General features: G+C 65.7%; 54 protein-coding genes and 2 pseudogenes (1 of these 56 running past the window's edge). 24 read left to right on the top strand and 32 right to left on the bottom strand.

Going from position 1 to position 55,940, the window contains the following annotated elements:
- Positions 1-2,602 carry the 3' portion of an FAD-binding and (Fe-S)-binding domain-containing protein gene (locus tag ABY44_RS34380; RefSeq protein WP_060172411.1) on the top strand. Its footprint begins 437 nt before the window's first position, so 2,602 of the gene's 3,039 nt are visible here — the last part of the coding sequence; its start codon lies beyond the left edge, outside the window; its stop codon occupies positions 2,600-2,602.
- Positions 2,603-2,619: 17 nt separating this feature from the next.
- Here ABY44_RS34380 and ABY44_RS34375 read toward each other — a convergent pair whose 3' ends face one another.
- The 6 genes from ABY44_RS34375 to ABY44_RS34350 all read right to left on the bottom strand — a co-directional run bounded on the left by ABY44_RS34375 (position 2,620) and on the right by ABY44_RS34350 (position 8,179).
- Positions 2,620-3,525, bottom strand: coding sequence for a LysR family transcriptional regulator (locus tag ABY44_RS34375; RefSeq protein ID WP_027790054.1), 906 nt, complete (start codon positions 3,523-3,525; stop codon positions 2,620-2,622).
- Positions 3,526-3,601: 76 nt separating this feature from the next.
- The gene (locus ABY44_RS34370; protein ID WP_059695132.1) at positions 3,602-4,846 is read right to left on the bottom strand and encodes an acyl-CoA dehydrogenase family protein; all 1,245 of its coding nucleotides are present in this window, start codon (positions 4,844-4,846) and stop codon (positions 3,602-3,604) included.
- A 33-nt stretch (positions 4,847-4,879) separates the two neighbouring features.
- The gene (locus ABY44_RS34365; protein ID WP_060172413.1) at positions 4,880-5,638 is read right to left on the bottom strand and encodes an SDR family NAD(P)-dependent oxidoreductase; all 759 of its coding nucleotides are present in this window, start codon (positions 5,636-5,638) and stop codon (positions 4,880-4,882) included.
- Positions 5,639-5,645: 7 nt separating this feature from the next.
- A complete protein-coding gene (locus ABY44_RS34360; RefSeq protein WP_027790057.1) occupies positions 5,646-6,410 on the bottom strand; it encodes an SDR family oxidoreductase in 765 nt (254 codons plus the stop codon).
- 43 nt (positions 6,411-6,453) lie between these two features.
- Positions 6,454-7,485 (bottom strand): phosphotransferase, encoded by a 1,032-nt coding sequence (locus tag ABY44_RS34355; RefSeq protein WP_027790058.1) that lies wholly within the window; start codon positions 7,483-7,485, stop codon positions 6,454-6,456.
- A gap of 19 nt (positions 7,486-7,504) precedes the next feature.
- Positions 7,505-8,179, bottom strand: coding sequence for a histidine phosphatase family protein (locus tag ABY44_RS34350; protein ID WP_060172414.1), 675 nt, complete (start codon positions 8,177-8,179; stop codon positions 7,505-7,507).
- A 200-nt stretch (positions 8,180-8,379) separates the two neighbouring features.
- Between ABY44_RS34350 and ABY44_RS34345 the strand changes: the two genes are divergently transcribed.
- The 3 genes from ABY44_RS34345 to ABY44_RS34335 all read left to right on the top strand — a co-directional run bounded on the left by ABY44_RS34345 (position 8,380) and on the right by ABY44_RS34335 (position 10,558).
- A complete protein-coding gene (locus tag ABY44_RS34345) occupies positions 8,380-8,535 on the top strand; it encodes a DUF3309 family protein (protein WP_021158044.1) in 156 nt (51 codons plus the stop codon).
- A gap of 203 nt (positions 8,536-8,738) precedes the next feature.
- The gene (locus ABY44_RS34340; RefSeq protein ID WP_027790060.1) at positions 8,739-9,470 is read left to right on the top strand and encodes a response regulator; all 732 of its coding nucleotides are present in this window, start codon (positions 8,739-8,741) and stop codon (positions 9,468-9,470) included.
- Between the two features lie 2 nt (positions 9,471-9,472).
- Entirely contained in the window at positions 9,473-10,558 is a 1,086-nt protein-coding gene (locus tag ABY44_RS34335; protein ID WP_060172416.1) for an ATP-binding protein, read from the top strand.
- Positions 10,559-10,592: 34 nt separating this feature from the next.
- On the opposite strand, the gene ABY44_RS34330 is transcribed toward ABY44_RS34335, so the two are convergent.
- The gene (locus tag ABY44_RS34330) at positions 10,593-11,285 is read right to left on the bottom strand and encodes a hypothetical protein (protein ID WP_060172418.1); all 693 of its coding nucleotides are present in this window, start codon (positions 11,283-11,285) and stop codon (positions 10,593-10,595) included.
- Positions 11,286-11,502: 217 nt separating this feature from the next.
- Between ABY44_RS34330 and ABY44_RS34325 the strand changes: the two genes are divergently transcribed.
- Entirely contained in the window at positions 11,503-12,525 is a 1,023-nt protein-coding gene (locus ABY44_RS34325; RefSeq protein ID WP_060172420.1) for a MerR family transcriptional regulator, read from the top strand.
- A gap of 7 nt (positions 12,526-12,532) precedes the next feature.
- Here ABY44_RS34325 and ABY44_RS34320 read toward each other — a convergent pair whose 3' ends face one another.
- From ABY44_RS34320 to ABY44_RS34310, 3 genes are all read right to left on the bottom strand, one after another.
- The gene (locus ABY44_RS34320) at positions 12,533-13,348 is read right to left on the bottom strand and encodes an alpha/beta hydrolase (RefSeq protein WP_060172422.1); all 816 of its coding nucleotides are present in this window, start codon (positions 13,346-13,348) and stop codon (positions 12,533-12,535) included.
- A 13-nt stretch (positions 13,349-13,361) separates the two neighbouring features.
- Positions 13,362-14,654 (bottom strand): MASE1 domain-containing protein, encoded by a 1,293-nt coding sequence (locus tag ABY44_RS34315; protein WP_027790065.1) that lies wholly within the window; start codon positions 14,652-14,654, stop codon positions 13,362-13,364.
- A 272-nt stretch (positions 14,655-14,926) separates the two neighbouring features.
- Positions 14,927-15,427 (bottom strand): lipocalin-like domain-containing protein, encoded by a 501-nt coding sequence (locus ABY44_RS34310; RefSeq protein ID WP_060172424.1) that lies wholly within the window; start codon positions 15,425-15,427, stop codon positions 14,927-14,929.
- Between the two features lie 169 nt (positions 15,428-15,596).
- Between ABY44_RS34310 and ABY44_RS34305 the strand changes: the two genes are divergently transcribed.
- Positions 15,597-16,502, top strand: coding sequence for a LysR substrate-binding domain-containing protein (locus tag ABY44_RS34305; RefSeq protein WP_060172426.1), 906 nt, complete (start codon positions 15,597-15,599; stop codon positions 16,500-16,502).
- 130 nt (positions 16,503-16,632) lie between these two features.
- Positions 16,633-17,070, top strand: coding sequence for a GNAT family N-acetyltransferase (locus ABY44_RS34300; protein WP_027790067.1), 438 nt, complete (start codon positions 16,633-16,635; stop codon positions 17,068-17,070).
- 25 nt (positions 17,071-17,095) lie between these two features.
- Here ABY44_RS34300 and ABY44_RS34295 read toward each other — a convergent pair whose 3' ends face one another.
- The 3 genes from ABY44_RS34295 to ABY44_RS34285 form a co-directional block, all read right to left on the bottom strand.
- Entirely contained in the window at positions 17,096-17,935 is an 840-nt protein-coding gene (locus tag ABY44_RS34295) for a peptidylprolyl isomerase (protein WP_060057830.1), read from the bottom strand.
- Between the two features lie 341 nt (positions 17,936-18,276).
- Positions 18,277-20,211, bottom strand: a complete 1,935-nt coding sequence (locus ABY44_RS34290; RefSeq protein ID WP_060172428.1) for an SMP-30/gluconolactonase/LRE family protein — start codon at positions 20,209-20,211, stop codon at positions 18,277-18,279.
- A gap of 542 nt (positions 20,212-20,753) precedes the next feature.
- Positions 20,754-22,058 carry a dicarboxylate/amino acid:cation symporter gene (locus ABY44_RS34285; RefSeq protein ID WP_060172430.1) on the bottom strand — a complete coding sequence of 435 codons (1,305 nt, stop codon included), beginning with the start codon at positions 22,056-22,058 and terminating at the stop codon, positions 20,754-20,756.
- 603 nt (positions 22,059-22,661) lie between these two features.
- Between ABY44_RS34285 and ABY44_RS34280 the strand changes: the two genes are divergently transcribed.
- Genes ABY44_RS34280 through ABY44_RS34270 form a run of 3 tightly spaced genes read left to right on the top strand, consistent with a single transcriptional unit; the run spans position 22,662 to position 25,131 of the window.
- A complete protein-coding gene (locus tag ABY44_RS34280) occupies positions 22,662-23,807 on the top strand; it encodes a glycosyltransferase (RefSeq protein WP_060172432.1) in 1,146 nt (381 codons plus the stop codon).
- On the top strand, positions 23,807-24,373 hold the full coding sequence (locus ABY44_RS34275; RefSeq protein ID WP_226113248.1) for a hypothetical protein: 567 nt from the start codon (positions 23,807-23,809) through the stop codon (positions 24,371-24,373). The genes ABY44_RS34280 and ABY44_RS34275 overlap by 1 nt, the downstream gene beginning before the upstream one ends.
- A 23-nt stretch (positions 24,374-24,396) precedes the next feature.
- Complete coding sequence (locus ABY44_RS34270) at positions 24,397-25,131, top strand: polysaccharide deacetylase family protein (protein ID WP_060172434.1); 735 nt, start codon at positions 24,397-24,399, stop codon at positions 25,129-25,131.
- Positions 25,132-25,203: 72 nt separating this feature from the next.
- On the opposite strand, the pseudogene ABY44_RS34265 reads toward ABY44_RS34270, so the two are convergent.
- The 3 genes and pseudogenes from ABY44_RS34265 to ABY44_RS34255 all read right to left on the bottom strand — a co-directional run bounded on the left by ABY44_RS34265 (position 25,204) and on the right by ABY44_RS34255 (position 28,117).
- Positions 25,204-26,141, bottom strand: a pseudogene (locus tag ABY44_RS34265) (alpha/beta hydrolase).
- Positions 26,142-26,143: 2 nt separating this feature from the next.
- Entirely contained in the window at positions 26,144-27,028 is an 885-nt protein-coding gene (locus ABY44_RS34260) for an alpha/beta fold hydrolase (protein WP_060083013.1), read from the bottom strand.
- A gap of 33 nt (positions 27,029-27,061) precedes the next feature.
- Complete coding sequence (locus ABY44_RS34255) at positions 27,062-28,117, bottom strand: sugar phosphate isomerase/epimerase family protein (protein WP_060172475.1); 1,056 nt, start codon at positions 28,115-28,117, stop codon at positions 27,062-27,064.
- A gap of 110 nt (positions 28,118-28,227) precedes the next feature.
- On the opposite strand from ABY44_RS34255, the gene ABY44_RS34250 reads away from it, so the two are divergent.
- The 5 genes and pseudogenes from ABY44_RS34250 to ABY44_RS34230 all read left to right on the top strand — a co-directional run bounded on the left by ABY44_RS34250 (position 28,228) and on the right by ABY44_RS34230 (position 31,988).
- Entirely contained in the window at positions 28,228-28,833 is a 606-nt protein-coding gene (locus ABY44_RS34250) for a TetR/AcrR family transcriptional regulator (RefSeq protein ID WP_027790077.1), read from the top strand.
- Positions 28,834-28,948: 115 nt separating this feature from the next.
- Positions 28,949-29,176, top strand: a pseudogene (locus tag ABY44_RS34245) (hypothetical protein); the annotation flags it as partial.
- Positions 29,177-29,412: 236 nt separating this feature from the next.
- Complete coding sequence (locus tag ABY44_RS34240; RefSeq protein ID WP_060172436.1) at positions 29,413-30,390, top strand: chromate resistance protein ChrB domain-containing protein; 978 nt, start codon at positions 29,413-29,415, stop codon at positions 30,388-30,390.
- The gene (locus ABY44_RS34235; RefSeq protein ID WP_060172438.1) at positions 30,387-31,565 is read left to right on the top strand and encodes a chromate transporter; all 1,179 of its coding nucleotides are present in this window, start codon (positions 30,387-30,389) and stop codon (positions 31,563-31,565) included. The genes ABY44_RS34240 and ABY44_RS34235 overlap by 4 nt, the downstream gene beginning before the upstream one ends.
- A gap of 108 nt (positions 31,566-31,673) precedes the next feature.
- Complete coding sequence (locus ABY44_RS34230; protein ID WP_060172440.1) at positions 31,674-31,988, top strand: hypothetical protein; 315 nt, start codon at positions 31,674-31,676, stop codon at positions 31,986-31,988.
- A 156-nt stretch (positions 31,989-32,144) separates the two neighbouring features.
- Here ABY44_RS34230 and ABY44_RS34225 read toward each other — a convergent pair whose 3' ends face one another.
- The 13 genes from ABY44_RS34225 to ABY44_RS34165 form a co-directional block, all read right to left on the bottom strand.
- A complete protein-coding gene (locus ABY44_RS34225) occupies positions 32,145-33,044 on the bottom strand; it encodes an MBL fold metallo-hydrolase (RefSeq protein ID WP_060172442.1) in 900 nt (299 codons plus the stop codon).
- 15 nt (positions 33,045-33,059) lie between these two features.
- A complete protein-coding gene (locus ABY44_RS34220) occupies positions 33,060-33,158 on the bottom strand; it encodes a hypothetical protein (RefSeq protein ID WP_226113275.1) in 99 nt (32 codons plus the stop codon).
- Between the two features lie 164 nt (positions 33,159-33,322).
- A complete protein-coding gene (locus ABY44_RS34215; RefSeq protein WP_431643438.1) occupies positions 33,323-33,616 on the bottom strand; it encodes a transposase domain-containing protein in 294 nt (97 codons plus the stop codon).
- 14 nt (positions 33,617-33,630) lie between these two features.
- Complete coding sequence (locus ABY44_RS34210; protein WP_060083007.1) at positions 33,631-34,542, bottom strand: LysR family transcriptional regulator; 912 nt, start codon at positions 34,540-34,542, stop codon at positions 33,631-33,633.
- A 129-nt stretch (positions 34,543-34,671) separates the two neighbouring features.
- A complete protein-coding gene (locus ABY44_RS34205; RefSeq protein WP_060172444.1) occupies positions 34,672-35,367 on the bottom strand; it encodes a PqiC family protein in 696 nt (231 codons plus the stop codon).
- Positions 35,364-37,004 (bottom strand): intermembrane transport protein PqiB, encoded by a 1,641-nt coding sequence (locus ABY44_RS34200; RefSeq protein WP_060172446.1) that lies wholly within the window; start codon positions 37,002-37,004, stop codon positions 35,364-35,366. Before ABY44_RS34200 ends, ABY44_RS34205 begins: the two co-directional genes overlap by 4 nt.
- Complete coding sequence (locus tag ABY44_RS34195; RefSeq protein WP_060172448.1) at positions 36,997-37,638, bottom strand: paraquat-inducible protein A; 642 nt, start codon at positions 37,636-37,638, stop codon at positions 36,997-36,999. Before ABY44_RS34195 ends, ABY44_RS34200 begins: the two co-directional genes overlap by 8 nt.
- Complete coding sequence (locus tag ABY44_RS34190; protein ID WP_060172450.1) at positions 37,635-38,276, bottom strand: paraquat-inducible protein A; 642 nt, start codon at positions 38,274-38,276, stop codon at positions 37,635-37,637. Before ABY44_RS34190 ends, ABY44_RS34195 begins: the two co-directional genes overlap by 4 nt.
- 97 nt (positions 38,277-38,373) lie before the next feature.
- Entirely contained in the window at positions 38,374-38,799 is a 426-nt protein-coding gene (locus ABY44_RS34185) for a MarR family winged helix-turn-helix transcriptional regulator (RefSeq protein WP_230942805.1), read from the bottom strand.
- Positions 38,800-38,843: 44 nt separating this feature from the next.
- Positions 38,844-40,328, bottom strand: a complete 1,485-nt coding sequence (locus ABY44_RS34180; RefSeq protein WP_060172452.1) for an MdtP family multidrug efflux transporter outer membrane subunit — start codon at positions 40,326-40,328, stop codon at positions 38,844-38,846.
- Positions 40,325-42,421 (bottom strand): multidrug efflux transporter permease subunit MdtO, encoded by a 2,097-nt coding sequence (gene mdtO, locus ABY44_RS34175; protein ID WP_060172454.1) that lies wholly within the window; start codon positions 42,419-42,421, stop codon positions 40,325-40,327. Before mdtO ends, ABY44_RS34180 begins: the two co-directional genes overlap by 4 nt.
- A 7-nt stretch (positions 42,422-42,428) precedes the next feature.
- Positions 42,429-43,484: a multidrug transporter subunit MdtN gene (mdtN, locus tag ABY44_RS34170; protein ID WP_059698777.1), complete on the bottom strand. Its 1,056-nt coding sequence runs from the start codon at positions 43,482-43,484 to the stop codon at positions 42,429-42,431.
- 14 nt (positions 43,485-43,498) lie between these two features.
- Positions 43,499-43,768: a YtcA family lipoprotein gene (locus tag ABY44_RS34165; protein WP_431643410.1), complete on the bottom strand. Its 270-nt coding sequence runs from the start codon at positions 43,766-43,768 to the stop codon at positions 43,499-43,501.
- A gap of 475 nt (positions 43,769-44,243) precedes the next feature.
- On the opposite strand from ABY44_RS34165, the gene ABY44_RS34160 reads away from it, so the two are divergent.
- From ABY44_RS34160 to ABY44_RS34120, 9 genes are all read left to right on the top strand, one after another.
- On the top strand, positions 44,244-44,561 hold the full coding sequence (locus ABY44_RS34160; RefSeq protein WP_081072661.1) for a hypothetical protein: 318 nt from the start codon (positions 44,244-44,246) through the stop codon (positions 44,559-44,561).
- Positions 44,494-45,735 (top strand): PucR family transcriptional regulator, encoded by a 1,242-nt coding sequence (locus tag ABY44_RS34155; RefSeq protein ID WP_060082998.1) that lies wholly within the window; start codon positions 44,494-44,496, stop codon positions 45,733-45,735. Before ABY44_RS34160 ends, ABY44_RS34155 begins: the two co-directional genes overlap by 68 nt.
- 64 nt (positions 45,736-45,799) lie before the next feature.
- Positions 45,800-46,264, top strand: coding sequence for a hypothetical protein (locus ABY44_RS34150; RefSeq protein ID WP_060082997.1), 465 nt, complete (start codon positions 45,800-45,802; stop codon positions 46,262-46,264).
- Between the two features lie 299 nt (positions 46,265-46,563).
- Positions 46,564-46,968, top strand: a complete 405-nt coding sequence (locus ABY44_RS34145) for a DUF3331 domain-containing protein (RefSeq protein ID WP_060172456.1) — start codon at positions 46,564-46,566, stop codon at positions 46,966-46,968.
- A gap of 120 nt (positions 46,969-47,088) precedes the next feature.
- Positions 47,089-47,892 (top strand): enoyl-CoA hydratase/isomerase family protein, encoded by an 804-nt coding sequence (locus ABY44_RS34140; protein ID WP_060172458.1) that lies wholly within the window; start codon positions 47,089-47,091, stop codon positions 47,890-47,892.
- A complete protein-coding gene (locus ABY44_RS34135; RefSeq protein ID WP_230948762.1) occupies positions 47,786-49,213 on the top strand; it encodes a CaiB/BaiF CoA transferase family protein in 1,428 nt (475 codons plus the stop codon). The genes ABY44_RS34140 and ABY44_RS34135 overlap by 107 nt, the downstream gene beginning before the upstream one ends.
- Before the next feature lie 85 nt (positions 49,214-49,298).
- Positions 49,299-50,054, top strand: a complete 756-nt coding sequence (locus ABY44_RS34130) for an acetoacetate decarboxylase (RefSeq protein ID WP_060172462.1) — start codon at positions 49,299-49,301, stop codon at positions 50,052-50,054.
- Between the two features lie 21 nt (positions 50,055-50,075).
- Positions 50,076-51,281 carry an acyl-CoA dehydrogenase family protein gene (locus ABY44_RS34125; protein WP_431643407.1) on the top strand — a complete coding sequence of 402 codons (1,206 nt, stop codon included), beginning with the start codon at positions 50,076-50,078 and terminating at the stop codon, positions 51,279-51,281.
- 28 nt (positions 51,282-51,309) lie between these two features.
- Complete coding sequence (locus tag ABY44_RS34120; RefSeq protein WP_060172467.1) at positions 51,310-52,245, top strand: 3-hydroxyacyl-CoA dehydrogenase NAD-binding domain-containing protein; 936 nt, start codon at positions 51,310-51,312, stop codon at positions 52,243-52,245.
- 300 nt (positions 52,246-52,545) lie between these two features.
- On the opposite strand, the gene ABY44_RS34115 is transcribed toward ABY44_RS34120, so the two are convergent.
- The 3 genes from ABY44_RS34115 to ABY44_RS34105 form a co-directional block, all read right to left on the bottom strand.
- On the bottom strand, positions 52,546-54,057 hold the full coding sequence (locus tag ABY44_RS34115; protein WP_431643404.1) for a complex I subunit 4 family protein: 1,512 nt from the start codon (positions 54,055-54,057) through the stop codon (positions 52,546-52,548).
- A 233-nt stretch (positions 54,058-54,290) separates the two neighbouring features.
- On the bottom strand, positions 54,291-55,226 hold the full coding sequence (locus ABY44_RS34110) for an electron transfer flavoprotein subunit alpha/FixB family protein (RefSeq protein ID WP_431643403.1): 936 nt from the start codon (positions 55,224-55,226) through the stop codon (positions 54,291-54,293).
- A 16-nt stretch (positions 55,227-55,242) separates the two neighbouring features.
- Positions 55,243-55,938 (bottom strand): electron transfer flavoprotein subunit beta/FixA family protein, encoded by a 696-nt coding sequence (locus ABY44_RS34105; RefSeq protein ID WP_063807628.1) that lies wholly within the window; start codon positions 55,936-55,938, stop codon positions 55,243-55,245.
- Positions 55,939-55,940 lie beyond the last annotated feature (2 nt).

Below are 55,940 nucleotides of genomic sequence, written 5' to 3'. Positions count from 1 at the left end.
TCCGGTCGACGTGTCGACGGCCGCGCAATGCACGATCGGCGGGATGGCCGGCAACAACTCGTGCGGGTCGCGCTCGATCGAGTACGGCAACATGGTGCACAACGTGCTCGCGATCGACGCGATCCTCGCCGACGGCAGCGAATGCCGGTTCGGTTCGCTCGCACAGCCCGTCACCGATCGCCGCACACTCGAGCTGCTGCACGGCGTCGAACGCATCGCGAAGCGCGAGCGCGACGAGATCGTCGAGCGCGTGCCGAAGGTGCTGCGCCGCGTGGCCGGCTACAACCTCGACCTGTTCGACTGCCAGAACCCGCGCGCCTATACCGACGACGGTCACGCGAATCTCGCGCACCTGCTCGTCGGCTCGGAAGGCACGCTCGCCCATAGCCGGCAGATCACGCTGAAGCTCGCGCCGCTGCCCGCGCACAAGACGCTCGGTGTCGTGAACTTCCCGACCTTCTACCAGGCGATGGACACCGCGCAGCACATCGTGAAGCTGAAGCCGGTGGCCGTCGAGCTGGTCGATCGCACGATGATCGACCTGTCGATGGAAAACCCGGCGTTCCGGCCCGTGATCGAACGGGCGCTGGTCGGCCAGCCGCAGGCGATCCTGCTCGTCGAGTTCGCGGGCGAATCGCGCGACGCGCAACACGCGCAGCTCGACCGGCTCGCCGAACTGATGGCCGATCTCGGCCTGCCCGGCAGCGTCGTGAAGATGACCGACGCCGGCGCGCAGAAGGCGCTGTGGGAGGTGCGCAAGGCGGGGCTGAACATCATGATGAGCATGAAGGGCGACGGCAAGCCGGTGTCGTTCATCGAGGATTGCGCGGTGCCGCTCGAACACCTCGCCGAATACACGCGCCGCCTGACCGACGTTTTCCACAGGCACGAGACCGAAGGCACGTGGTACGCGCATGCGAGCGTCGGCACGCTGCACGTGCGGCCGATCCTCGACATGCGGCGCGACGGCGCGACGCGCATGCGCGAGATCGCCGAAGAGGCGGCGGCACTCGTGCGCGAGTACAAGGGCGCGTATTCGGGCGAACACGGCGACGGGCTGTGCCGCGGCGAATGGGTCGCGTGGCAGTATGGCCCGCGCCTGAATGCGGCGTTCGCGGAGATCAAGAAGCTGTTCGATCCCGGCAACCGCTTCAATCCCGACAAGATCGTCAATCCGCCGAAGATGGATGCACGCGAGCATTTCCGTTTCGCGCCCGGCTATGCGGCGCTGCCGCTGCGGCCCGCGCTCGACTGGTCGGCATGGAACGTCACGCGCAATCCGCTGACCGGCGAAGAAACCGCCCCCGGCTCGGGCGCCGATATCACGCACGGGCTCGCGTCGGCCGTCGAGATGTGCAACAACAACGGCCACTGCCGCAAGTTCGACGCGGGCACGATGTGCCCGAGCTACCGCGTGACGCGCGACGAACAGCACGTGACGCGCGGCCGTGCGAACACGCTGCGGCTCGCGGTGACGGGCCAGCTCGGCGCCGACGGCCTCGCCGGCGACGACGTGAAGGCCGCGCTCGACCTGTGCGTGTCGTGCAAGGGCTGCAAACGCGATTGTCCGACGGGCGTCGACATGGCGCGCTTCAAGATCGAGGCGCGGCACGCGTGGAACCGCAAGCACGGCACGACGCTGCGTGAACGGCTCGTCGCGTATCTGCCGCGTTATGCGCCGTGGGCCGCGCGCATGCGCGGCGCGATCGCGCTCGTCAATGGCGTGCCGGTCGTCGCGTCGTCGATCAAGCGATGGATCGGCCTCGCGCCGCAGCGCGCGCTGCCCGGGTTCGCGCGGCCGTTTCTTGCGGATGTGGGTGCGGTTACGGGGACATCAACGCCCTCGCAAACCGGCTCGGCCACCCGCGAAGTGCTGCTGTTCGTCGATTCCTTCAGCAACTACCAGGAACCGGACAACGCGCGCGCCGCGCAGGCCGTGCTCGAAGCGGCCGGCTACACCGTGCATTTCAACGTGCGCGCAGGCGCGCGGCCACTGTGCTGCGGCCGCACGTTCCTCGCGGCCGGGCTCGTCGACGAAGCGAAGTCCGAGGCCAGGCGCACGCTCGATGCGCTGCGGCCGTACCTCGAACGCGGTGTCGCGATCGTCGGGCTGGAGCCTTCGTGCCTGCTGTCGATGCGCGACGAGTTTCTTGCCTACGGTTACGGCGACGAAGCCACACGGCTCGCGAGCCACGCGTTCCTGTTCGAGGAGTTTCTCGTGCGCGAACACGAGGCCGGCCGGTTGTCGCTGCCGCTGCACGCGATCGATGCGAACGAAGCGCTCGTGCACGGCCACTGCCATCAGAAGGCATTCGGCGCGTTCACGCCGGTGCAGACGGTGCTGCGCTGGATTCCGGGGCTCAAGGTAACGCCGGTCGAATCGTCGTGCTGCGGGATGGCCGGCAGCTTCGGCTATGAAGCCGAGCATTACGCCGCATCGCAGGCCATGGCCGAACTGTCGCTGCTGCCGGCCGTGCGTGCGCGGGCGGAAGGCGCGATCGTCGTCGCGGACGGTACGAGTTGCCGGCATCAGATTCAGGACGGCGCGCAAGCGCAGGCCGTGCATGTGGCGAAGGTGCTGGCGCGGGCATTGCGAAGCTGACCGTCGCCGCGTGCGCATCACCGCGGTTCGCCGATCCCGCCCATCAGCGTCACCAGTTGCTCGCGCAGCCACCGGCTGCCCTGATCCTGATCCGCGCTGCGATGCCAGTAGCAGAAGTATTCGAGCGCCGGCATCTCGAACGGCAGTTCGAGAATCCGCGCCGGATACCGCTGCAGCAGCCGCAGCGGCGCCGTCAGCGCCAGGTCGCCGCGCATCGCGATCAGCGGCGCGACCATGTAGTGCTGCACGCGCATCTGGATGGTGCGGCGCAACCCGAGGCGCGTCAGCTCCGCGTCGACGTGCCCGCTGCCCTTGCGGCGGCTCGACACGTGGATGTGCCCCATCGACAGGTAGTCGTCCATGGTGAGCGTGTCGCCCTTGAACGGGTGATCGTCGCGGATCATGCACGCATAGCGGTCGCGCACGAGCAGCGCCTGATGAAGGTGCGGATCGCCGATCAGCGGCGCGTCGATCGCGATGTCGACGGAGCCGTTCGCGAGCGCGGTCGCGACTTCACGGCGATCCATCGTGTAGCTGCGCACGTGCATGCCGGGCGCATGCTTCTGCAGCAGTTCGCCGAGCGCGGGCAGCAGCAGCGCTTCGGTCAGGTCGCTCATGCTCATCCGGAACACGCGCGTCGACGACGCCGGATCGAACACGTCGCCTTCGTGCGCGCTCGAATCGAGCAGCTGCATCGCCTCGCGCACACGGCCGACGATGTTCTCGGCCAGCGGCGTCGGCATCATCCCGGCCGGCGTGCTGACGAACAGCGGATCGTTCAGGGTCTTGCGCAGCCGCGCCAGCGCGTTGCTGACGGCCGGCTGCGTGAGATTCAGCACCTCGGCCGCGCGCGTCAGGTTGCGCTTGGTGTAGATCGCGTCGAATACGACGAACAGGTTCAGGTCAATCTTCGAAAGGCGCATCGCCGGATCTCCTTGCCGGCATCTTACGGCGTGCGCCACCCGCTCGTCCACGGCCCTGCGCATCCCGGCGCGACGCTCAGGCGCGCAGCGGCGGTGTCAGGTACGGCGCCGTCGAACCCGGCACGCCGTCCTTGATTTCCATCCGCGCGATCGCCTGCAGGTGCACCTCGTCCGGGCCGTCGGCGAAGCGCAGCGCGCGGCCCCAGGTCCAGAGGTCGGCGAGCGGCGTATCGGGGCTCAACCCCGCCGCGCCGAACACCTGCATCGCGCGATCGCAGACGTTCGCGTACACGGTCGGCACCAGCGCCTTGATCATCGCGATTTCCTTGCGCGCGGCCTTCGCGCCGACCTTGTCGATCATCCACGCGGCCTTCAGCACGAGCAGGCGCGCCTGCTCGATCTCGATGCGCGAGCGCGCGATCCATTCGCCGACCGTGCCGTGCCGGTTCAGCGGCTTGCCGAACGCGACGCGCGACTGCGCGCGGTCGACCATCAGCTCCAGCGCGAGCTCGGCCGCGCCGATCGACCGCATGCAGTGGTGGATGCGGCCCGGCCCGAGGCGGGCCTGCGCGAGCGCGAAGCCGCTGCCTTCCTCGCCGAGCAGGTTGCTCGCCGGCACGCGCACGTTGTCGAACGTGATCTCGCAATGCCCTTCCGGCGCGTAGTGATTGACCACCGTGATGTTGCGCACGACCGTCACGCCCGGCGTGTCGCGCGGCACGAGAATCATGCTCTGCTGCCGGTGCGACTCGGCCTCGGGGTCGGTCTTGCCCATCACGATGAAGATCTTGCAGTTCGGATGCGCGGCGTTGGTGATGAACCACTTGCGGCCGTTGATCACGTACTCGTCGCCCACGCGCTCGATGCGTGTCGTGATGTTCGTCGCATCCGACGATGCGACATCGGGCTCCGTCATCGCGAACGCCGAACGGATCTCGCCGCGCAGCAGCGGCTTCAGCCACTGCTCGCGCTGCCCGGGCGTCGCGAACATGTGCAGCAGCTCCATGTTGCCGGTGTCCGGCGCGTTGCAGTTGAACACTTCCGACGCCCAGCCCACGCGCCCCATGATCTCGGCGAGCGGTGCGTATTCGAGGTTCGTCAGGCCCGTGCCGGGCTCGTCGTCCTTCAGGTGCGGCAGGAACAGGTTCCACAACCCTTCCGCCTTCGCGCGCTCCTTCAATTCCTCCATGAACGACACGGGATACTGGCCCGCGTGCACTTCCTCGTTCCATTGGCGGATGCGCGGCACGATGTGTGCATCCATGAATGCGCGCACGCGGCTGCGCAGTTCTTCCACTTTCGGGGTGTAGCCAAAGTCCATGATCGACTCCTCGATTCCGTTCGTTCGGTTCCGTCAGAAGGCCGAGACACCGCCGTCGACGGCGACGGCCTGCCCGGTCAGATAAGTGTTTTCCTTCGCGCACAGCGTCAGCATCGTCGCGACGATTTCCTCGGGCCGGCCGAGCCGCTTCATCGGCGAGCCCTGCGCGAGAAAATCCTGGCGGTCGCCGATATCGCTGTCGGTGACCATCGGCGTCGTGCTGTAGAACGGGCACACCGCATTCACGCGAATGCCGTGGCGCGCGTATTCGATGGCCGCCGTCTTCGTGAGCCCGACCACCGCATGCTTCGACGCCGCGTAGGCGGCCAGCTTCGGCGCGCCGCCGAGCCCGGCCATCGACGCGACGTTCAGGATCACGCCTTCGCGCTGCGCGAGCATCTGGCGGATCTGGTGCTTCATCCCGAAGAACACGCCCTTCGCGTTCACCGCGAAGCTCAGGTCGAGATCGGCTTCGTCGGTGTCGATCAGCGCCTTCATCGGCGGTGCGATGCCCGCGTTGTTGATGCCCACGTCGAGCCGGCCGAAACGCTCGGCCGCCGCATGCACCAGCGCGATGACGTCCGCTTCGGCACGCACGTCGCAGCGCCGCGCGATCACGTCGGCGCCGGCCGCGCGCAGCGGCGCGGCCACGCGTTCGAGCGCCTCGCCGTTCAGGTCGCCGAGCGCCAGCCGCGCGCCCATCGCGGCGAGCTCGCTCGCGAGCAACGCGCCGAAGCCGCTCGCGGCGCCGGTGATCATCACGGCCTGCCCGGCGTAGCTGTCGATCTTCATCGCGCGCTCAGATCGTCAGGCCGCCGTCGACGACGATGCATTCGCCGTTCGTGTAGCTCGCCGCGTCCGACACGAGGTACAGCACGGTACCGGCCATTTCGCGCGGTTCCGCGTGGCGGCGCAGCGGGATCTTCGCCTTCCACGTCTCGTAGATGTCCTTGTCGGCGAACAGCGCGCCCGCGAACTTCGTCTTCGTGAGCCCCGGCAGCAGCGCGTTCACGCGGATGCCGAACGGCCCGCATTCCTTCGCGAACGCCTTCGTCATGTTGACGACGGCCGCCTTCGTGATCGAGTAGATGCCCTGCCGGTCGCCCGGCTGCAGCGCATTCACCGACGCCGTGTTGACGATCGCGCCGCCGCCGTGTTCCTTCATCAGCTTGCCGGCCTCGACCGACATGAAGAAGTAGCCGCGGATGTTCACGTCGACCGTCTTGTCGTAAGCGGCGAGATCGGTATCGAGGATGTGCCCGAAATACGGGTTCGCGGCCGCGTTGTTCACGAGGATGTCGAGCCGCCCGTGCTTGCCGCGGATATGCTCGAACGTCGCGGCGATGTCTTCCAGGCGCCCGACGTGGCAGGCCAGCGCTTCGGCGCGGCCGCCCGCCGCGACGATCGCGTCGGCCACGGCCTGGCAGTCGTCGAGCTTGCGGCTCGACACGATCACGTGCGCGCCCTGCTCCGCGAGCAGTTTCGCGATTTCCTCGCCGATGCCGCGGCTTGCGCCCGTCACCAGTGCGATCTTGCCCGTCAGGTCGAACAGATTCGTTGCCATGTTGCTGTGCTCCTCCATTGATGTGGTGTCGTGCCCGGCGCGGTCAGCGATGCGCGTCGATCACGCCGACGGCCATCTCGGCGAGACGCCCGGCCATCGCGCCGACGCGCAGCGCCTGCTCGCTCGATGCGTTGCCCTGCAGCGCGCGCGCCTTCACGCCCTGCGCGATCGCCGCGAGCCGGAAGAAACTGAATGCGAGGTAGAAATGCCAGTCGCGGATCGGCTCGATGCCGCGCAGCTCGCAATAACGCGCAACGATCGCCGCTTCGTCGGGAATGCCGAGTTCCGCGCGATCCTGGCCCGCGAGCCCGCGTACCTGCCCGCCCGACGGCAGCCGCAGGCACATGCAGAAGTACGCGAGATCGGCGAGCGGGTTGCCGAGCGTCGACAGTTCCCAGTCGAGCACCGCCTGCACGCGATAGCTGTCGCGCGCGAACATCAGGTTGTCGATCCGGAAATCGCCATGCACCAGCGTCGGCCGGCCCGTGTCGGCCGGGCACGCCTTCGGCAGCCAGTCGATCAGCGTTTCCATCGCGTCGAGGCGCTCCGTTTCCGCCGCGCGGTACTGCTTCGTCCAGACGCCGATCTGGCGCTCGAAGTAGTTGCCGGGGCGGCCGTAGTCGGCGAGGCCCACCGCGTCGACATCGACGTCGTGCAACGCGGCCATCGTCTGCAGCAAGGCGTCGTAGCACACCGCGCGATCGGCCTTCGGCAGCTCCGGTAGCGCGGGATCCCAGAAGATCCGGCCGTCCTCGAAGCTCATCACGTAGAACAGGCTGCCGATCACGTCGCGGTCTTCGCAGAGGTGATACGGATGCGCGACCGGCACCGCGGTGCCCGACAGCGCGCTCAGCACGCGGAATTCGCGGTCGACCGCGTGCGCGGATTTCAGCAGTTCGCCCGGCGGCTGGCGGCGCAGCACGTAGCGGCCGCTCTTCGCATGCAGCAGGAAAGTCGGATTCGACTGGCCGCCGGCAAACTTCTCCGTGTCGACCGGGCCTTCGAAACCCGGCACGTGCGCTTCCAGATAGCGCGTGAGGCGGGCTACGTCGAGTTGCTGGGTAGGGTTCGTCATCGTCGCGATCGTTCGTGGGTCAGCCGTAGGTTCGCAGCGCGTGTCGTTCGGGATCCTCCAGATGCGGGATGCCGTTGAACGACGCGAGGCGGAATGCATCGGCGTTGAAGAAAAACTGCGAAAGGCTGCTGTTGCGGATCTGCAGGTTCAGCGCGATCGCGCTCGACGGCGGGGCGGCCAGCACCTGCTGCACGGTGACCGCGATCGGGCCGCCGGAGCTCACCGTCAGCACGCGCTGGCCGCCGCCGTGGCGGATGGCCGCGCGGGCATCGGCCACGCGCTGCTGGAAGTGCGCCCAGGTCTCGGGGGCCGAATCGCCGAGCTTGTCTTCCGACCAGAGCTGCAGCACCTGCCGCAGCGCGCGGAAATGCTCCTTCATCGAGCCGGCCGCGAGGCGGGCGATGTCCGGGTAGTCGTGCGCGGCGGCGGCGAACAGGCCGTGGAAGTCGTATTCGTTCAGGCCGGGATGGCGGTCGATCTCCGCGCCCTCGCGGCCCATCCCGCGCAGGATCGCGTCGACCGTCTGCGCGTGGCGGTTCATCGTGCCGCAGATCACGCGGTCGAACGCCAGGCCTTGCTGCGCAAAGTATTCGCCGAGCCAGACGCCCTGCTGCTCGCCCGCCGGGGAAAGCCGGTCGTAGTCGTCCGTGCCGAAGGACGCCTGCCCGTGCCGTACCAGAAAAAGTTCAGCCATCGCATGCCCGCCAGATCAGAAGGATTCAGCATAGGGGGCGGGGATGCATTTTCAAACTTTATTTTCTGAATCGGCGGGTATTCATCGGGTGAATTTCAGGCATTCCAACCGTGCGCTTGCGCCGGCTTTCGCCCGCCCCCGCCGCGGCACACGAATTGCGGCGGGAGGCACCGTCCATTCACGACGTCAGGAGGGGTGCGATGCTCGGTACGATCCTCATCATCATTCTGATTCTGCTGCTCATCGGGGCGTTTCCGGCGTGGCCGCACAGCCGAAGCTGGGGCTACTGGCCGTCGGGCTCGGTCGGGTTGATCGTCGTCATCGTCGTGATACTCGTGCTGCTGGGTCACATCTGAGTCCAGTGACGCGTGCCGGACCGGCACGCGTCGCCGGACGCCGGCGCCGTGGCTTCTTTACAAACGCAGGCAAGGGCGGGACATCCGTCGGCCGGGCGCGAATCGCGTCGCGCCGCGCTGCCCCCCGCCTCCGTTCGATTGCGCTGGCCGTGCGGTAGTATGGCGACCTGACGGAACCCCCTGATGGATCTGAACGAGTGGCCATGCCCGAATTTTCTTCATCGCCCGGCGCCGGCCAGAATGCCCAGGCGCTCGTCCTCATCGCCGAAGACGAACCCGAGATCGCCGAGATCCTGACCGCCTATCTCGCGCGCGGCGGCCTGCGCACCGTACACGCCGCCGACGGCCGCCGCGCACTGGAGCTGCACCTGCAGCTCAAGCCCGACCTCGTGCTGCTCGACGTGCAGATGCCGCACGTCGACGGCTGGAAGGTGCTCGCCGAAATCCGTCATCGCGGCGACACGCCCGTCATCATGCTGACCGCGCTCGACCAGGACATCGACAAGCTCACCGGCCTGCGCATCGGCGCCGACGACTACGTGGTGAAGCCGTTCAATCCCGCCGAAGTCGTGGCGCGCGCGCAGGCGGTGCTGCGCCGCTCGATGGCCGGCGCGCGCCAGGAAGAACAGCGCGTGCTGCGGGTCGCGCCGTTCGAGATCGATCTCGAACACCACGAAGCCACGCTCGAAGTGGGCAGCGAACGGCACACGCTCGTCCTGACGCTCACCGAATTCAAGCTGCTCGCGCAACTCGCGCGCGCGCCGCGGCGCGTGTTCAGCCGCGCCGAGCTGATGGCCACCTGCCTGCCGGAAGGCGACGCGCTGGAACGCACGGTGGACAGCCACGTCAGCAAGCTGCGCAAGAAGCTGGACGACCTCGGCGTGCAGGGTGTGCCGGTCAGCGTGCGCGGCGTCGGCTACAAGCTCTGGAGCTGAGCATGAAGCTCGACGGCCTGAGCCGGCAGATCGCGCTGACCATGGCAGGCATGGTGTTCGGCGTGACCGTGCTGATGGTGCTCACCGCCACCGTCTTCTACTACATCGCGTTCAATTACTGGCCCGCGCATTTCAACACGAAGAACCTGCTGCCGACCGGGCCGGAATGGGCCTGGCTGATCGCGACCACGGCGGTCGGCCTCGCGCTGTCGGTCGCGGTCGCGGTCAATCTCGCGCGCCGCATCCTCGTGCCGCTCAATTCGGTCACCGAAAGCATTCGCCGCGTCGCGCGCGGCGATCTCGACGCACGCGCCGTCGCGGGCGACCGTTCACTGCACGAAGCCGCGCTGCTCGCCGACAACTTCAACGCGCTCGCCAGCGAGCTGCAGCGCGTGACCAACGAGCAGGCGCTCTGGAACGCGGCGATCGCGCACGAGCTGCGCACGCCCGTCACGGTGCTGCGCGGGCGCCTGCAGGGGCTCGCCGAAGGCGTGTTCACCCCCGACGAAGCGCAGTTCCGCAGCCTGCTCGGGCAAGTCGAAGGGCTGACGCGGCTGATCGAGGATCTGCGCGTGGTCAGCCTCGCGGACAGCGGCCACCTGAGCATCGAGATCCGCGACACCGATCTCGCGTCGGATGCGCGTGCGGTGGTCGACATGTTCGAGCCGGCGCTGCGGGCCGCCGGCCAGCATCCGGTGCTCGATCTCGACACGCGGCGCATGCGTTGCGACCCGGTGCGCATCCGCCAGGCGCTGCTGGCGCTGCTGGAAAACGCGCGCCGCCATGCGGTGCCCGGCGCGATCCGCATCCAGACGCGCATCGAACAAGGGATGTGCCGGTTGCGCGTCGGGGACGACGGCCCCGGCATCCCGGCCGATTTCGCGCCGCACGTGTTCAAGGCCTTCCGGCGCGCCGACGACACGCAGCCGGGCGGCAGCGGCCTCGGGCTCGCCGTCGTCGCGGCGATCGCCCATGCGCATCATGGCGAAGCTGTCTGCATGCCGAGCCGCACGGGCGGCACGCTGTTCGAAGTGCAATGGCCCGACAACCTCACGCCGGCGCCGGAACACGCGCGCTTTCCGGCCTGAGGCATCGCCTTTACGGCCGACCTGGCGCCCGCCTTTACCGCGCCACGTGCGGTTCGCGCCCGACCTGTTCGAGCGGCGGGTTGAACCCGAGCACTGTGTACTCCAGCACGGACACTGTCCCTTTCCCGGCCGCGCCCTGCACGACGACCGCGCGCACCGCGCCGGCCCGGTCGAATTTCAGGCGGGTGCCGACGGTCGCGTTGCGCAGCGCCTCCAGTTCCTCGATCCGCGCGATCGCCAGCTTGCGCACCGCGCCGGACACGTACACCGGCAGGAACACCAGCGCGATGAAGATCGACACGGCATCCTTCGAAACGCTGTCCAGCACCGGCTGACCCGACATCACGAGCGACAGCGACGTCGCGGCGACGAAGATCGCGAGCACGGTCGCGCCCACGCCGAGCGACGAGAACCGCTCGGCCGCCTTCTTCATGCGTGCCTTCACGAGCGCCCGCGTGGTCGCGGACGGCACCAGCCATTCGCGCTGCGCGCCATGGTATCCGGCGAAGCCGAGGAACAGCGTCGCGACCGCGCTGATGCCGATGCTGGTGTACAGCGCATCGAAGATCATGCAGAGGAATTCGAGCACGAACACGATCACCGGCGGCCACAGCAGCAGCCGGAACGAATAGCCGTCGCGGCCATGCCCACGAATCCACCATTTCACCGGCGCAAGCTGCCAGAAGCGGCTCTCCTGGTGGAGCGAAAGTTCTTCGTTGTCGGTCAATTTCCCACCTGTCGGATCCTGCGCCGTGTCGGCGCCGGCCGTGAATCGGCCCGGCCGCATTCTCCCAGATGCGCGGCGCGGCGAGAAAGGGGCCGCCGCCGGCCTCCGATTTCCGGCCGACACCTTGTGTGCATCGCACATGCACGCTCGCTTGACCCGGCCCTTGGGATCGCCTTTATGCTGAGCGCAACGAATCGACAGCAAGGAGAGGTGACGGATGAGCACGTCCACGCCCCGTTTGAACGCGTCGGCCGCCGCCGCGCGGCTCGGCGTCTCGATCAAGGCGCTGCGGCTGTACGAGCGGCACGGCCTCGTCACGCCGGAACGCACGCCGGCCGGATACCGTGCGTACGGCCCGGACGATCTCGCCCGCGCGGCCGACATCGCCGCGCTGCGCGCACTCGGCCTCGGTCTCGCGCAGGTGGCGAGCGTGCTCGACGGCGACGCGCGCAGCCTGGACGACGCACTGGCCGCTCACGAAGCGGCGCTGGATCACGGCATTCAGGATCTCGTGCGCAAGGTCGATCGGGTACACGCAATCCGCGCCGGCCTCGCGCGCGGCCGGATGCCGACCGACGGCGAACTGACCCGGCTCGTCGACGACAGCAGCGCCGGCGTGGCATTCAGCCTGCCGTGGCCGTGGGGCGGCGAGTGGTTCGAGTGTCGCGACATCCGGCCGCTGAACTACATCATCGGCCCGCTCGGCAGTGGCAAGACGCGGCTGGCGCTCCGGCTCGCCGACGCACTGCCCGGCGCCGCGTTCGTCGGCCTCGACCGGCTGGAACACGACGGTGCGGCGGCGCGCGACGTGCTGCGCACCGATCCTGCATTGAAGTCGCGCGTCGACCGTGCATCGGCAGCGCTCGCCGCCCGAGGCGCGACGCCGTCGGCGGCGCTGACCGCGCTGCTCGTCGCCCTCGAAGCCGAAGGCCCGCGCACACGGGTCGTCGACATGATCGAACAGGATCTCGATCGCCCCACGCAACAGGCACTGATTGCCCGTCTGCGCGAACAGGCCGCCGCCGGGATGCGGCCGCTGTTCCTGCTGACGCGTTCGTCGGCGATCCTCGACCTGTCGGCGGTCGGCCCGCACGAAGCGATCATCCTGTGCCCGGCCAATCACAGTCCGCCTTCGCGTGTGGCGCCTTACCCCGGTTCACCCGGCTACGAAGCGGTTGCCACGTGTCTTGCGTCGCCCGAGATCCGGGCGCGGATCGCGCATCCCCCGGAAGCGGCGTAAGCGTTCGTCACGGCGCCATCCGCCCCATCCTGCGCGCCATCGCCGGGCTGACCGCATGCACCGGATCGAACCCGAAGAATTCGAGCACGTGGCGCGCGACGTCGTCGCGATCGTTGTCCGCGCAGATCATGTGGTAGCTGTTCTCGAGCACGATCCCGCGCGCGTCGGGCATCTTCGCGAGCAGGAAATCGGCCGAGCGCAGGCTCGTCAGTTCGTCCTCGCGCGCATGCAGCACGAGCGTCGCGCACGGCGTGCCGGCTGCCGCCTCGAGCGCCCAGTTACGCATCCGGTCGACCTGGCGCACGCACGCGAGCGGCACCCACGCATAGTGGAAACTGTCCTCGCGCTCGAACTTCTTCTTCACGATCGCGCGGATCGTCGCGTTCTTGATGCCGAACGGATCGCCTTCCTCGACGCGCATCCGCTCCGCGACACCCGGCACGCGATACAGCACATGCCGCAGCGCCCGGTACCACGGCGTCGACCAGCCGTCGATGAACACCGGCGTGGCCAGCAGCGCGAGCCGGCCGCGCGCATGCTGCACGCGATGGCACAGCAGCAGTGCGACCAGCGCGCCCATGCACATGCCCGCGACATGCACGGTGTCGTACTCGTTCTCCAGCGCGCGATACTGCTCGGTCACCGCGTCGAGCCAGGCCTCCGCGCGCACGCCGACCAGATCCTCGGGGCGCGTGCCGTGCCCCGGCAGCGTGATCATGTGCGTATCGCCGCCCGCGCGCCGCACCGCCTTGTGCAGCGAACCGAGATCGTATTGCGTGCCGCCGAGCCCGTGGATCAGCAGGACGCCCGTGCGCCCCGTCATGACGCGTCCCCGCTCATTCGTCCGCCGGCCACACGCGCTCGAGCTGCCAGACGCCTGCCACCACCGTCACGTCGACATTCGAGTCGAGCAACGGTGCGCCGTGATCGGTGATCGTCTGCGTGCCGCCGTCGCGCTGCACGATACGCAGCGACAGCGACGCACGATCCTCGCCGGCGATCTCCGCGTTCCAGTAGTCGCTCAACGCATCGCGGTCGCCCGGCTGCACACGTTCGAGCACGAGCGACACGCTCGCGATCTGCGCCGCGTCGACACCGACACCAAACACGCGCTCGACGTCGCCGCTCCACTCGATCCGCCCCGATTCCGGATCGAGCACATACGCGATCTGGCCGGCGCTCGCGAGCGCGAGTTCCATGTTGTTCTGCAGGACCGCCGCATGCTCGTGCACGCGCTCGCGCGTCGTCTTCAGCGTGCTCACCGTCAGCACCAGCAGCGACGCGACCGCCAGGTAAAGCTGCGCCTCGAGCAGCGAACTGCCGTAGTGCTCATGGAACGACGCGAACGGGCCGTCGCCCTGCGCGGTCTGCTCGATCACGATCAGCGCGAGCACCAGCACCGACGACGAACCCGCGCGGCCGCCGAGCAACAGCGTCACCGCGACGGTCAGGAACAGCGGGATATACGTCAGCGCAAAGCCGGCGCCCGTGCCGAATTTCTTCGACGTGTCGCCGTCGAAGATCACGAGTGCGCCGATCACGAGCAGCGCGAACGCGACGATGCCGAGTACCAGGTCGAAGCGCTCGTGGTCGCCCGAGCGGTGCGCGCGAAAGCGCGACCATGACGCGAGTACCGGCGTGACCAGCAGCACGCCGACGAAATCGGACGCGGCCCACACCGACCACACGTCGAGGAACGGCGCGCCCTTGACCGCCGTGTACCACGCCGCGCCGCCGATCGCGCCGATCACGCCCGCGATCAGGCCGGCGAGGATCACCGAGCGCAGGAAATACAGCCCTTCGAGCGAGAACCGCACGCGCTGGACGAGCCACACCGCGAGCGCGGCGGCGCCGACCTCGTCCACCGTGAACAGCACCGCGTTGACCAGACTGCCGTGTTCGATGCCGGTCAGCGCGAGCTGCCCGGCCAGGAACGCGCCGGCCAGCGTCAGCCATTCGCGCATCGGCCGCAGCATGAACGCGCCGACCGTCACGCCGGCCGGCAGCCAGATGTAGCCCGTCAGCCGGACGGGGCCGTTGAACTCGTGCGAGATATAGCCGGTCGCGAGATACAGCGCCGCCCAGAGCAGCGCGGCGACGAGGCCCGGCCGCGATCGTTTGGTGTCCATCGAGAATCCCTGTGTGCTGCGCCGTGCAGGCAGACGCACCGCCGCGTCGGAAGCGGCGGCGCCTGCGGCCGGCAGGTGCGCGATGTGCGCATGATATGCGGACAGGGCTGACGGAGGAATACCGGTGGGGGAGGCACGGGAAGCCGCGGCCTCTGAACCGGCTCGCCGGGCCGGCGGAAACGGCGTGTGGCGCCGGCTACGCGGCGCGTGCCGGAACGGCCGCGATCACGGCCTCACGGCCGCATGCGTCACGTATCGAACGGCCTCCCGGTTCAATCCTTTCGCCGCCACACCGAGATCGGAATGTCGCCGTTGGCACGCGGCGGAACGCGGTAACTCAGCTCGCCGTCCTTCAATTGATAGGTGCGCGTCTGCGTTTGCCCGGCCCAGTTCGGGTACGACGCATTGCTGATGTGAAACGCCAGCGTGTGGTTCGCGGGATCGACGCTCAGCGTGCCGTAGTGGGTACTCGAGCCGAGCACGGCGTCACGGAATTCCTCCGGCGTGCCGGTCGCCTTGTCGTTCGACGCGAAGCGCGGGCGTTCCGACTTGAAGATCTGCAGCGAGTAGTTCCCGTGCGCGTCGATCAGCAGCAGGCCCGCCGGATCGGCACCGTAGTCGCGGCCGATCGTGCCGTCCGGATGTTGTACGTCCGCCGCGACCAGCGTCCACGTCCCCGCGAGCGACGGCGCGGCCGATGCGTCACCGGGAATCATCGACGCGGCCAGCAGCATGCCGGGAAAGCCTTGGCGGAATATCGAGCCGATTTTCATTCAATGTCCTTGTCGGAAAGAAGGGAAGCAACCTCACCCTCACGGACATCCGCAGCGCGCGTATCGCGCGCATCCCCGTGAACCGAAACGACCGGTTCACTTGATGGTAGCGACGGGAATATGCAATAAATACGATAATTCGAAATCGACTTATAAGAAAAACCGAATCATGACGCTTCCGAATCTCGACATGGATGCGCTGCGCACGCTGATTGCCGCGGATCGGCTCGGCAGCCTCAACCGCGCCGCCGACCGGATCGGCCGCTCGCAGTCGGCCGTCAGCCAGCAGATGCGCAAGCTCGAAACGCAGATCGGCCAGCCGCTGTTTCGCCGCCAAGGGCGCGGCCTCGTGCCGACCGAAGCCGGCGAGCTGATGCTGTCCTATGCGCGCCGCATCCTCGAACTGAACGACGAGGCGGTCGGCGCGATCCGCGGCGCGGCGATCGACGGCGCCGTGCGATTCGGGCTGCCCGGCGATTTCGCCGAATCGTGGCTGCCCGTCGCGCTCGGCCGGTTCAAGCGCACGCATCCGGGCGTGCGCGTCGACATCGTCGTCGACGGCAACGGCGCGTTGCTCGACCGGCTCGATGGCGGCGAACTCGACATCGTGCTCGCGATGGGGCGCGGGCATCGCGCCGACGCCGAACACCTGGTCACGCTGCCGATGGCATGGATCGGGCCGCAAGGCATCGACGTGCGTCCGCGTGCCGGCGCACCGCTCGATCTTGCGCTGTACAAGCCGCCGTGCCTGTTCCGCAAGGCGGGTACCGACGCGCTCGACAAGGCCGGCATCCCGTGGCGGCTCGCGTACACGACCGGCAGCCTGCAAAGCCTGTGGGCCGGCGTCGCCGGCGGCCTGGGCATTACATCGAGAACGATGGCGGGTGTGCCGCCGGCGCTGCGGCAGCTCGGCGAGCGCGACGGCCTGCCGCCGCTGCCGTCCGTCGACGTGTGCCTCCATGCGGGCGGAGGCGGTGCGCCTTCGGCGCTCGTGAGCCTGAAGCGCGTCGTGATCGACACGCTGATCGCCAATCTCGCCGATGCGCACCCGCACTCGGGCCGGCGCGCCGGATGATCGGCCACGCATGCGCGCCGGATTCGGCGTTGCGCCCTTTGACCGGCTTCCCGCCATCGCGGACGATGCGCTGCGGGGTTCGACCTTTCCGTCGGCGCTCCCGTCCCGAACGAACGTACGAGTCCGCACGATGACACACGCAATTCGCCTGCGCCCGGCATGCGCCGCCGACCTGCCGTTCCTGCTGACCCTGCGTCGGCTCACGATGACCGTGCACCTGCAACGCGTCGGCGCGCCAACCGACGACGAAGCGCACGACCGTCGCATTCGCGCGAACTTCGACGATGCGATGATCGTCTGCGACGCCGACGACGCAATCGGCTTGCTGAAGGTGACACGCGCCGCCGACGAGTGGCACGTTCACCAGATCCAGATCCTCCCCGATCACCAGGGCCGGGGCATCGGCGAAGCCGTGCTGAACGCATTGCTGGCCGACGCGGCGCGCGCGCACGTGCCGGTATCGCTCAGCGTGCTGCACGGCAACCCGGCGCGGCGGCTCTACGAACGGCTCGGCTTTCGCGTCGCGTCGGCAACCGACACGAGCGCGAGCATGATCTGGCGCGCGTGACACCCGGCGTTTCGACGCCGCCGCGTTACTGCGTGATCTTCGCGTCCTTCAGCAGGTTGCCGATCATCTGCGCGCTCGCCTTCTCCACGGCGGCCGCCTGCAATTGCTGCTGCAGCGCCGGCTTCGCGGTCGCGAAACCCGGCACCTGCGTCGGCCGCTTCGCATCCAGCTTCACGATCGCCCGCACGCCGTCGACCGGGATCGAATCCTTCGTCGCGGCGCCGACCGTCAGTTTCTCGAGCGCCTGCGCGACCGGCAGCGGCAAGCCGGACGTCTTGCCTTCCGCCGCCGGCGTGTGGAAGCTCACCCACGGCAACTCGCCGCCGCTGTCGCGGCTCGGCGCGATGCTGTACTGGCGCGCCAGCCCGTCGAACGACTTGCCTGCCTTCAGCTCGCTCAGCACCGTCGCGGCCGTCACCGGATCCTGGACGACGATCAGGCGCGGCTTGTACTCGTTCTTGCCGAGCGACGCCACGAGCTCGTCGTAGCGCGCCTTGACCTGCTCGTCGGTCACCGGCTCGGGCTTCACGTTGTCGCGCAGGTAAAGCTGCACTTCGGCATTCGCCTTCGCCTGCTGCACCGCCGCCTTGACCTCGGGCTTGTCGGCGTAGTTCGCCTTCTCGGCGGCCTGCTGGACCAGCACGCGCGTAATCAGCTGATTCTTGATCGCCTGGCGGACCTGCGGCGAGTCGGGTTGCCCGGACGCGCGCAGCAACGTGTCGACGTCGGCCTGCGTGATCGGCGTGCCGTTGACCGTCGCAACGGTCGCGGCGGCCGCCGGCGTCTCTGCGTGGACTGGGCCGCTCATCGCGCCGGCCAGTGCGGCGATCAGAAACAGGCGGTTCGGTGTCGTTTTCATCTTCATCGTTTCGTCACTTCGGCATAAAAAACGCGGCATGGGGCATGCCGCGCGAGTTCACCGGCGCTGCAATGCGCCGGCGCAACCAATCAGTCGATCCGGTTCATCGTCGTGGGCACGCGCAGTGCCTGCCGGTGCCGCTGTCATTGTGCCCGGAACCGCTTTTCCGCGTCGTGAGGTTTGGAACGACCGCCCGGCGGGCGGTGAGGCGCGCGTTGCGCACGCCGCTCATTACGAACGCGTGATGTGGAAATTGCGTGGATGCGCGGTGGAAATCCGGCGAAATCGCGACGAATACGGTGAGGCGTTCGCGAGCCCGGCCGCCGGTCGAGGCGGCCGCGCGTTCATCAAGGCGTCCACCGGTACACGGTGATGCTGTTGCCTTTCACGTTGTTCTTCATCACCACGTACTCGCCGTTCGTGCGGCGGTATGCGCGAATGCTGTACATCGCATCGATCGCGCTGCTGGTATCCACGGTCGCGGGGCTCGCGTTGACCAGCGTCGTGTCGAGATTGCCGGTCGTCAGGTTGAACGCGTCGACGTTCGGCCACAGCGGCCCGCTGCTGCTGAACCAGTAGCCGACGAACAGATGGTTGCCCACCGCATCGATCGATTTCGCGCCGCTGTGCGGCAGCGTGATCACCGGGTCCGGCTTCGTCGTATTGCCCGCGCTCCAGCCGTGATACACCTCGATGCGCGTGCCGATCGACGTCCAGTCGTTGGTCCCGATCGCACCTTGCGCGAGCACCATCGTGTCGCTGTCCGCGAGATAGACGATGCGCGTGAGCGGCTGGATGCTGTCGGGCACGCGGGTCGCGACACCCGGCCCCCACGACGGCTTGCCGCTCGCATCGAAGCCGGTCAGCGGGTAGTGGGTAATCGCGCCGGTCTTGTCGAGACCGGCCCACACGCCACCCTTGCTGTCGATGCTGAAGCCGCCCGTCACGCGCCGCGTCGTATTGAACGCGGGGCCCGGGATAGCGCCGTCCGGAATCGCGACATAGCCGTTCGCCGCGTTGAAGTGGAAGAAGTAGAAGACCGGCGGGTTCTGGCCGGCCGCGACGAGAATCCGGTTCGCGCCCACCGACGTGAGCAGACCGAAATGCTCGTCGCGCTGCGTGTCGTTCATGTCGATGCGCGGATCGGCCGGGTACGTGAACGGATCGACCGTGTTCGCGATGAACCTGCCGCCCGCGCTGCCGCCGTACACGTGCGTGCCGCCGTAGAACAGCGCACCGTCCGTGACCGGGTCCGGTGCGGCGATGCCTTCGAAGTTCAGCGACTGCAGCGTCCACCGCAGGCTGCCGGTGCTGCTGTACGCATGAATGTCGGTCGCGCCGTTGCGGCCGAGATCCCAGCTGCCGCCCCATGGATTGTTGAGCACGTATAGATTGCCGCCGGTGTCCTTGCCGATCCCGACGATGCGCGTGAAGCGCTGCGCGCCGACCTGCCCCTTGATGCCCGTCGTCGTGTCGAGATAGCCGCCGCGCACGCCGAAGGTGCCGGCCAGCGCGGGCCGGCCCGACACCGTATAGCGCTTGATGTTCTGGTCCGGGCCTTCGTCGCCCACCAGCAGCTGCCCGGCCGCCGCATCGAAATACAGCGCCGACGGCTGCGACCCGGACGGCATCCGGATCGTGTTCAGCGGCGCACCGGCCGGGCTGAAGCCGACGATCGAGCCTGCGCGCTTCTGCGCCACCCACACGTTGCCCGCTGCGTCCAGCGCGAGCGCGCCCGGCTCCGATACGCCGATATCCCGCTGCCACACGCCGTCGGTGGTGAACACGCGCACGCGATTGCCGTAGAAGTCGCTCGCATAAAGCAGCGAGCCGGCCGTCGCGAGCCCGGTGACGACGTCGATGCGCGGCTGGTTGGTGGCCGCGCTGACCTGGATCACGCGGTCGCGATACTTCGTCGAACGGTTGTAGCGCCCCACCGCGCCGCTGCCGTACGTCTTGCCGGGCTGCAGCGCGACGAACAGCGAGGTCGCGTTGCCCGTGATCGCGCTGCCCTGGAACTCCGAATGCGTGCCGATCGAGCCGACGCTCTTGCCGTTCTGGTAAATCGCGACACCGCCTTCGTCCTCGTCCCACATCGACGCCGTATAGATCACGCCTTCAGGCGCGACCCACATCGCACGCGCGACGTTGCCGACGTGGGCGGCAAGCGTGCCGTACGTGTTCGCCAGCCAGTCGGTGGTGTTGCGTGCGTGAACGGGCGGGGTAATCGCGGCGATCGCCGCGGCGAGCAGCGCGGCCTGGAACCGTTGTCTGGCGACCATGACGGATGCACTCCTGAATGGTGCGAACACTCATATGAAGGGCCGGCCGGACGGCTTGAAAACCGCAATACGTCAATTCTTCCGCTGAAGCATCCGGCGCAGTCGGTATTACGTACGGCATGCGTTCGATCATGCGCAGCGCGAGAATAGCGTTATATAAATCGAAAAAAATTGCGGATCGCGCGCGTCATTGCGCTTTTCGCGGGAGCGGCTTCGACGGCGTCGCCCGTGGCGCCCCCGCGCGCCGGCGGCACGCGTGACTGCGCGACAGTGAATGGTCACTTGCGCGTCGAATCGGGGATCGGGAAATTCAGGCTCGTACCTGAGGGAATATCGCCGCCGGTTCAGCGACGATCGATTGAAACGGCGAGTGCCTGTTTCGGAGAATCGGGAAAAAAGCCACGGCATTCAATGCGGATTCATTGCACCCGACAAATCGCCGGCCTGAATCCATTGCGAATCCAGGCCGGCGATCGTCCGTTACCGCGGGGCAGGCAACGCGCCACTAACGCCGCACTGCTGCACTGCGGCACTGCCACGCATCAAGCCGATGCCGAAGTCTCCGGCACCTTCACCTTCATGACGCGTCCGTTGTCCGGATCGTCGTCGTCGCGCGGGGCGTCGAGCTGCCCTTCCCACTTCGCGACCACGGCAGCCGCGATCGAGTTGCCGACGGCGTTGGTGGCCGAGCGCCCCATGTCGAGGAACATGTCGACGCCCATGATCAGCAGCAACCCGGCTTCGGGCATGTTGAACTGGTTGAGCGTCGCCGCGATCACGACCAGCGACGCGCGCGGCACGCCCGCCATCCCCTTCGACGTGACCATCAGCATCAGCAGCATCGTGATCTGCGTGCCCAGCGGCAGATGGATGCCGTACACCTGCGCGATGAACAGCACCGCGAACGTGCAGTACATCATCGAGCCGTCGAGGTTGAACGAATAGCCGATCGGCAGCACGAAGCTCGAGATCTTGCGGTTCACGCCGAAGCGGTCGAGCGCATCCAGCAGCTTCGGATAGGCGGCCTCGGAACTCGCCGTCGCGAACGACAGCAGGAACGGCTCGCGGATCAGCCGGATCAGCGTGAACGCGCGCTTGCCGAGGAACGTCACGCCGGCGAGCGTCAGCACGCCCCACAGCAGCGCCAGTGCCAGGTAGAAGCTCGCCATGAACTTCGCGAACGTGAGCAGGATGCCGAGCCCCTGGGTGGTGATCGTCGACGCCAGCGCCGCGAACACCGCGACCGGCGCGAACCACATCACGGCGCCCGTGACCTTCAGCATCACCTGCGCGAGATCGTCGATCACGCCGGTCAGGCGCTTGCCCGATTCGCCGAGCGCCGACAGCGCGGTGCCGAAGAAGATCGAGAAGATGACGATCTGCAGGATTTCGTTGTTCGCCATCGCTTCCGCGATCGACTTCGGCACCAGGTGGACCACGAAATCCTTCAGCGTGAAGGCGCCCGTCTTCAGGTTGAGGGCTGCATCGGATGCCGGCAGCGGCAGGCTCAGGTGGCTGCCCGGCTGCAGGATCGTTGCGGTCAGCAGGCCGAGCAGCAACGACGTAAACGAAGCGATGAAGAACCAGCCGAACGCCTTGACGCCGACACGGCCTACCGCGCTGCCGTCGCCCATCTGCGCGATGCCGACGGTCAGCGTCGCAAATACCAGCGGCGCGATGATCATCTTGATCAGGCGCAGGAACACGTCGGACAGCAACGACACGTACCCGGCGACTTCCTTCGCCATGGCCGGGTCGGGAAATGCGCTATGGCAGGCGTAACCCACGGCGATACCAAGAATCATCGCGACAACGATGTACTTGGTGATGTTGCGCTTCTTCTTCATTAGTAATCCAAATCACAAAGCGTATGTTGCTAACGGCTGGCTAACTTTCGCGCCCGGCTACGAATCGAAACCCACGTCTCTCTGGGTGCGACGAGTCCGCCTTTGGCGGTCGCCATGGCGGACAGGGGGGGCATTCTAACGCAAATGGCCCCCCGGCTTTCAAATCTGAAAGTCGGCCGGCTTGATTTGCGTCCGGATGTCGTCGAAAAATCGGGTTTTGTCGCGATCCTGCCCGCTTCCTGATTGCTTCCTGCCCGCTTCCTGCTCGCTTCGGGCCTGTTTTTCCGACCCGGCCGGCGAGGGTAATCGGGCCACGCCACCGTTCGCGCCGGAATTCCCCCCTCCCCCATCGCGGCATCGCACGATGTGACGACACTGCAATCGATCGCGACACATCCTCACAAAGATGCGCAGACCTCGACACTACGGCACGTAATGCGTCTGTAATATTTCGAAACGTTTCGCGGCGCCCGTCCGGGCATCGGTGCGCAATCACGCATCGGCAATGCGGAACCGGGTTCGAGTCATTGCTTTCAACACGTTGAGGCATTCATTTTCTCAGCACTCCTGCCAAATGAATGATCGAGGAAAGGCAGCATCGTGATGAACATTCTGTATACCAACTTCCACGGCGACTACGGCGGCGGCCAGGACACCTACGTCCGCGACCTCGCCGCCGCGATGAGCCGGCACCATCGCGTGACCGTCGCGTCGCCGGAAGGCAGCCGCCTGTCGCGACTGCTGAAGGACAGTCCCGACGTGGCGATCTTCGACATGGAATTCAAGCCGCGCTGGAACCGGCTGTGCCAGGAAATCGTCCGGCTGCGCCAGCGGATCCGCGCCGAGCGCTTCGACATCATCCACGTCAACGGGTCCGCCGATCACCGGCAGGTGATGCTCGCGCTGCTCGGCTGCCGGTATCGGCCCGCGGTCGTGCTCACCAAGCACAACACCTATCGCGCCGACAGCTTCGGCAACGTGCTGCGCGCCCGGCTGGCAACCGACCACACCATCGCGGTCAGCGACTACGTGGCGAGCATGCTCGCGCTCCGGTCGCCGTACGGCAACGTCACGGTCGTCAAGCACGGCGTGCGCCGGCAGGCCGCGGAACAGCTGGCCGGCGACGAAATCCGCCGCCGCAAGATCGCGCTGTTCGGGCCGTCCGGCGCGGATGCGATCGTGCTGGGCAGCAGCGCCGGCACCGCGCCGGAGAAAGGCTGGATGGACCTGATCGCGGCGCTGGGCCGCCTGCCCGAACACGAGCGCGAGCGGTTTCGCGTGCTGCTGGTCGGCGCGGAACCGTCCGGCGAACAACGCGAGCAGATCGAGCGGCACCACATGGCGTCGCGCACCGCTTTCACCGGGCGCGTCGACGATGTGCGCGCGCCGTTCTCGATCATCGACGTGTCGTTCGTGCTGTCGTACCACGAGAGCCTGTCGTATGCGTGCCGCGAGGCGATGTCGCTCGGCTGCCCCGCGATCGTGACGCGCGTGGGCGGGCTGCCCGAGAACGTCGAGCCGGGCGTGGACGGCTGGGTCGTCCCGCCGCGCGAGCCCGAGGCGATCGAGGCCATCCTGCGCGCGATCGTGCGCGAGCCCGCGTGCGTGCGGGCGATGGGACGCAGCGCGCGGCTGAAGGGCAAGCGCGAGTTCTCGTTCGACCGGTTCGTCGATGCGACGTTGTCCGTCTATCAGAAATCGATTCGACACAACCCCTATCGTTGGGTGACATCCATGAGGTCCGTTTAATGGCAATGAACATCTGGAAGAAGTACTGGGACCTGCGCACGCAGGAGTGCCCGTGCGACGTGCACTTCGTCGAATGGCTGGAATCCGCTCGTCTCAACGGCATCCGCATCTATCACTTCGGCACCGGCGGCCACCACCACGTCGGCGTGGAATGCGCACGGCCGCACCTGAACAACACCGTCTTCGGCGTGACGGCGTCGCCGAAGGAATACAAGTCGTACGTCGATCTCGTCACGCGGCAACCGGAGGTGAGCAAGACCTACCTGGCCTATTTCGGCGACATCTACACGAGCAATACGGACCTGCTGCCGGCGTTCGACGTCGTCACGCTGTTCCATCTGTGCGAATTCCGCGACGAAACGAACAGCCGCTACGGCGCGAAGACCGACGCCGAAGTGCTCGACCTGTTCGCCCGCCATACCGCGCGCGACGGCCACCTGCTGTTCTACAAGGGCTCGTCGGCATACCGGAAGGCCGAGCCGATCATCGAGCAATGGGCGGCGAATGCCGATTTCACCGAAGTCGGCGACTTCAAGACCCTGCGGATTTTCCGCAAGGCCGCGTAATTCCCCGTTCCCGCGACCCGCTCATGCTGCTGTCCGCCACGCGCTACCCGATCCTGATGTATCACCAGATCCGCACGCTGCCGCCGCCGTCCGACCGGCTGCGCAGCCTGAGCGTCGCCCCCGACGCGTTCCGCCGCCAGATGATGCTGTTCAAGCGGCTCGGCTACCGCGGCCTGAGCGTGCGCGAACTGCAGCCGTATCTGCGCGGCGAGCGCAGCGGGAAGGTCTTCGGCATTTCGTTCGACGACGGCTTTCTCAACGTGCTCACGCATGCGATGCCCGTGCTGGACGAGCTCGGCTTCACCGCGACCTGCTACTTCGTCGCCGGCCGGTTCGGCGGCGAGAACGACTGGGATGCGGGTGCCGATACGGCGCGCTCGCCACTCATGACGTGCGCGGACATGCTCGCATGGCGCGATCGCGGCCACGAAATCGGCTCGCACACGCTCGATCACGTCGCGCTGTCGCACGTGCCGGCCCACGTGTCGGAGGTTCAGATCATCGAATCGAAGCGGCGGCTCGAAGCGTTGAGCGGCCAGCCTGTCGAATCGTTCTGCTACCCGTACGGCGATCTCGACCCGCGCGTGCGCGACCAGGTCGCCGCCGCCGGCTACCGCAACGCGACGACGACCCGGCGCGGCTGTGCCGGAGCGTCCGACGATGCGTTCCTGTTGCCGCGAGTTCCGGTGGCGGGCGGGGTCGGTGCGATGCGGCTTTGGTTCAAGTGTGTGAAGGCGCGGGTTCGGAGGCGCAGGTAGGTCGCGCTGGTCGACTGCCGCCGAACCCTACACCCCCCCACGCACCTCGCACCGCCCCCTTCGGCCATACGCTCACCGCTGGAAAGCCCTGCGCATCTGCGCGCCGGCCACGTCGAACACCTGGCGGGCTGCCGACGTCACGCCGGCCATATGGATGCACGCATGGATCATCCCCGGCAGCACGACGAAATCGGCCGCCACACCGGCCTCCCGCAATCGCTCCGCATACGCGTGCGCGTCGTCGCGCACCGGATCGTACTCGCAGGCCAGCAACGTGGCCGGTGGCAAACCCTCGAGCGAAGCCGCCTGCAGCGGCGACACGCAGGGTGACCGGCCGTCGGCCGGATCGGTCAGGTACATGTTGAAGCAATACCGCATGACATCTTGCGTCAGGTAGTAGCCCTGCCCGCAAGTCCGATAGGACGTCGTGCTCATCGACGCATCCAGCGGCGGATACAGCAACAGCTGATGCGCGATCGACGGGCCGCCCCGCCCACGTGCGACCAGACAGGCAGCCGCCGCAAGGTTTCCTCCTGCACTGTCGCCGCCGACGGCGATGCGCGCCGGGTCCAGCCCCAGGCCGGCCGCCTCGCGCACCACCAGTCCAGCGCATCGCAGAAATCCTCCAGCGGCACCGGAAACCGGTGCTCCGGCGCAAGCCGGTAATCGACAGACAGCACGACGCATTGCGTCGCGTTGGCCAGCGCGCGGCATGGATTGTCGTATAGCTCGAGCGTGCCGAGGCACCACCCGCCGCCGTGCGCATAAACGAGCGCCGGCCGGCGTGCCGCGCTTTCCGCAGCGACCGATGGCCAATAAGCCCGCACGCGAATCTGCTGCCCGTCGCGCGTGGGCACCGCGAAGGTTTCCGTATGGTCGACCGCTTCCAGCGGTCCATGCCAGCCCCGCAGTGTCGTATCGGTCGCCCGTCGCAACGCGTCCAGCGACGCAGGCGCCTCGGTCACGGCCAATCGCTCCAGCAGTAATGCGATGTCGGTGTCGATCGGCATGTTCAGCGGCTCCGCTCCAGGAAAGGCAGCAGATGGCCGATGAATGCGTCGGGGGCCTCTTCCATGATGAAGTGGCCGCAAGCCGGAACCACCGCACCCTGCAGATCGGTCGCGTTGTCGCGCATCGTGACCAGCGGCGCATCGCCGGTGGCATGTTCGGCACCGATGGCGAGCACCGGCATCGTCAGCTTGCGCTGCGCCCGCGCCTGGTTCTGCCGGATCGTCTCCGGAATCGCACGGTAATAGGAGAAGCCGCCGCGCAAGCCGCCCGGTGCCGCATAGGCATCGATATACACATCGACGGCCACACGATCGCGCCGGAACGACCAGCGGTTGAACATGAACTCCAGATACGCCCGCTCACGGCCCGCAATCAGCGTCTCGGGCAGGTCGGCCAGCTGGTTGAACATGAAATGCCACAGGAAGATGTTTTCTTCCGGCGGGGCGAAGATCGACGGCGCGGGCGCCAGCCCGGGGATTACCGCCTCCGTGAGCGCCAGCGACTTCACGGCGTCGGGCCGGTCGCTCGCCAGCGCATAGGCCACCCACATGCCGACGTCGTGGCCGGCCACCTGGTAAACATCGAAGCCGAGCTGCGCCATCACGCGATGCAACGTCGCCGCCGTGTGCCCCGTGTCGTAACCCGCATGCGGCCGATCGGAATAGCCGGTACCTGGCGGATCGACCGCGACGGCCATGAAGCCGCGCGCGGCGAGCGCCTGCATCACGTGACGCCACGCGTACCAGGTTTGCGGCCATCCCGGAATCAGCAGGACCGGGGTACCGGCACCGGCCGTGACGCAATGGATACGCTGGCCGTCGATGCGTACGTATTGGTGAGCAAAGCCTTGAGCGTCGGCAGACGACGACTGAAGTTGAGCGGACATATCGATGATTCCTGGCAGTGGGGGGGAAACGGCTCAAGCGATGCCGAGCATGTCGTGGATTTGCCGTTGATCGACCGCGGCACCGGCGAAGTCGTCGAAGATGCGCTCCGTCACCCGGATGATGTGGTCATTGATGAACGCGACGCCTTCGCGCGCGCCGTCCTCCTGATTCTTCAGGCAGCACTCCCATTCGAGGGTGGCCCATCCTGTGTAGTCATACTGAGCAAATTTCGAAAAAATCGCCTTGAAGTCGACCTGGCCGTCGCCAAGCGAACGGAAACGGCCGGCGCGCTCCAGCCACGAACTGTAGCCGCCGTAGATGCCCTGGCGCCCCGAAGGCAGGAACTCCGCGTCCTTCACATGGAACATGCGGATGTGGTCGCGGTAGATATCGATGTACGCCAGATAGTCCAGTTGCTGCAGCACGAAATGGCTGGGATCGAACAGCATCTTGCAGCGCGCGTGCTGGCCGACCAGCGCATGGAAGCGCTCGAAACTGACGCCGTCGTGCAGGTCTTCGCTGGGGTGAATCTCATAGCAGAGGTTGACGCCGTTTTCGTCGCAGGCGTCGAGAATCGGCCGCCAGCGACGCGCCAGCTCGTCGAAGGCCGTCTCGATCAGGCCGGCGGGCCGTTGCGGGAACGGAAACAGGTAAGGCCACGCGAACGAGCCCGAAAAGGTGCCCATGTCGGTCAGCCCCAGGCGGCGTGAAGCCCGTGCCGCCCGCTCGAGCCGATCCAGCGCCCATGCGGTGCGCGCGGCCGGGTTGCCGCGCACGGCCTCGGGCGCGAAGTTGTCGCACATGGCGTCGTACGCCGGATGCACGGCAACCAGCTGCCCGAAGATATGCGTGGTCAGTTCGCTGATCTCCAGCCCATGTTCGGCCAGCATGCCCTTCATGTCATCGCAATAGGCCTGACTGTCCGCGGCGGTCTCCACGTCGAACAGCCGACCGTCCCACGCGGGAATCTGCAGCGCCTTGAAGCCGACGCCGGCCGCCCATCGCGCGATATTCGGCAGGCTGTCGAACGGCGCCGCATCGTCGGCGAACTGCGCGAGATGAAGACTGGGGCCCTTGAGAGTACGCATGATCGATTCCAATTGTTTGTCGATTGACAAAGAATAGAGTGCGGGAACGGCGCGTGTCAACACGGCGCGCGATAAAATCCGTGCACGATGTGACGACGGGCGAAAGGGATATGGCGGGACGACCGAGAGAATTTGATCGCGACATGGCGCTGAAACGCGCGATGCTCGCGTTCTGGCGGCGCGGCTACGAAGGCACGTCGATGTCCGACCTGGTCGAAGCGATGGGCATCGCGTCAGCGCGCATCTATGCCGCGTTCGGCAGCAAGGAAGCCCTGTTCCACGAGGCCGTGGCACTCTACGAGCAAGGCGAAGGCGGCTTCGCCGATCGTGCGCTCGGCGAGGAAACCGATGTCCGCGCGGCCGTCGAACGGATGCTGCGCGATGCCGTCGCCGCTTATACCAGGCGCGGCCAGCCGCACGGCTGCATGGTGGTGTCCGCCGCGACCAACTACTCGGCCGAAAACGAAGGTGTCATGGAATGGCTGGCCGCCCACCGGCGCGCACGCACGCAATCGATCGCCGAACGCTTGCAGCTCGCCGCCGAGCAGGGGCAGCTCGCGCGGGGCACCGACATCAAGGCGCTGGCCGATTTCTATGCAACGCAATTGCACGGCATTTCCGTTCAATCCCGCGACGGGGTATCGAAAGAGCGCCTGCTCGCGTCCATCGGGCCGGCGATGATGCCGCTCGTGACGGCTGTGCGTGACGGCGCGTAACCCGGCCCGGTCAACCGACAGGACGGCCGTTTCAAGCTCGGGCAGATCGACCGGAAAAGCAACTCGACGGACGACGCGATGCCCGTCGACAATCCGGTGCATGACCGCACCGAACCATGAGCTCGTCGTCTTCAGGACAGATCTCTCCGACGATGCGCTCCCTGTCGGCAAAGGACAGGTGATGGAACACACCCTGAAAACAATCGGGGAAGTGGAAGATATCGCACCCGGCAAGCGCAAGCGCATGTCATTCAAGCTCACGCCTGGTCACGACGCGCTGATCTGCAACAAGCCGGGCCGCTATGAAGCGGGGATGCATACGGCACTCGTCGTGACGCCGTAGATCGTTCCGCCGGACCGAAATCCGGCCCGCAGTACCTGGGCGTCGTCCACCTCGTTCCGCATTACGCGATCACCCATCCCACGCTCACCCGAGCGAGGCGCAGCGCTTTCCTGGCGCGCCTCGTGCGAGCGGCTACCTGTCACACCCCGGCTACCCGCCGGAAGGGCGTGCCGGATCACACGCGATCGTTCAAATAAATTTTGTAGAAACAGCAACTGAGACGTAGACTTCGCTACATGAAATCTATTTCTACATGGTCGCTGCTTGTTCTGACCCTTCCGACGGAAAACGCGACGGCCCGCATGCGGTTCTGGCGCGCGCTCAAGGCGAAAGGCTGTGCGGTGCTGCGCGACGGCGTTTACCTGCTGCCCCACACCGAAGCGCATGAAGAGACGCTGCGTGAACTCGCGGGCGCGATTGCCGAGAGCGGCGGCGCAGCTCACCTGTTGCGCGCACCGAGTCTCGACCGGTCCCAGGAACAGGAATTCCGGGCGCTGTTCGACCGGGCCGACGATTACGCGACCTTCACACGCGCGCTCGCCGACGTGCGCAAGACGCTTGACGGGCAATCAGCCGCCGAACTCACTCGCCTGTTGCGTCGCGCGCGCAAGGATCTCGACGCCATCCGGGCGATCGACTATTTCCCGGGCGATTCGGCCACCCACGCCGAAGTCGCCCTGCAGGATTTCGGTGCGCTGGTCGACACGGTGCTGTCGCCGGGCGAGCCGCATGCCGCGGACCGCGTCATTCGTCCGCTCGCGATCGGCGAGTACCAAAGCCGCACCTGGGCGACGCGGCAGCGGATGTGGGTCGATCGCGTCGCCAGTGCGTGGCTGATCCGCCGGTTCATCGACGCGCAAGCGCGCTTCATCTGGCTCGCGTCGCCGGCGGATTGCCCGGCTGACGCGCTGGGCTTCGATTTCGACGGCGCGACTTTTACGCACGTGGGCGAGCGCGTGACATTCGAAGTTCTGCTGGCCAGCTTCGGACTCGACAAGGACCCGGCACTGATGCGTCTCGGCGAGATCGTGCATGCACTCGATGTGGGCGGTCCCGCCGCGCCTGAAGCAGTGGGCTTCGAGGCCGTGATGGCCGGCACGCGCCAACGGACGGAGAACGACGATCAGTTGCTCGAGCAGATGGGCGCCGTACTCGACTCCCTGTATGCGCACTTCACATCGGACGGCAAGAGCGAAACCCCGGCCAAATCATGACGACGACCATCGCCACGACCGAACCGACCTACTCGCTTGGCGAGCTGGTCGCCTACATGCTGCGTCTCGGTACGTTCGGTTTCGGCGGACCGGTCGCGCTCGCAGGCTATATGCGTCGCGACCTGGTCGAGCGACGCGGCTGGATAACCGAGGCCGACTACAAGGAAGGGCTCACGCTGGCCCAGCTCGCACCGGGGCCGATGGCGGCCCAGCTCGCGATCTATCTCGGGTTCGTCCACTACCGCCTTCTCGGGGCGACACTCGTCGGTATCGCGTTCGTGCTGCCGTCGTTCCTGATGGTGCTCGCGCTCGGGTTCGCGTACGCGCATTTTGGCGGGCTGTCGTGGATGCAGGCCGTCTTCTACGGCGTCGGTGCCGCGGTGGTCGGCATCATCGCGATGAGCGCTTACAAGCTCACGACCAAGACCGTCGGCAACGACAAGCTCCTCTGGGCGATCTTCCTGACGCTGGCTGCCGTGACCTTCGTCACGGAATCGGAAATCGCATGGCTTTTCGTTGCCGCAGGCCTGATCGGCTGGCTGTGGCGCGCGCCGCCCAGGTGGCTGCAGCGGGGCGGGCTGAATGCGGTTGCCGCCGCCAACTTGCCGGCAGCCAGCGGGCTACTGAGCGGCATCGACCTGCCGCAGCTCGTCCAGATCGGTGCGTTCTTCATGAAGGCCGGCGCGTTCGTGTTCGGCTCCGGACTCGCGATCGTGCCGTTCCTCTATGGCGGCGTCGTCACCGAACATCACTGGCTGAACGACAAGCAGTTCGTGGATGCCGTCGCAGTCGCGATGATCACGCCCGGTCCGGTCGTGATCACCGTCGGCTTCATCGGGTACCTCGTGGCGGGCCTGCCTGGCGCATGCGTCGCCGCGCTCGGCACATTCCTGCCGTGTTACCTGTTCACGGTCATTCCCGCGCCCTACGTGAAGAAGTATGGGCACCGTCCAGGCGTCAAGGCATTCGTCGATGGCATTACGGCTGCGGCAGTCGGCGCGATCACGGGCTCCGTCCTCGTCATCGCGAAGCGGTCGATCGTCGACGTCCCGACCGCACTGCTCGCCGTCACGACCGTGCTGCTGCTGTGGCGCTTCAAGAAGCTCCAGGAGCCGGTGATCGTGACGGCGGCCGCCGTCATCGGACTCGTGGTTTTCCCGCTTCTCCGCCACTGACTCGCGTCACCGGGAAACGAACATGACGTACCAGGCCAGGACGTTGCCGTGCGATCGTCGTTCTCATGTTCGAGAGGACGACGCGAGCGACCGGGCAAGGAGCAGGCGATGCGAACGTGTTGCGTGATTGCGCTGGCGATCGCGCTGTCCGTCGCGCTACCCGGTTGCGACAAGACTGCGCCCGATCAGGGGGCCGGCGAGATCGTGACGCTCGAGCACGCGCCGGAGGCGGTGAGAGCAATGATCGAGCGTCAACGGCAAGGCGGCAATGTCGGCGTGATTCAACGGCGTGTGAAGAACGGCAAGGCACGTTATGTCGTCACCATCGTGCAGGGTGGCCAGGAGCAACGCCTGAGCCTGACCGAGGACGGCCGGCTCATCAGCAGCCGCCCCGCTGGCGACGACGAAGAGGACGACGACTGACCTCGACGCGGCCAATCACCGTACCTTGTTCGCGCATCATGCCCACGATGCTGCGGCTGCCGGCCGGCTTCGGCCTTCAATGAACCACGCGTGCAAGCGACCGCGTAGTGCCATCCGCTCACGGTCGACATACGTTGCATTTCATCGGTGACCTGCTCACCTTGCGTCGAAGTGAGCGTGCGGGCCAGCGGAAATGGCCTTGTCCGATTCCTGCAACGCCAGTTCCGCCGCAACGGCATTCGCCCCGGCCTTGATGAACACGTCGAGATCGGCCGTGGGCAGGAAGCGCTTCATGATCGCCTCCAGTTCGTCCTTTCCGGCATCGTCCAGGCTGCGAGTGCCGTTGGCGAGGCGGGCCACCGCCGCGCGATAGCACCCGATATAAGCACGCTGTGCGGCAATCATGTCGAGCGGCCTGCCCGCCTGACCGTGGCCCGTATAGAACAGTGCGATGTCGCCGGACCGACGTTCGAGCGCATCGAGGCTACGCAGCCAGTCCGCCGTATGGCCGTCGTTCATGAAGGAATGGACGCCGTTGAACACCATGTCACCGACGAAGGCGACACGCTGGTGGTTTCCCACGGCCCAGACCAGATCCCAGTTCGATTCGCCAGGGCCGAACTCTCTTGCCTCGAACGACACGCCATCGAAATGCAGCACGTCGCCGTCATGCACGAGGCGATTCGGGAAGGTGCGCCGCGCCGGCCAATCGTCGCCGAACACCGACTGCCACTGGACTGCCTTGGCATCGTCGACACGGCGCATTGCCTCGTCGACGCCCCGCGTAGTGATGACCGGCACATCATCAAGATCGCGGATCAGCTCGCCGATGCCGTTGTAGTGATCGGGATGCCCGTGCGTGATCAGCACCGCGAGCAAGGGTTTGCGCAGGGCATCCAGCCGGTGACGCACCTCGCGCGCATCCGATACGGTCATCATGGCGTCGATGGCCACGACACCGTTCGGCAATTCGACCAGAAAGGCGTTGGTGAGAAAGGTGCGTGCACCGGACGTGCACGTCACCACATTGATTTCAGGCCCGTTGAAATCGATCATTTGAAAGTGCTCTCGTCAAGAAGCTGTTGCTTTGTATTGGTCGGACGCTCCGGCCCATACCGCGTATGCGGTTCCCAAAGGCAGGATCTTCAATGTGACGCTCATTCGCCACACGCTCGGCACGGCCGCCGCGATGGATATCGCGCCAGACAGTATCTTTGTGTCGCGCCCGGAACACAACTCCCGGTAATCCGGAAGCAAGAGCGATCGATCACGCCGCAAGCGGACTGGAAATGGCAAACATGCGCGTTGCCTTCATTGGAAGCAGGCTGCAACGCTTACGCTTCGGTCGATTCGTGAGGATTGGAGCGCATATTCCAGGGTAGTAGCCTGGTGTAACCGTCGACCGTCTGCGCGAGCGGGAGACATTGAGGCAACCGGATCAGATAGTTGCACGGGCCGATCCCGTTCGCCTTGCAGGTCTCGACGAGCGAGCAGAGGTTGGCGCTGATGTGCCGATGCTGCGCCTGGTCAGAAATTGGATGCGTGACACACGCGACCGGAGCGGGTCGGGCGTAACGCCGGTCGACCGCGGTGAAGCGCGGAATCCGGATACGCCGTCGTCTCGGCATCGAGCGACGTCGCATCAATTGCCGGAATCCTCGATCGCCTCTTCGAATACGGCCTTGAACCAATCGATGAAAGTACGCAGCTTGTTCGGCATATGGCGACTCGGGTAATACACGATGCTCACCGGCTTCGCTTCCGCAACGCTGCCTCGCATGATCTCCGTGAGCGACCCGTCGTCAAGATACGAACGGAGCGCAAAGCGGTAGCCCGAGATGATGCCCAGCCCCGCTAACGCGCATGAAATGACCGCATCCGCGTCGTTCGCCATGACCCGACTCCTCATCGCAAGCGGCGCGGCCTTGCCGCCGACATGGATCTCCCAGGGTTTCAGTCCGGTCCCGTCATCCCATGCGGCTGCCACGGTCACATGGCCTTTCAGTTCTGCGAGCGTATGGGGTTCGCCGTAGCGTGCCAGATAGGCGGGCGACGCAACCATGATTCGATCGATCCATCCCACGCCCTTTGCGATCACGCTGTTCTCCCGCACGGTACCGATGTGGATCGTGCAATCAACCGCGTCCTTTGCGAAATCGAACGGGTTGTCGGAGATCGCCATCTCCACATCGAGTTTCGGGAATGCATCAAGCAACGACGGCAGCGCGGGAATCAGCACGCTCCTCGCAATCGCGGAGGACAGTCCGACCTTGATCCGCCCCTCCGGCGCGCGCCCGGCGCTCGCTGCCTCCGCGTTCATGTTCTCGATCTGTTCCAGCACGCGAACGCAGGCATCGTAGTAGGCACGACCCTCTTCGGTCGGACTAACGGTGCGCGTGCTTCGATTCAGCAGGCGCACGTTGGCCTGCTTCTCGAGATACTGAACGAGGCGCGACACGGTGGCGGGCGCGAGATGCAGATGCCTGGCCGCTGCGGTGAAGCTCAAACAGTCGACCACGCGAACAAAGGCCTTCATCGCCACCAGGCGGTCCATAACGTCTTCCTTTTACGATTGCATCGCCCGGTGGATGGACGGTACCTTCATCGCGTCATGGTCCCGTGCCACGCCTGCTTGTCGTCGATAGCCCGGGCAGACTGTGCGACGTCGGCCCGATCGCCGCGTTCATCGCGGCAAATTGAGGCAAGGTACAGTCGAAGCCAGTGACACGTTCGCTGCCCTGGATTGTCCCGATGCAGCCGCCTTCACGAATCGAATACGCGATGCCTCCATCGCCTCGACACCTCCCGTGATCTGGCTCGACAGTTCGGCAAGTGCGCGCCGGTGGCCGACCACGAGCGCGTCGTAGCCGTCGGCGACCGGTTCGGCGACGCTCGTGCGGCAGGTCATCAGCGCCTGCGTGGCGAGCGAGCGCACGCTCCACACCGCATCGACCGCCGCCCGTTTGCCCGGCCACGACTCGAAGCGCTGCACGTTCACGCTGATGCGATACACGGGCACGCCGGGCGGATAGGCGGAATTCGCGACGTCGATCGTGCCGAGGCGCGCGGCGAGATCGTCGGACAGCGCACGACGGATCTCGTCGGCGGGCGGCGACGCCCAGCGTTCCTGCTCGAGCACGTCGACCTGCGCGGCGTTCTTCTGCACGACCAGCTGGTTCCTCGCGACCTGCTCGGGCACGCCGACCGACGGCACCTCGATCAGGAACGCCGGGTTGGCCGGCGCGGTGCGCAGCGGCGCCGCGGCGTCGGCCGGGCTGAGCGTGTAGAACCGCGCGGGCGGCGAGCTGCACGCGGCGAGCGCGAGGGCGGCGGCAACCGCCGCAGCACCGCTCGCGAAACCGTTCACGCGTGTCGTCATGGTTGATCTCCTGGCTTGCCCTTGAGCAGCGATTCGGGGTGACGCTCGAGATAGTCGGCGAGCATGTTGAGCGACTGCAGCGTGTGCGTCAGCTCCTTCAACGCGCCGCGCACGTCGGACTGCAGCGGCGAATCCTGCTGCAGCGTCGCCTCGGCGGCGGTGAAGGTCTGCTTCGCCGCCGACAATGTGTCGCGCGCCTGTGGCGCGACCTGCGTGTCGAGCTGCTTGAACAGCTTGTCGGCATTCGACAGCGCGCTGTTCAGGTTCGCGCCGATCTGGTCGAACGGCACCTTGTCGAGCTTCTTCGCGATGTCGGCCACCTGGGACTGCAGCTCGTCGAGCGTGTTCGGCACGGTCGGCAGTTCAACCGTCTCATGACTGACATCGAGTTTCACGACCGGCGCCGTCGGGAAGAAGTCGAGCGCGACGTACAGCTGGCTCGTCAGCAGATTGCCGGTGCGCAACTGGCCGCGCAGCCCGTGCTCGACGAGCCGCTGCAGGATCTGTCGACGTTCCGGTTCGCCCTTGCTGCGAATCGCGTCCCGGAAACTCTTGCCGAGCCGTTCAGGATACAGATTCATCGTCACCGGCATCTTGAAGCTCTTCGCCTTCGCGTCGTAGTCGATGCCGATGTTCGTCACTTCGCCGAGCACGATGCCGCGGAAGTCGACCGGCGCACCCACCGCGAGTCCGCGCAGCGACTGGTTGAAGTTCATCACGACCGGCACGCGTTCGCCGTCGGGGTCGCGCATCGCCTGCCCCTCGTCCGATGCCAGCTGGAATACCATGTCGCGCGCAGCCGCTTCCCCGGGCGGTTGATCGGCCGGAGACTGGAACGCGATGCCGCCGAGAATCACCGTGGCGAGCGATTGCGTGTTCAGTTTCAGGCCGCTCGAATCGAGACGCAGATCGACGCCGCTCGCCTGCCACCAGCGCGAATTTTCATGAACGTACTGGTCGTACGGCGCGTTGACGAACACCGTGAACGTAACGCCCGTGCCGAGCTTGTCCAGCGAGAAGCCGACCACCTGCCCGACCTGCACGCGCCGGTAGTACACCGGCGAGCCGATATCGACCGAGCCAAGCGAATCGCCGCGCAGCGTGTATTGCGTACCGCGCTGGTCGCCCGTCACGGCAGGCGGTGTATCGAGGCCGGTAAACGCACGCTCGCTATCCTTCGACCGGCCCGCGTCGACGCCGATGTATGCGCCCGACAGCAATGTGCCGAGGCCCGATACGCCGGTCGCGCCAATGCGCGGACGCACGACCCAGAAGCGCGACCCCTTCACTGCGAAGTCTTCCGCTTCCTTCTTGAGCCTGACGTCGACCAGCACATGCGACAGATCCTTCGCAAGACGGATCGCGTCGACCGTGCCGACCTCGACATCCTTGTATTTCACCTGCGTCTTGCCGGGCTCGAGCCCTTCCGCATTGGCAAAGCGGATCGTGATTTCCGGGCCTCGTTCGCGCACCGACTTGACGACGAGACCGATGCCGATCAGCGCCGCAATCAGCGGCACGAGCCATACGAGCGACGGCAGCCAACCGGCGCGCTTCGCGACCGCCGGCTCGGCAATGGTCGGTGGTTGGCCGGCACCTGCATCGGAATCGCGGTGCGGGCCTTGCGGACTATTCATGGTGATTTCCAGAGGTTTCAACGGGATCCCAGATCAGACGGGGATCGAACTGCAACGACGCAAGCATCGTCAGGATCACGACCGAGCCGAACGCCAGCGCGCCGGGACCGGCGGTGATGACGGCGAGCGACCGGAAGTGGACGAGCGCGACGGTGAGCGTCACGACGAAGATGTCGAGCATCGACCAGCGGCCGATGTGTTCGACGACCCGATAGAGCGTGGTGCGCTGCATCGGCCGCCAGGTGGAACGGCATTGGGCGGTGATGACCAGGATCAGCAGTACGCAGAGCTTGAGCATCGGCACGAGAATGCTGGCGACGAACACGACCACCGCGAGCGGCCAGTCACCCGACACCCAGAAATAGACCACGCCGCTCATGATCGTGTCCGACTGCGAGCCGACGATCGACGACGTACGCATCATCGGGAGCAGATTGGCCGGGATGTACAGGATCACCGCCGCGAGCAGAAACGCCCAGGTGCGAGCGAGACTGTTCGGGAAGCGCGAGTGCAGCGTGCTGCCGCAGCGCGCACAATGGGCCGGCACCTCATGCCGATCGACGGCAAGCGCCTGAACCCGGCCGCAAACGTGGCAGCTCGCCATGCCTTCACGGGCAGCGGTCGTCGTCTTCATTGGATCGTCGCCTCGTCGCCGGCGTGGTTGTCGCCGCGCAGTTCGTCAGCCAGATCCCACAGCGCACGCGGATCGAACATCACGACGACGGTCAACATCAGCGTGAGCGCCGCGAACGCGAACAGCGCCGCTTCGGGCACCACCTGCGCAAGGCTCACGATCTTGACGATCGTGACGAGGATGCCGAGCATGAATACCTCGATCATCCCCCAAGGGCGCACCAACCCGATCGCGCGCAGCACCGTGCCGAAACCACGCGGAATGCGGCCGGCGCGCAGCGGCAGCATCACGTACAGCAGCGCTGCCATCTCGGTGAGCGGAAACAGCAGCGTCGCGCAGAACACCATCACGGCGACGATGCCCATGCCTTGATCCCACAGCGCCCGCACCGCGCCCAACAGCGTCGTCTGCACGTGCATGCCGTTCACGTTCATCTCGAGGATCGGAAAACCCTGCGCGATCACGAACGTGATCAGCGCGGCCAGCGTGAGCGCGCACACACGGTCGAGTCGCGACACGCCGCCCCGATAAAGCAGTTCATTGCAACGCGGGCAGCGCGCCTGCATGTTCCCGGCGAGCGGCCGCTTGTGCAGCAACGTGTCGCAGGTATGGCAAGCGATCAATGCAGTGCGGGACATGCGGCGGCACTCTCTCTACAGGTTGCGGGCCATGGGCCACGGATCGACGACGCACGCATCGACGTCCGTCGGCATGGCGCGGGCGCGGCGTAACCGTTCATGCGTCGATCTCGCAAATGATTCGCCGGAGAAATCGTCTGAGAAACATCCGTTCCTCCTCCGACAACCGCCCCAGCACGATCCGCTCGGCCTCCTCGACGACGGGCGGAACCCGCTCCGCGATCTCTCGCCCCTTCGACGTGAGCGACAGATTCAGCGTGCGGCGGTCCCGGCCATCCCGACGCCGCACGATCAGCCCGCGACGTTCCAGATCCTGGGCAAGTCGTGTGAGGCGGCTTGTTCCGCAGCCGAGCGACTTCGCAAGCGCCTGGCATGACGTCGCTTCGCTGCGGGCGAGATGGGCCAGCGCGTTGCCCTGCGAGAACTGAACCCCGAGCGCCGTCAGCATCCTCTCGTTCAGCACGTTCCGGATCGAGATCTGAACGGCCATCATCGTGCGAAAGCCGTCGGCCTCGCGCGGCACGTCACGAACGGACGATCGTAGTGACTGTTCGAACATGAGCGGCATTACCTCGGGTTGAGGACGACCGGTGCATCCGACCGGTAGCCGCCGCCGAGCGCCTTGGTCAGCGCGATGTCCTGGCCGATCCGACGGCCGTCGAGATCGAGCAGCGCGACCCGCTCGAGAAGCACGGCCTGCTTCGCTTCCTCCGCCGTCAGGCGACTGCCCAGCCCACTGCGGTAGTGCGCGTCGGCGCTGTCCTGCGCAAACGTCACGGCCTGGATCTTCTGCGTCTGCAGCTTGGCTTCGGCGTCGAGGTCCTGCAGTTGGCTGCCCGTCGTGGCGACGTCCCGCACGGCGTTCAGGACCGACTGGTTGTATTGCAGGATCAGCAGGTCGCTCGCGTGACGCGCGTTCCCAAGGTTCGCATTCAGCCGGCCCCCGTCGAACACGGGCAGGTACAGCCCGGGCACGAGATTGATCTGCTGGCTCGCATGCGTGAACAGGTCGCCCAGATGCAGCGCGTTGACGCCGAAAAATGCCTTGATGTCGAAACTCGGATAGAAGGCGGCCTTCGCCGCGTCGATCTTGTCGAACGACGCTTCGACGTACCAGCGCATCGCCTGCAAATCCGGGCGCCGCGCCAGCAGTTCATACGACAGCGTCGACGGCAGCGACGACGGCGGCTGCGGCAACGGCACGGGCGTGATCTCCGGAAGATCCGTCGGCCCGGCGCCGAGCAGCGCGCGCAGCGCTTCACGCAACTGCACGATGCGCCCGCGAGCAGCCACCAGCTGCCGCTCCGTCGCCAGCTTCTGCGCGCGGGCGAGCTCCGTCTGCGTCTGCGGCTCGAGCCCGCGTGCGGCGCGCGCGGCGTGCGCCTCCATCGAGAACGCGGCCACGTCGCGCAATTGTTCCAGCAGGCCGATGAGGCGATAGGTCGTCTGAATGCCGTAGTAGAGCTGCGCGACGTCGGCGGAGACCTCCAGCTCGATCGCCGACGTCTCGACCACCCGCGCGTTGTGCATCCCCAGCGCGGCCTCGACCTGCGCACGCTGCTTGCCCCAGATATCGATATCGAGGCTTGCACTCAGGCCGACGATGCCTTCCGTGTACCACGGCCCGGTCGCACCCAGCAGCGGCTGATTGCCGGAATACGCGCCCAGGAAGCCGTTGCCCGACACGCGCTCCCGATCGACCGACCCGAGCGCGCTCACCTGCAGGTTGGTCCCCGCCTTCACCAGATCGACGTCGGATTTGGCCTGCGATACGCGGGTGCGCGCGATCGCCATCGTCGGCGAATCGGCCAGCGCCCGACCGACCAGCGCGTCGAGCTGCGGATCGCCGTAGCGCGTCCACCAGCGCGCCGACGGCCAGCCGTCCCGCGCCAGGTGGATGTCGTCGGCGATGCGGATCCGATCCGGATCGAGTGTCGTCGTGGGCTTGGTGTCGTGACGAATCAGCGCACATGCGGAAAGCCCGCACAGCAGCACCGCGACGGTTATGCGGCGCAACGACGAACAGGAAGGTCGAATCAACGAATCGGTCATGCTTGGGAAGCTCGGGAAGTCAATACTGAAGCGACGGGTTCTGGCGCCCAGGCGGGCAGCCCCGCTATCTGGCCGGCGAGATCGCCGGCACGGGTCAGCAGCCGGTCGTACGCCGTCTGCGACGCGTCGCCCCGTCGGGCGGACAGATCCTCCGTGCAGCGCTCCGACAGCGTTGCGATCGATGCACGCGGTGACGCGTCGATCGTCAACGGGTGCTCGACCAGCGCGTCGGCATAACTGTCCAGCGCACCGGCCAGCTCGGCCTGAAACGCCGCCGTCGCGACGGCAACCTCGGCCGGCAGGTGCTGTGCGTCCCGCTCCGCGCCGAACGCATCGGTCGCCAACAGGATTTCCCGCGTATGAGCCAGCAGCGTCTGCACGCGCAAGGTCAGGCCTTCGTGCTCGCCGTCCGCCATCTGCCAGCCCGGCTCGAGCGCGACACGCGCCGACATCGCCTCGCTGTCGCCCAGTTCGGCCCACAGCCCGACCGGCACCGGCCCGGTCGTGTCCGGGCGAAGTTGCATGCCGATCCGGCGCAGCAGCTTCGCTGCGCGCTGACGCAGCGCCTCGCCCTCGGCCTCCGGCCACAGAAACGCATGAGCGACCGCGGACACGACGACGCCGAGCACGATGCCGATCATCCGGTCGCGGATTTCAGTGAGATTGGTGGTCGGGCCAAAGTGCTCGAGCACGGCCAGCGAGAACGTAAACATGATTTGCGTACCCGCGTAACTGATACGCTCCGAGCCCGCCGATACCCACGCGGCCAGCGCGATCACCGGCAGCGTCATCATCAGCAAGCCGACGATGCCGTCCAGATGCGGCATGACCCAGACGACCATCGCGAGCGCCAGCATGCTGCCGACCGCCGCGCCGCCGATCCGCAGCACGGCACGCTGCGCGGATGCGCCGAGGCTCGGTTGCGCGACGATCAGGCAGGTCAGCATCATCGTATGGATGCCTTGCCAGTCGGTCGCGACGTAGAACACGTAGCTGCACATGGCCGCCATCAGCGTCTTCAGTGCGAACTGCGCGTAGACCGGGTTGGTGACGGCATCCGGCACCAGCATGCGCTCCTTCTCGGCCCTGGATTGAGCGTCGGGCGGGGCGGCCGACCGGTCCGAGAACGTCAGCAAGGCGTCGCGCATTTCCGCCAGCGCGCCCGGCAACCCTTCCGCCGCCAGTCCGGCCAGCGCGTCCGGCGCGACAAAACGGGCGTCCGTGCCGGCCGCGTCGGCCAGGCGCCGGACGGCGTCGCGCAGCACCGGAAGCGCATCGGCCGCCGATCCCGTGGCAGAGCCCGGCAGATGGCCCGCCGCCGCGTACAGGCGCGACACCGTCGCCACGCGGGCGAGATGCAATGCCTGGCTCGCGCGATACGCGGGGTCGCGCATCGTCGCAAAGCGGAGCAGTTTCTGCAGCGTCAGCGCACCGGCCTGGATGTCGCGTGCCGTCGGGCCACCCGCCGTCGGTGCGCGCTGCTCGAGCGCGGCCAGGCGCGCGTCGACGGCATTCAGTTGCCCGCACAGGGCCGCATGGAGCTGACGCACCGGTTCCGCCGGCAGGAACAGCGTATTGATCAGGAGCGTAACCGCGATCGCATAGTTGACCGCGACCCATACCCAAAGCACGGCGCGCACCAGCAGTTCGGCCTGATCGGTCTGGTCGACGAAGGTCTGCGAGTAAATGACCACGATGGCGACGATGAAGAACACCACGCCGATCTTCGCGACCCGCATCATGTAGACGCTGAAGAAAAACAGCGCACCTGCCAGCAGTATCCGCAACAGCGGATAGTCGTAGGTGAACTTGAACACCAGGATCGAACTGCCGACGGCGAGTGTCGAACCCACGACAAACAGGACGCCGATCAGGCGCGTCACCACGACGTTCGCCTGCGTCACGAAGAACACCACGATCAGCGACACCGCCAGTAACGGCACCTCCAGCGCCATCGACGCAACGATGACGATTGCGCTGGCGAGCACGCAGCGCAGCATCACGTTCATGCGCCCCGGGTACGGACGAATCTCTCCGCCGATGAAGCCCGCGAAGCGCTGCAGACGGCTCGGCGAGAATTGCGCGGTGCTCATGCCGCGCTCACCGTGCCGTGTCGTGCGCAGCAGCGTCGCGCCTGAGCGTCGCGACCGCCGAGGTGCCGACCCGGAACAGGTTCGGATCCGGGTCGCGCACCGCGATCTTGACCGGGAAACGCTGCGACACATGCACCCAGTTGATGCTGCGCGCCACGCGCGGCAGCCCGTCCAGCACCACGCCGCCGTCGTCGGGCAGCACGCCGTAGCTGATCGAATCGATCGTGCCGCCGAAGCGCTTGCCGGTGTCGCTGGTCAGATAGACCGTGGCCGGCATTCCGGCGCGTACGCCCTTCAGATCGGTTTCGCGAAAATTCGCCACCACGTACCAATGACGCGTGTCGATCAGCGTAAAGACCGGCTTGAGAGCAGAAGCGAACTGGCCGACCGTCGTGCGCAAGGAAGCCACCCGTCCGTCGAACGGCGCACGAACTTCGGTGTACTCGAGATTCAATTCGGCGATCGCGATCTGCGCCTCGACTTCCGCACGCTGCGCGACCAGCGCATCCACGCCGCTCACCGCCGCGGATGCCTGCTGCGCCTGAAGCATCGCCGCGTTCAGTTCCGCCTGCGCCGCGCGCTGCGCGGTTCGCGCCCGGTCGACGTCCTCCGCCGACGTGTAGCCCGGCGCGAGCAGCGGCTCCATCCGGTGCAGCGTGTCGGCTGCCTGCGCAGCCTGCGCGCGCGAGCGCTCGACCGCCGCCTTGACGGAATCCGCGTTGTACTGCTGCGCATTGACCGTGCGTTGCGTCAGCCCGATCTGCTTGTCGAGCGTCACCAGCCGTGCGCGCGCCTGGTTCAGCGCGTCCTGGTACGGCCGGGGATCGATCCGGAACAGCAGGTCGCCCTGCTTCACCGTCTGGTTGTCGCGCACCGGCATCTCGACGATCTTGCCGTTGACTTCCGGCACGACGTTGATCGTGTCCGCGTAGACGTATGCGTCATCGGTCGTCGGCGACTGGTCGAGACGCCACACGACAACGCCGAGCAGCACCAGCGCGGCAATCACGATGAGCCATGCAGGCAGGGACTTTTTGCGCGATGCGCCGGAAGCGTCGGACATAACGGTACGCGAGATCAGTGGGGAAAGAAAAGCAGCCAGAACGCCATCGCGAGCGCCGCGGCGAGCGCGGGATAGCTGATCGCCAGCGGCGCGAGCAGCGCGCGCTTGCCGCGCTTGCCCAGCGCGACGTGAACGATCGTCGTCCCGAGCACGCCGCCGACAATGCAGAACAGCCAGTCCGGAAACGCTGCGCCGAATACGGCGACCGACGGCGCGGCTGCACATCCTTCGAGCAGCAGGCTGGCCGCGATCGAAGCAAAACTCAGGGCGATAGACAGACGCATCGGCAAATGACTCAAGGCAACGGGCGAAAGCGGCATGAGGACATGACGCAAGATTGATTCGACGATCGAACGAACGAACGCGGCGGACGGAAGCTCGGACGGACGCGCAATGACCGGAGCCGGATGCCTATCGGCTGTTTGAGCGGGAGCCCTCACCGGGCCCGACACGCGCAGTGTGCGATTCGGCTGTTGATGGTAATCGCGGTAATCGGTCGATGAAACTGTGAAACATCATATTGCGATTGTGGTCTTTCACAATACTGTGATTTCACACAAATCCATTTGTGGATAATCACAACGCCTCGACCATCTCTCATCTGCAAAACTCGCGGCACGCCCTTCACACAAGGCTCGACGGACCTTCACTCGCCCGCTGCGCCGTAGCGTATAAATTTTGCAATCCCGATATTTACGTTGACTTTGCGTACCGCTCTTGATTATAAGAACGTCAATTCGAAATTGAGACAACGTGGTGATGGAGATATTCGACGCACTTCATCTCGCGCTGCCGCAGTTCGCGTTCACGGTCTCCATCCACGTCACCTTCCCGGCCATCTGCATCGGCATGGCCGGCTTCACGGCGCACAAACACACTTGCCCTGTTCCCACCCTGTTTCGCAATCCTTTGTTTAGTTGGTTCAGCAGCACGATCGCCCCGCACGTACCGCTCACGCATATCGGAGCACTGCCCGATTGCTCGGGGCCTTCGCCAGGAGTCAAATCGTATGACAATTTCCATCCCCGACATTTCCCCGGCCTTGCGCCGATGGACCGCCAACGTCGCCGAAAATAACGCCGCTTTCGTTGAACGTGTGTACAAGGCGTTGATGAACATCAAGCCCTATGCCGACCTCGATTCGACGACAAAGCTCGATATCCGGGACTCGATCGTCCTGTCGTCGAAACTCTGGCTCGACAGCCTCATGTCGGGCAAGATGCCGTCCGAGGATGCGCTTGAAGGGTTCCGGGCATACGGACGCCGACGCGTCTATCAAGGTGTTCCGCTCGAAGCACTGCTCCGCGCATTCCGGCTCGGATCCCGCGAACTGTGGTGCTTCTATATCGGAGTGGCCGGGAACGACGACGCGCTTCGCAACGAACTCCTGCTTCGAATCTCCCCTTACCTGCTGGAGTTCTTCGACAACATGTCGCAGGAAATCGCGCAGACCTTTCTGGAGGAGCAGTACAGGCAGGCGCGCTGGCGCGAATCGCTGCGCTATCAGCTGCATGGCATCATCTTCAATTTCCCCGACGATACCGATGCGTTCAATAAAACGGCGGCGGCGCTACGCCTCGACGTGACAATCCCGAGAGTGGCATTGGCCATCGATGTCGAATCGATCGACAGCAATTCGGCCACCTTCAAGACCGAGATCGACCGCATCGTGGCGGCTGCCGCCCGGCGCCTCAGAGTCCCTGTCGACGATATTTTCGACATCTGGTTTCGCGGGCAGTTGCTCATGTGGATACCGGAGCGCCTCGGAGAGACGACCGGTGCGAACGATAGTCAGATGGCCAGGCAAATCGCATCGATCGCGGACACGTTGCCCGAAGTCAGGGCGATCGGCGTCGGGCTGCCGGGCGAAGGTGCATCGGGCTGGGCCATGTCGGCCGACGAAGCGAGCCGGGCGCTCAGCTTCGGCCGAAGCCATCTCGACGAGGCGCGCGTGCGCCTCTATTCCGAGATCGCGGTCGAGGAGAGCATACGTGGCACGAAACGCACGCTGACTTACCTCACGTCCCTGGTCGAACAACTGGCGGGCGAACCCGATCTGCTCGAAACCCTTCGAACTTACTTCGACCAGCTGCAGCGACGAAAGGCAACCGCGAGCGTATTGGGCATCCATCCGAACACGCTCAACTATCGCCTGGAACGCATCGAGAACATCGTCGGGGCTCGCCTCGACGACGCCGGCTGGATCTCGAAGCTCGATATCGCGATCAAGCTGCGCGGCGCGGCCAGGTGACGAACGCATCAAGCGATGCGCGACACCATTTTTTCATTCTCCCCCTCCGTACTTGAATATCCCCATGGAAAGCTGGACGATCGGCATTCTTCTCGGCATGGCCAACATTCTGCTTCACGCAGCGGCGATGGTATGGCTCGCTGTCGTCGCGCGTCGACTTCGCGGCGTGCTCGACATGCAGCGCGACACCATTCATGTGCAACTGCGCAAACTCGTCGTCATCGTTGCCTTCATCTGCATCGCGCTCGGCCTGCTTCATACGCTGGAGTCGGCTCTGTGGGCCGTCGTGTTCGTTCAACTCAAGGCACTGAACTCGTTCGGCGACGCACTGTTCTTCTCGATCGACACCATGGCGACACGCGGCGCGTCGGGCCTTTCCTTGACGGAAAACTGGCGGATGCTCGGTGCGATCGAATCGTCTGATGGCGTACTCCTGTTCGGCATGTCCACCGCCTTCATATTCGCCGTGATTCAGGCCGATTTCACAGCGATAGCGCACGCGCTGCATCGTGCCCCCTCTTCCCGATAGTCCCCGCACACCGGATACCGGCCTGCAAGTCGGTATCGACCCCTACGGAGCGCCGTGCGCCGCACGGCCATCCGCCATCTGCGCCACGCTTCGCGCAGTCGCGACATTCTCCTGATTATTCGTGCCTGGCGAGCGACCAGCCCTCCGCGGCCGGCATTCGTTCGTCGATCGCATGTGAATTGGAAAAAGAGCTAACTCCGTTGTGAGATCCCACATATGCATCGGATCAGCGTCACCTTAAGATCGATCTTAATCAGCACCACTTACTTGAATGAACCGCGGTAAGAGGAGTCGCATGGATGGATAGTGGCGTACCCGGTAACGCGATCTGGACACACACGGTTGGCATGCTCGACGGCGGTAACCGGCGTAGCGACCACTCGTCGTCATCCGCCAACGTCGGCGGGCAAAGTCGTCATCCGGATGAAGCGACGTCTGCCCCCACCGTCCGCATATTGGGCCGCAAAAGCGACTCGACCATCTACGTATCCTGGCGCGATCCAACCGCGTGCCACTACGGTGACCAGATGTGGAAGCTCCGTATCGCCAAAGTGCCCGGCACTTGTGCGCTGTCGCACTGCACCATCCACGTCGGTGACCTCGTCTATCGGCCGATTCACGCGCGGTTGCAATCGAAACCCGTCAACCGACATTTCATGATCCTGGCCTCCGCGGTCGAGCACACCCGGATCCAGGACCTCTGACCCTCGTCTTCCACCCGTTCCTCGGCGCCGCAAGACGCCACCACGAGACGATTCGTTCGCCTCTTCCGATTACCGCAGGCCAGGAATCATCGCGTGCCTTCTTCTGGAGAAATCCGTTCCATGCCCAATAGCCTGTCACTTCCAATTTTCAGCACACTGCTCTACGAAAAGAAGGCGTCGGTCGCCTATGTGACGTTGAACCGTCCCGACGTGATGAACGCGTTGAACCAACGGGCGATCGAGGAACTGCATGCGGCATTCACGGATGCGCGTAACGATGCATCGATTCGCGGCGTCATCCTCACCGGTGCAGGCAACCGTGCCTTCATCGCCGGCGCCGATATCGGCGAACTGGCCAGCGCCACGCCAGTCGAGGCCGAGCAGCGCACGCGTGCCGGCCAGGCGCTGCTCGATTTCATCGAACGTCTCGGCAAGCCCGTCATCGCCGCGGTGAACGGCCTCGCGCTCGGCGGCGGATGCGAGACCGCGCTGGCTTGCACGATCCGGCTCGCGAGTCCCGGCGCGAAGTTCGGCCAACCCGAGGTCCGGCTCGGGCTCATTCCCGGTTTCGGCGGCACCCAGCGACTGCCGCGCCTCGTCGGAAAGGGCATCGCACTGCAACTCATCCTCACCGGAGAAATGGTGTCGGCAGAAGAGGCGCACCGGATCGGCCTGGTGAATGAAGTCGTGGCCGCCGACCAGCTGATTGCCCGCGCAGAGACGATCCTGGCGCAAATCGCCGCCAATGGACCGCTCGCCGTCGCGTATGCAATGGACGCCGTCCACCTCGGTTTGAATGCGGCGATGCCGGAAGGCCTTGCGCTGGAAGGAAAGCTGTTTGCGCTGTGCGCCGCGACCGACGACAAAAAGGAGGGCACCACGGCCTTTCTCGAGAAGCGCGCGCCTGTATTTCACGGGCGCTGACCCGCACCGGCACCTTCGCCCGGAGCGGCAATCGAGGCACGCCCCGTCGACGCCGCTCCTCTCTCAACCTCGAATTCGGAACACTTCCATGTCAGACGGAAAACACGTGTTTTCAGGCCTCAAGGTACTCGACCTCGCGAGCTACATTGCCGGCCCCGCGGCCACGACGATCCTCGCCGACTTCGGCGCGGATGTCATCAAGATCGAGCCGCCCGGCACCGGGGACGTCTATCGTTTCTTTTCGATCATTCCCCCGAACCCCGTCGCCGATACGAACTACGCGTGGCAGTTGACGAACCGCAACAAGCGCAGCATCGCGCTCGATCTCAAATCGGAAGGTGCGCGCGAAGTGCTGACGCGCCTCGTCCGGTGGGCCGACGTCCTGGTCGTCAATTTCCCGCCGCGCGTGCGGGCGGCGCTGGGCGTCACCTACGAAGATCTCGCGCCACTCAATCCGAAGTTGATCTACGCCGACATTACCGGCTACGGCGCGCAGGGTCCGGAAGCCGATACCCCGGGCTTCGACGTCACCGCGTACTGGGCACGTTCCGGCCTCATGGAAGTCACCCACGACGCCGGCAGCCCGCCGACGCTTCCCATTCCCGGCATCGGCGATCACGCGACAGCGACGACCCTCTACGCCGCGATCGTCACCGCGCTTTACGAGCGCACCAGGACCGGCAAGGGCGGCCACGTCACGACTTCCCTGATCGCCAACGGCATCTGGGCCGCGGCGGCATGGGTCGAAGGCGGACTCAACGGCGGCAAGTTCTTCCCGCAGCATGACCGCAAAAGCCCGCCGAATGCGCTGCTCAATCCGTACCAGACGAGTGACGGGCGCTGGATCCTGCTGGTCGCCGCGCAACGCAAGGAGTGGGCGCCCTTCGTCCATGCGATCAACAGGCCCGAACTTCTGGACGATCCCCGCTTCGCCGACGAACAACTGCGCGTGAAAAACGCGGCCGCGCTGGTCGACATCCTCGATCCGTTGTTCGCCGGTCAAACGCTGGCCTTCTGGAAACAGGCGCTCACCGCCGAGCGCGTGATTTTCGGTGTCGTTCAGATCGCCGAGGAAATCATCAACGATCCGCAACTCGAGATCAACGGGATCGTCGTGCCGCTCGAGGTGCCGGGACAACCTGCCACGAAGACGGTCAGCAATCCGATCCATATCGCGAGTCAGCAGAAGGTCAAGCCTGTCGCGGCGCCGCATCTCGGCGAACACGGCGCGGAGATCCTGGCCGAAATGGGCTTCGACGATGCCGAGATCGCCCGTCTGCAGGATGCGGGCGTGGTTTCCCGCTTCGGCGACGAGACCTGACACATCGCGCGGCCACATGGCTTGGATGCCTCCCCTGGCAACCCCCACCGGCTGGCCGACGCCAGCCGCACACACGGAGCCTTTCATGACTGAAGACGAAATCCGCGCTCACGCGTATGCCATGCCGATCGGCAGCCCGGCTTATCCGAAGCCACCGTTCCGGTTCATCGATCGCGAATTCATCATCATCACCTATCGCACCGATCCCGAAGCGCTGGCTCGTGTAGTACCCGCTCCGCTGCTTCCGACCGAACCGATCGTCAAATACGAGTTCATCAAGATGCCGGACTCGAGCGGCCTCGGTTCCTACACCGAATCGGGCCAGGTCGTCCCCGTATCGTTCAACGGCGCACCCGGTGGCTTCACGCATGCGATGTACCTCGACAGCGAAGCCGGCATCGCTTCCGGCCGCGAATTGCTCGGCTTTCCGAAGGTACTGGCCCAGCCGAAGCTCGAAATCCGCAACGACGCGCTGGTGGGCACGCTCGACTACAACGGCGTGCGGGTCGCGACCGCGACCATGGGATACAAGTACGAGCCGCTGGATCTCGCCGCCGTCAAGAAGACCCTCGAAGCGCCCGGCTTCCTGCTGAAGATCCTGCCGCACGTCGACGGCTCGGCCCGCGTCTGCGAGCTGGTCAAGTATTACGTGAGCGACATCACCGTGAAGGGTGCGTGGACCGGGCCCGCCTCCCTGGAACTGCATCCGCATTGTTTCGCGCCGGTCGCCAAGCTGCCGGTGCTCGAGGTACTGTCCGCCATCCACATCCTCACCGATCTGACGATCGCGGGCGCGGAAGTCGTCCACGACTATCTGCAGGCCCCCGCGAACGCATCCTGAAACCGTATCAAGGACATCACCATGACCGCCCCCTCGAAGCCCAACCACCCGCTTCCGGCCCCCGATAGCGATTTCTACCTGATTCGCGAGTTCCTCAGCGAGGACGAACGCGCCCTGCTGAAGCGCGTGCGCACGTTCATGGAAGAACGCGTTGCGCCGGTAATCAACAAGTTCTGGGCCGCGGATGCGTTCCCCTTCGAGTTGATCCCCGAAATCAGGGACCTCAACATCGTCGGCGTCGGATTCGAAGGCTACGGCTGCGCCGGCGGCAGCACGCTTCTCGACGGCTTCATCGCGATGGAGCTCGCGCGCGTCGACTCGTCCATCTCGACCTTCTACGGCGTTCATAGCGGCCTGGCCATGGGGTCGATCTATCTCGGCGGATCGGATGAGCAAAAACAGAAATGGCTGCCTCCGATGGCACGGCTGGAGAAGATCGGGTGCTTCGGATTGACCGAGCCGCTGGTCGGATCGGGTGCCGGCGGCGGCCTGCTGACCACGGCCAAGCGCGAAGGCGACACGTGGGTGCTCAACGGCCAGAAGCGGTGGATCGGCAACTCGCCGTGGTGCGACATCTCGATCATCTGGGCACGCGATGTCGACGACAATCAGGTCAAGGGATTCATCGTCGAGAACAAGACGACCCCCGGCTTCTCCGTCGAAAAAATCGAGAACAAGATCGCACTTCGCGTCGTACAGAACGGCGTAATCACGCTCGACAACTGCCGGGTTCCCGAAGAGAACCGCCTCCAGGGCGACGTGTCGTTTCGCGACACCGCACGCGTGCTGCGCCTCACCCGTCAATACGTCGCGTGGGAAGCGGTCGGTTGCAGCATGGGCGCCTATGAGCACGCGCTGCGTTACGCGCAGACCCGCGAGCAGTTCGGCCGCCCGATCGCGTCGTTCCAGATGATCCAGGACCACCTCGCCAAGATGCTCGGCAATATCACTGCGTCGCAATGCATGGTCGTCCGGCTCGCCGAGTTGCAGGACGAAGGCAAGCTGCTCGACCAGCAGTCGTCGCTGGCCAAGGCTTTCTGCACGAGCCGCATGCGCGAGACCGTCGCATGGGCGCGCGAGATCTTCGGCGGCAACGGCATCGTTCTCGACTACAACGTCGCACGTTTCTTCGCCGACGCGGAAGCACTCTACTCGTATGAAGGTACGCGCGAAATGAATCACCTGATCGTCGGCAAGGCGGTTACCGGCTTCAGCGCGTTCGTCTGACCTCACTCCATTCGAAGGATCAAAAGCCATGAGCAAGGAAATCAAACGCGTGGCCATCATCGGCACCGGTGTCATCGGCGCCAGCTGGGCCGCGCTGTTTCTGGCCAAGGGCCTGGATGTCGTGGCGACCGACATCGCCCCGGATGCCGAGCCGAAACTCCGCGCATTCATCGATGCGGCCTGGCCCGCTCTCGAGCAGTTCGGGCTCGCGCCGAATGCATCCCGGGAGCGGCTGCAGTTCACCGCCAATCTCGACGAAGCGGTTACCGGCAGCGATTTCGTGCAGGAAAACGGCCCCGAGCGGATCGACTTCAAGAAGGATCTCTACAAGCATCTCGACGCCATTCTGGCGCCGGACGCAATCATCGCGTCGAGCTCTTCGGGCCTGACGATGAGCGAAATCCAGTCGGCCTGCGAGCGCCATCCCGAGCGCTGCGTGATCGGCCATCCGTTCAATCCGCCGCACCTGATTCCGCTCGTCGAAATCGTCGGCGGCGCGAAGACGTCACGGGAAACGATCGAACGGGCAACCGCGTTCTATACGAGCCTGGGCAAGAAAACCATCCAGCTCAACAAGGAAGTGCCCGGCCACGTCGCCAACCGTCTTCAGGCCGCGCTCTGGCGCGAGATCGTGCATCTGATCTCGGAAGACGTCGTGAGCGTCGAGGACGCGGATACCGCGGTGTGCTGGGGGCCGGGCCTGCGTTGGGGCATCATGGGACCGAACATGCTGTTCCATCTCGGCGGCGGCCAGGGCGGCATCGAACACTTCTTCGACCAGTTCACCGGCCCGATGACCGCGTGGTGGAACGTGCTCGGTTCGCCGAAGATCACGCCCGAACTTCGCCAGAAGGTGATTGCCGGTGTTCATGAGGAAGTCTCCGGCCAGTCGATCGATCAGCTCGCAGCGCGCCGCGACGAAGTGCTGCTCGGTCTCCTTTCCCTGCGGCGAGACGCAAACTAAGGCTGCCGTTGCCGTGACTGCCGGGCCGACCGGCCCGGCAGTCCCTATCCTTTGCCATTCCGACGTATCGAGCACGGCTGACCACGGGCGTGCTCGCCTCTCCGGACATCGGCACAACAGGTCAATTGCCGCTACGCATTCGCAACGTGTTTCACTTCGACGGCAATCCCGCTCGGAAAACGTCGCGCGTTACCCGTGCCATACGTCGCTTGCGTACGCTGGAACATGAAGTGTTCCGAATCGGCGTCGAGCCCTCGGTGACTACGCTCGCTTGCCGCGAAACGGACGCAAATGGCTGTGCTAGCGAACCGCCATGCGCTCACCGAGGTGTGACGTTTCCGTGAGCTTGGATCGCATCGAATCCTGAACGACGGCCGATGTCGTCTGCTCCAGGGTCGCGATGAAGTACCTGGGTGCCACACCCAGCCCGAGGACGATGACGGCCAGCGGAACGAGCAGTGCACGCTCCCGCCGGCCAAGATCCGTGAGTCGCGCAACTCGCTCGTTCTTCACGGCGCCGAATATGACCCGCCTGACACCACGCAGCGTGTAGGCCGCACCGAGAACGAGCGTCAGTGCCGCAGCGCCCCCGATCCAGAAATTCGCCTTGATCGCGCCCATGATCACAAGAAACTCGCCAATGAATCCCGAGGTGCCCGGCAGCCCGAGATTGGCCATCGAAAACAGCACTGCCAGGGTCGCATAGCGGGGCATGACGTTCGCGACACCGCCGAGCGCATCGAGCGAACGTGTCTGCATCCGTTCGTACAACATCCCCGTGCAGATCAGCAGCGCTCCCGAAACGAGGCCGTATGAAATCATCTGGACAATCGCACCCTCGACGGCAAGCTGATTGAACAGGAACAAGCCGAGCGTGACGAGCCCCATGTGCGCAATCGTCGAGTACGCCAGCAAGGCGCTCAGTTCCGTCTGGACCAATGCGATGAGGCTCGCATAGATGACGGTAAACAACGATAGCGCGATCATTGCCGGCGCGAGCATGCGGCTCGCGTCCGGGGCAATCGGCAGCATGAACCTCAGGAACCCGTATCCGCCGATCTTGACCATCCCCAGCATGATTGCCGCGCCGATCGGTCCCTCCGCGTAGGCGTCTTTCAGCCAGCCGTGGACCGGCCACATCGGCAGCTTCACCGCGAAGGCGGCGAGAAACCCGCAGAAAATCAGCAGCTGCGGCACGAGATCGAGCTTCATCTCATGCCAGACGTGCATGTCGAAAGTATGGGAGAGGCCGAATAGATACAGCATCGCGGCCAGCAGCAGGAGCGAGCCTGCGAAGGACATGAAGAAGAACTTCACGGCCGCATACGAACGGTGCTTGCCGCCCCACGCCCCGATCAGGAGATACAGCGGAATCAGCGTCGATTCGAAAAACACGAAGAACAGCATCCCGTCGAGCGGCACGAACACGCCGATCATCAATCCGGAGAGGATCAGCACCGCGCCGAAATACTGGGCGACGCGTGTCGTAACGGCCTGCCATGATGCGCCCACGATCAACAGCGTCGTGAGCGCGGTCAATACGACCATCCAGAGCGACACACCATCCACGCCCACTCGCCAGCTCATCCCGAGCGTTGCCAGCCAGGGCCGGTTCTCCACGAACTGCATCGCCGGCGCTTGCGTATCGAATTCAAACAGCAGCGGCATCGTGGCCACAAGCCCGGCCAATGCGCCCACGAGCGCCAGCATGCGCGTCAGCGTCGGGCGGCCATCCGATCCCGCGCAGCGAACGGCGACGCCGAATAACACTGGCGTCCATACGGATAAAGTAACAAAGGGGATTGAATGCATACGGTACGCGTGTGTGCGAAATCGGTTATTTTTTTGTTCAGATAGTATTCCGAAGTTATCGACCGCCATCACTTCCCGGCGCCCTTGCTTCCAAACCCTATCTCCTCCGGATCATTCCGAATGTCCGGCCGACAGCCGGCGGTCGACCGGAAGGCTCCGGACGCCGGGGCCCTGCGGTTCCGGACACGATCATCGCGTCCGGAACCGAATGGAGCGAGCCAATCCCGAAGTGATCAGCCGAGCTCGTTCACGAGCTCCGGCACGAGCGCGAACAGATCGCCGACGAGGCCGTAGTCGGCCACGCTGAAGATCGGCGCTTCCGGATCCTTGTTGATCGCGACGATCACCTTCGAATCCTTCATGCCAGCCAGATGCTGGATCGCACCCGAGATGCCGACCGCGATGTACAGCTGCGGTGCGACGATCTTGCCGGTCTGGCCGACCTGGTAGTCGTTCGGCACGTAGCCGGCGTCGACTGCCGCGCGCGATGCGCCGAGTGCCGCCGACAGCTTGTCCGCCAGCGGCTCCAGCACCTTCGTGTAGTTCTCGCCGCTGCCCAGACCACGGCCGCCCGATACGATGATCTTCGCGCTGGTGAGCTCCGGACGGTCCAGCTTCGTCACTTCACGGCTGACGAACTGCGACTTGCCGGCGTCTGCCGCCGCCTCGATCTTCTCGACCGACGCGCTGCCGCCTTCCGCTGCAACCGGATCGAAACCGGTCGCACGCACCGTGATGACCTTGATCGGGTCGCTCGACTGCACCGTCGCGATCGCGTTGCCCGCGTAGATCGGGCGCTCGAACGTGTCGGCACTGTCAACCGCCGTGATGTCGGAGATCTGTGCGACGTCCAGCTTCGCGGCGATACGCGGCGCGATGTTCTTGCCGTAAGCGGTCGCCGGCGCGAGGATGTGCGAATAGTCCTTCGCAATGTTCAGCGCGGTCGCTTCGACGTTTTCCGCGAGACCTGCTTCGAGTTGCGGCGCGTCGGCCAGCAGCACCTTCAATACACCCGCGATCTTTGCTGCCGCGTCGGCCGCGCCTTGCGCATTGTGGCCTGCGACCAGCACGTGAATGTCACCGCCGATCTTCGCCGCCGCCGCCACCGTGTTCAGCGTCGCGGCCTTGATCGACGCGTTGTCGTGTTCTGCAATCACCAGAATCGTCATTTCTTTCCGCTCCCTCTTACAGCACCTTGGCTTCGGTCTTCAGCTTCTCGACCAGCGTCTTCACGTCCGGCACCTTCACGCCGGCTGCGCGCTTCGGCGGCTCGGCCACCTTCAGCGTCTTCAGACGCGGCGCGACGTCCACGCCGAGGTCTTCCGGCTTCACCGTTTCCAGCGGCTTCTTCTTCGCCTTCATGATGTTCGGCAGCGTCACGTAGCGCGGCTCGTTCAGGCGCAGGTCGGTCGTCACGACCGCCGGCAGCGTCAGCGACAGCGTTTCCGCGCCGCCGTCGACTTCGCGTGCAACGGTTGCCTTGCCGTCCGCGATCGTGACCTTCGATGCGAACGTCGCTTGCGGGAGACCAGCCAGCGCGGCCAGCATCTGGCCCGTCTGGTTCGAATCGTCGTCGATTGCCTGCTTGCCGAGGATCACCAGTTGCGGCTGCTCCTTGTCGACCAGCGCCTTCAGGATCTTCGCGACGGCCAGCGGCTCGACGCTGTCGTTCGATTCGACGAGGATCGCGCGATCCGCGCCGATCGCCAGCGCCGTGCGCAGCGTTTCCTGCGCTTGCGTCACGCCCACCGACACCGCGATCACTTCGGTCGCGACGCCCGCTTCCTTCAGGCGCACCGCTTCTTCCACCGCGATTTCGTCGAACGGGTTCATCGACATCTTCACGTTCGCGATGTCGACGCCCGTGTTGTCCGACTTCACGC

This window comes from Burkholderia sp. ZZQ-2, from assembly GCF_050768715.1.
Classification (GTDB): Bacteria; Pseudomonadota; Gammaproteobacteria; order Burkholderiales; family Burkholderiaceae; genus Burkholderia; species Burkholderia cepacia.
Note: the sequence above shows the minus strand (reverse complement) of the source record. Positions and strands in the feature narration are given on the sequence as shown.

Bases quoted from the DNA above. Each gene is read 5' to 3' on its own strand.
- ABY44_RS34375 (WP_027790054.1), bottom strand. From the start codon at position 3,525: ATGCGCCTTTCGAAGATTGACCTGAACCTGTTCGTCGTATTCGACGCG.
- ABY44_RS34370 (WP_059695132.1), bottom strand. From the start codon at position 4,846: ATGGACTTTGGCTACACCCCGAAAGTGGAAGAACTGCGCAGCCGCGTG.
- ABY44_RS34365 (WP_060172413.1), bottom strand. From the start codon at position 5,638: ATGAAGATCGACAGCTACGCCGGGCAGGCCGTGATGATCACCGGCGCC.
- ABY44_RS34360 (WP_027790057.1), bottom strand. From the start codon at position 6,410: ATGGCAACGAATCTGTTCGACCTGACGGGCAAGATCGCACTGGTGACG.
- ABY44_RS34355 (WP_027790058.1), bottom strand. From the start codon at position 7,485: ATGACGAACCCTACCCAGCAACTCGACGTAGCCCGCCTCACGCGCTAT.
- ABY44_RS34350 (WP_060172414.1), bottom strand. From the start codon at position 8,179: ATGGCTGAACTTTTTCTGGTACGGCACGGGCAGGCGTCCTTCGGCACG.
- ABY44_RS34345 (WP_021158044.1), top strand. From the start codon at position 8,380: ATGCTCGGTACGATCCTCATCATCATTCTGATTCTGCTGCTCATCGGG.
- ABY44_RS34340 (WP_027790060.1), top strand. From the start codon at position 8,739: ATGCCCGAATTTTCTTCATCGCCCGGCGCCGGCCAGAATGCCCAGGCG.
- ABY44_RS34335 (WP_060172416.1), top strand. From the start codon at position 9,473: ATGAAGCTCGACGGCCTGAGCCGGCAGATCGCGCTGACCATGGCAGGC.
- ABY44_RS34325 (WP_060172420.1), top strand. From the start codon at position 11,503: ATGAGCACGTCCACGCCCCGTTTGAACGCGTCGGCCGCCGCCGCGCGG.
- ABY44_RS34320 (WP_060172422.1), bottom strand. From the start codon at position 13,348: ATGACGGGGCGCACGGGCGTCCTGCTGATCCACGGGCTCGGCGGCACG.
- ABY44_RS34315 (WP_027790065.1), bottom strand. From the start codon at position 14,654: ATGGACACCAAACGATCGCGGCCGGGCCTCGTCGCCGCGCTGCTCTGG.
- ABY44_RS34310 (WP_060172424.1), bottom strand. From the start codon at position 15,427: ATGAAAATCGGCTCGATATTCCGCCAAGGCTTTCCCGGCATGCTGCTG.
- ABY44_RS34305 (WP_060172426.1), top strand. From the start codon at position 15,597: ATGACGCTTCCGAATCTCGACATGGATGCGCTGCGCACGCTGATTGCC.
- ABY44_RS34300 (WP_027790067.1), top strand. From the start codon at position 16,633: ATGACACACGCAATTCGCCTGCGCCCGGCATGCGCCGCCGACCTGCCG.
- ABY44_RS34295 (WP_060057830.1), bottom strand. From the start codon at position 17,935: ATGAAGATGAAAACGACACCGAACCGCCTGTTTCTGATCGCCGCACTG.
- ABY44_RS34290 (WP_060172428.1), bottom strand. From the start codon at position 20,211: ATGGTCGCCAGACAACGGTTCCAGGCCGCGCTGCTCGCCGCGGCGATC.
- ABY44_RS34285 (WP_060172430.1), bottom strand. From the start codon at position 22,058: ATGAAGAAGAAGCGCAACATCACCAAGTACATCGTTGTCGCGATGATT.
- ABY44_RS34280 (WP_060172432.1), top strand. From the start codon at position 22,662: ATGAACATTCTGTATACCAACTTCCACGGCGACTACGGCGGCGGCCAG.
- ABY44_RS34275 (WP_226113248.1), top strand. From the start codon at position 23,807: ATGGCAATGAACATCTGGAAGAAGTACTGGGACCTGCGCACGCAGGAG.
- ABY44_RS34270 (WP_060172434.1), top strand. From the start codon at position 24,397: ATGCTGCTGTCCGCCACGCGCTACCCGATCCTGATGTATCACCAGATC.
- ABY44_RS34260 (WP_060083013.1), bottom strand. From the start codon at position 27,028: ATGTCCGCTCAACTTCAGTCGTCGTCTGCCGACGCTCAAGGCTTTGCT.
- ABY44_RS34255 (WP_060172475.1), bottom strand. From the start codon at position 28,117: ATGCGTACTCTCAAGGGCCCCAGTCTTCATCTCGCGCAGTTCGCCGAC.
- ABY44_RS34250 (WP_027790077.1), top strand. From the start codon at position 28,228: ATGGCGGGACGACCGAGAGAATTTGATCGCGACATGGCGCTGAAACGC.
- ABY44_RS34240 (WP_060172436.1), top strand. From the start codon at position 29,413: ATGAAATCTATTTCTACATGGTCGCTGCTTGTTCTGACCCTTCCGACG.
- ABY44_RS34235 (WP_060172438.1), top strand. From the start codon at position 30,387: ATGACGACGACCATCGCCACGACCGAACCGACCTACTCGCTTGGCGAG.
- ABY44_RS34230 (WP_060172440.1), top strand. From the start codon at position 31,674: ATGCGAACGTGTTGCGTGATTGCGCTGGCGATCGCGCTGTCCGTCGCG.
- ABY44_RS34225 (WP_060172442.1), bottom strand. From the start codon at position 33,044: ATGATCGATTTCAACGGGCCTGAAATCAATGTGGTGACGTGCACGTCC.
- ABY44_RS34215 (WP_431643438.1), bottom strand. From the start codon at position 33,616: ATGCCGAGACGACGGCGTATCCGGATTCCGCGCTTCACCGCGGTCGAC.
- ABY44_RS34210 (WP_060083007.1), bottom strand. From the start codon at position 34,542: ATGGACCGCCTGGTGGCGATGAAGGCCTTTGTTCGCGTGGTCGACTGT.
- ABY44_RS34205 (WP_060172444.1), bottom strand. From the start codon at position 35,367: ATGACGACACGCGTGAACGGTTTCGCGAGCGGTGCTGCGGCGGTTGCC.
- ABY44_RS34200 (WP_060172446.1), bottom strand. From the start codon at position 37,004: ATGAATAGTCCGCAAGGCCCGCACCGCGATTCCGATGCAGGTGCCGGC.
- ABY44_RS34195 (WP_060172448.1), bottom strand. From the start codon at position 37,638: ATGAAGACGACGACCGCTGCCCGTGAAGGCATGGCGAGCTGCCACGTT.
- ABY44_RS34190 (WP_060172450.1), bottom strand. From the start codon at position 38,276: ATGTCCCGCACTGCATTGATCGCTTGCCATACCTGCGACACGTTGCTG.
- ABY44_RS34180 (WP_060172452.1), bottom strand. From the start codon at position 40,328: ATGACCGATTCGTTGATTCGACCTTCCTGTTCGTCGTTGCGCCGCATA.
- mdtO (WP_060172454.1), bottom strand. From the start codon at position 42,421: ATGAGCACCGCGCAATTCTCGCCGAGCCGTCTGCAGCGCTTCGCGGGC.
- mdtN (WP_059698777.1), bottom strand. From the start codon at position 43,484: ATGTCCGACGCTTCCGGCGCATCGCGCAAAAAGTCCCTGCCTGCATGG.
- ABY44_RS34165 (WP_431643410.1), bottom strand. From the start codon at position 43,768: ATGCGTCTGTCTATCGCCCTGAGTTTTGCTTCGATCGCGGCCAGCCTG.
- ABY44_RS34160 (WP_081072661.1), top strand. From the start codon at position 44,244: ATGGAGATATTCGACGCACTTCATCTCGCGCTGCCGCAGTTCGCGTTC.
- ABY44_RS34155 (WP_060082998.1), top strand. From the start codon at position 44,494: ATGACAATTTCCATCCCCGACATTTCCCCGGCCTTGCGCCGATGGACC.
- ABY44_RS34150 (WP_060082997.1), top strand. From the start codon at position 45,800: ATGGAAAGCTGGACGATCGGCATTCTTCTCGGCATGGCCAACATTCTG.
- ABY44_RS34145 (WP_060172456.1), top strand. From the start codon at position 46,564: ATGGATAGTGGCGTACCCGGTAACGCGATCTGGACACACACGGTTGGC.
- ABY44_RS34140 (WP_060172458.1), top strand. From the start codon at position 47,089: ATGCCCAATAGCCTGTCACTTCCAATTTTCAGCACACTGCTCTACGAA.
- ABY44_RS34130 (WP_060172462.1), top strand. From the start codon at position 49,299: ATGACTGAAGACGAAATCCGCGCTCACGCGTATGCCATGCCGATCGGC.
- ABY44_RS34125 (WP_431643407.1), top strand. From the start codon at position 50,076: ATGACCGCCCCCTCGAAGCCCAACCACCCGCTTCCGGCCCCCGATAGC.
- ABY44_RS34120 (WP_060172467.1), top strand. From the start codon at position 51,310: ATGAGCAAGGAAATCAAACGCGTGGCCATCATCGGCACCGGTGTCATC.
- ABY44_RS34115 (WP_431643404.1), bottom strand. From the start codon at position 54,057: ATGCATTCAATCCCCTTTGTTACTTTATCCGTATGGACGCCAGTGTTA.
- ABY44_RS34110 (WP_431643403.1), bottom strand. From the start codon at position 55,226: ATGACGATTCTGGTGATTGCAGAACACGACAACGCGTCGATCAAGGCC.